The 56822-nt window shown below is 64.9% G+C and carries 48 protein-coding genes (2 of these 48 cut by a window edge); 16 read left to right on the forward strand and 32 right to left on the reverse strand.

What is annotated here, in order from left to right:
• The 12 genes from E8F20_RS21220 to paaA form a co-directional block, all read right to left on the reverse strand.
• On the reverse strand, positions 1-811 hold the 5' portion of the coding sequence (locus tag E8F20_RS21220) for a DUF3422 domain-containing protein (RefSeq protein ID WP_280285505.1). It extends 419 nt beyond the left edge of the window; the window shows 811 of its 1230 coding nt (coding positions 1-811); it begins with the start codon at positions 809-811; the stop codon falls past the left edge of the window.
• Between the two features lie 181 nt (positions 812-992).
• Positions 993-3143 (reverse strand): methyl-accepting chemotaxis protein, encoded by a 2151-nt coding sequence (locus E8F20_RS21225; RefSeq protein WP_280285507.1) that lies wholly within the window; start codon positions 3141-3143, stop codon positions 993-995.
• 47 nt (positions 3144-3190) lie between these two features.
• The gene (locus tag E8F20_RS21230; protein WP_280285508.1) at positions 3191-4516 is read right to left on the reverse strand and encodes a hypothetical protein; all 1326 of its coding nucleotides are present in this window, start codon (positions 4514-4516) and stop codon (positions 3191-3193) included.
• Between the two features lie 210 nt (positions 4517-4726).
• Positions 4727-6787, reverse strand: coding sequence for a phenylacetic acid degradation bifunctional protein PaaZ (paaZ, locus tag E8F20_RS21235; RefSeq protein WP_280285509.1), 2061 nt, complete (start codon positions 6785-6787; stop codon positions 4727-4729).
• 125 nt (positions 6788-6912) lie between these two features.
• Complete coding sequence (locus E8F20_RS21240; RefSeq protein WP_280285510.1) at positions 6913-8148, reverse strand: OprD family porin; 1236 nt, start codon at positions 8146-8148, stop codon at positions 6913-6915.
• 33 nt (positions 8149-8181) lie between these two features.
• Positions 8182-9828 carry a cation acetate symporter gene (locus E8F20_RS21245; RefSeq protein ID WP_280285511.1) on the reverse strand — a complete coding sequence of 549 codons (1647 nt, stop codon included), beginning with the start codon at positions 9826-9828 and terminating at the stop codon, positions 8182-8184.
• Entirely contained in the window at positions 9825-10133 is a 309-nt protein-coding gene (locus E8F20_RS21250; protein WP_028627341.1) for a DUF485 domain-containing protein, read from the reverse strand. The genes E8F20_RS21245 and E8F20_RS21250 overlap by 4 nt, the downstream gene beginning before the upstream one ends.
• A 176-nt stretch (positions 10134-10309) precedes the next feature.
• Positions 10310-11386 (reverse strand): 1,2-phenylacetyl-CoA epoxidase subunit PaaE, encoded by a 1077-nt coding sequence (gene paaE, locus E8F20_RS21255; protein WP_280285512.1) that lies wholly within the window; start codon positions 11384-11386, stop codon positions 10310-10312.
• Positions 11387-11412: 26 nt separating this feature from the next.
• Positions 11413-11946, reverse strand: coding sequence for a 1,2-phenylacetyl-CoA epoxidase subunit PaaD (gene paaD / locus E8F20_RS21260; RefSeq protein WP_280285513.1), 534 nt, complete (start codon positions 11944-11946; stop codon positions 11413-11415).
• Positions 11933-12694 (reverse strand): 1,2-phenylacetyl-CoA epoxidase subunit PaaC, encoded by a 762-nt coding sequence (gene paaC, locus E8F20_RS21265; protein ID WP_280285514.1) that lies wholly within the window; start codon positions 12692-12694, stop codon positions 11933-11935. The genes paaD and paaC overlap by 14 nt, the downstream gene beginning before the upstream one ends.
• A gap of 10 nt (positions 12695-12704) precedes the next feature.
• The gene (gene paaB / locus E8F20_RS21270) at positions 12705-12986 is read right to left on the reverse strand and encodes a 1,2-phenylacetyl-CoA epoxidase subunit PaaB (protein ID WP_016493150.1); all 282 of its coding nucleotides are present in this window, start codon (positions 12984-12986) and stop codon (positions 12705-12707) included.
• Between the two features lie 27 nt (positions 12987-13013).
• On the reverse strand, positions 13014-14006 hold the full coding sequence (gene paaA, locus E8F20_RS21275; protein ID WP_280285515.1) for a 1,2-phenylacetyl-CoA epoxidase subunit PaaA: 993 nt from the start codon (positions 14004-14006) through the stop codon (positions 13014-13016).
• Between the two features lie 412 nt (positions 14007-14418).
• Between paaA and E8F20_RS21280 the strand changes: the two genes are divergently transcribed.
• Positions 14419-14814 (forward strand): DUF4280 domain-containing protein, encoded by a 396-nt coding sequence (locus tag E8F20_RS21280; protein ID WP_280285516.1) that lies wholly within the window; start codon positions 14419-14421, stop codon positions 14812-14814.
• A 50-nt stretch (positions 14815-14864) separates the two neighbouring features.
• On the opposite strand, the gene E8F20_RS21285 is transcribed toward E8F20_RS21280, so the two are convergent.
• From E8F20_RS21285 to tssB, 11 genes are all read right to left on the reverse strand, one after another.
• Positions 14865-15410: a toxin-antitoxin system YwqK family antitoxin gene (locus E8F20_RS21285; RefSeq protein WP_280285517.1), complete on the reverse strand. Its 546-nt coding sequence runs from the start codon at positions 15408-15410 to the stop codon at positions 14865-14867.
• A gap of 2 nt (positions 15411-15412) precedes the next feature.
• Positions 15413-17419 (reverse strand): type VI secretion system tip protein TssI/VgrG, encoded by a 2007-nt coding sequence (tssI, locus tag E8F20_RS21290; RefSeq protein ID WP_280285518.1) that lies wholly within the window; start codon positions 17417-17419, stop codon positions 15413-15415.
• 91 nt (positions 17420-17510) lie between these two features.
• A complete protein-coding gene (locus E8F20_RS21295) occupies positions 17511-18131 on the reverse strand; it encodes a hypothetical protein (protein WP_280285519.1) in 621 nt (206 codons plus the stop codon).
• A gap of 125 nt (positions 18132-18256) precedes the next feature.
• Positions 18257-19078: a hypothetical protein gene (locus E8F20_RS21300; RefSeq protein WP_280285520.1), complete on the reverse strand. Its 822-nt coding sequence runs from the start codon at positions 19076-19078 to the stop codon at positions 18257-18259.
• A gap of 70 nt (positions 19079-19148) precedes the next feature.
• The gene (gene tssH / locus E8F20_RS21305; RefSeq protein ID WP_280285521.1) at positions 19149-21695 is read right to left on the reverse strand and encodes a type VI secretion system ATPase TssH; all 2547 of its coding nucleotides are present in this window, start codon (positions 21693-21695) and stop codon (positions 19149-19151) included.
• Between the two features lie 2 nt (positions 21696-21697).
• Positions 21698-22714, reverse strand: a complete 1017-nt coding sequence (gene tssG / locus E8F20_RS21310) for a type VI secretion system baseplate subunit TssG (RefSeq protein ID WP_280285522.1) — start codon at positions 22712-22714, stop codon at positions 21698-21700.
• Positions 22678-24477, reverse strand: coding sequence for a type VI secretion system baseplate subunit TssF (gene tssF, locus E8F20_RS21315; protein ID WP_280285523.1), 1800 nt, complete (start codon positions 24475-24477; stop codon positions 22678-22680). Before tssF ends, tssG begins: the two co-directional genes overlap by 37 nt.
• Complete coding sequence (tssE, locus tag E8F20_RS21320; protein WP_280285524.1) at positions 24461-24901, reverse strand: type VI secretion system baseplate subunit TssE; 441 nt, start codon at positions 24899-24901, stop codon at positions 24461-24463. Before tssE ends, tssF begins: the two co-directional genes overlap by 17 nt.
• Before the next feature lie 15 nt (positions 24902-24916).
• Positions 24917-25414, reverse strand: coding sequence for an Hcp family type VI secretion system effector (locus E8F20_RS21325; RefSeq protein ID WP_280285525.1), 498 nt, complete (start codon positions 25412-25414; stop codon positions 24917-24919).
• A gap of 79 nt (positions 25415-25493) precedes the next feature.
• Entirely contained in the window at positions 25494-26972 is a 1479-nt protein-coding gene (gene tssC / locus E8F20_RS21330; RefSeq protein WP_280285526.1) for a type VI secretion system contractile sheath large subunit, read from the reverse strand.
• A 31-nt stretch (positions 26973-27003) separates the two neighbouring features.
• Positions 27004-27558 carry a type VI secretion system contractile sheath small subunit gene (gene tssB / locus E8F20_RS21335; RefSeq protein ID WP_280285527.1) on the reverse strand — a complete coding sequence of 185 codons (555 nt, stop codon included), beginning with the start codon at positions 27556-27558 and terminating at the stop codon, positions 27004-27006.
• 207 nt (positions 27559-27765) lie between these two features.
• On the opposite strand from tssB, the gene E8F20_RS21340 reads away from it, so the two are divergent.
• The 5 genes from E8F20_RS21340 (at position 27766) to tssA (ending at position 35322) form a co-directional block, all read left to right on the forward strand.
• Positions 27766-28239 carry a type VI secretion protein gene (locus E8F20_RS21340; protein ID WP_280285655.1) on the forward strand — a complete coding sequence of 158 codons (474 nt, stop codon included), beginning with the start codon at positions 27766-27768 and terminating at the stop codon, positions 28237-28239.
• Positions 28240-28303: 64 nt separating this feature from the next.
• Complete coding sequence (gene tssK, locus E8F20_RS21345; RefSeq protein WP_280285528.1) at positions 28304-29638, forward strand: type VI secretion system baseplate subunit TssK; 1335 nt, start codon at positions 28304-28306, stop codon at positions 29636-29638.
• Between the two features lie 22 nt (positions 29639-29660).
• Positions 29661-30431, forward strand: a complete 771-nt coding sequence (locus E8F20_RS21350; RefSeq protein WP_280285529.1) for a DotU/TssL family secretion system protein — start codon at positions 29661-29663, stop codon at positions 30429-30431.
• Positions 30428-34249 (forward strand): type VI secretion system protein, encoded by a 3822-nt coding sequence (locus tag E8F20_RS21355; RefSeq protein ID WP_280285530.1) that lies wholly within the window; start codon positions 30428-30430, stop codon positions 34247-34249. Before E8F20_RS21350 ends, E8F20_RS21355 begins: the two co-directional genes overlap by 4 nt.
• Positions 34246-35322, forward strand: coding sequence for a type VI secretion system protein TssA (gene tssA, locus E8F20_RS21360; protein WP_280285531.1), 1077 nt, complete (start codon positions 34246-34248; stop codon positions 35320-35322). The genes E8F20_RS21355 and tssA overlap by 4 nt, the downstream gene beginning before the upstream one ends.
• A gap of 184 nt (positions 35323-35506) precedes the next feature.
• On the opposite strand, the gene E8F20_RS21365 is transcribed toward tssA, so the two are convergent.
• A complete protein-coding gene (locus E8F20_RS21365; protein WP_280285532.1) occupies positions 35507-35860 on the reverse strand; it encodes a DUF1428 domain-containing protein in 354 nt (117 codons plus the stop codon).
• Between the two features lie 228 nt (positions 35861-36088).
• Here E8F20_RS21365 and E8F20_RS21370 point away from each other — a divergent pair, with 228 nt between their 5' ends.
• Positions 36089-36481, forward strand: coding sequence for a VOC family protein (locus E8F20_RS21370; protein ID WP_280285533.1), 393 nt, complete (start codon positions 36089-36091; stop codon positions 36479-36481).
• A gap of 141 nt (positions 36482-36622) precedes the next feature.
• On the opposite strand, the gene paaK is transcribed toward E8F20_RS21370, so the two are convergent.
• From paaK to paaF, 6 genes are all read right to left on the reverse strand, one after another.
• Complete coding sequence (gene paaK, locus E8F20_RS21375) at positions 36623-37933, reverse strand: phenylacetate--CoA ligase PaaK (RefSeq protein WP_280285534.1); 1311 nt, start codon at positions 37931-37933, stop codon at positions 36623-36625.
• A 100-nt stretch (positions 37934-38033) separates the two neighbouring features.
• Positions 38034-39239, reverse strand: coding sequence for a 3-oxoadipyl-CoA thiolase (gene pcaF / locus E8F20_RS21380; protein WP_280285535.1), 1206 nt, complete (start codon positions 39237-39239; stop codon positions 38034-38036).
• The gene (paaI, locus tag E8F20_RS21385; RefSeq protein WP_280285536.1) at positions 39232-39681 is read right to left on the reverse strand and encodes a hydroxyphenylacetyl-CoA thioesterase PaaI; all 450 of its coding nucleotides are present in this window, start codon (positions 39679-39681) and stop codon (positions 39232-39234) included. The genes pcaF and paaI overlap by 8 nt, the downstream gene beginning before the upstream one ends.
• Complete coding sequence (gene paaH, locus E8F20_RS21390) at positions 39674-41191, reverse strand: 3-hydroxyacyl-CoA dehydrogenase PaaH (protein ID WP_280285537.1); 1518 nt, start codon at positions 41189-41191, stop codon at positions 39674-39676. The genes paaI and paaH overlap by 8 nt, the downstream gene beginning before the upstream one ends.
• A gap of 4 nt (positions 41192-41195) precedes the next feature.
• Entirely contained in the window at positions 41196-41987 is a 792-nt protein-coding gene (gene paaG / locus E8F20_RS21395; RefSeq protein WP_280285538.1) for a 2-(1,2-epoxy-1,2-dihydrophenyl)acetyl-CoA isomerase PaaG, read from the reverse strand.
• Between the two features lie 47 nt (positions 41988-42034).
• The gene (paaF, locus tag E8F20_RS21400) at positions 42035-42808 is read right to left on the reverse strand and encodes a 2,3-dehydroadipyl-CoA hydratase PaaF (RefSeq protein WP_280285539.1); all 774 of its coding nucleotides are present in this window, start codon (positions 42806-42808) and stop codon (positions 42035-42037) included.
• Positions 42809-43214: 406 nt separating this feature from the next.
• Here paaF and paaN point away from each other — a divergent pair, with 406 nt between their 5' ends.
• From paaN to E8F20_RS21435, 7 genes are all read left to right on the forward strand, one after another.
• Positions 43215-44897 (forward strand): phenylacetic acid degradation protein PaaN, encoded by a 1683-nt coding sequence (paaN, locus tag E8F20_RS21405; RefSeq protein ID WP_280285540.1) that lies wholly within the window; start codon positions 43215-43217, stop codon positions 44895-44897.
• Positions 44898-44913: 16 nt separating this feature from the next.
• Entirely contained in the window at positions 44914-45513 is a 600-nt protein-coding gene (gene paaY, locus E8F20_RS21410) for a phenylacetic acid degradation protein PaaY (protein ID WP_280285541.1), read from the forward strand.
• Between the two features lie 91 nt (positions 45514-45604).
• Complete coding sequence (gene paaX, locus E8F20_RS21415) at positions 45605-46528, forward strand: phenylacetic acid degradation operon negative regulatory protein PaaX (RefSeq protein WP_137821510.1); 924 nt, start codon at positions 45605-45607, stop codon at positions 46526-46528.
• Positions 46529-46622: 94 nt separating this feature from the next.
• A complete protein-coding gene (gene feaR / locus E8F20_RS21420; protein WP_280285542.1) occupies positions 46623-47543 on the forward strand; it encodes a transcriptional regulator FeaR in 921 nt (306 codons plus the stop codon).
• Positions 47544-47825: 282 nt separating this feature from the next.
• The gene (locus E8F20_RS21425; RefSeq protein ID WP_280285543.1) at positions 47826-48002 is read left to right on the forward strand and encodes a hypothetical protein; all 177 of its coding nucleotides are present in this window, start codon (positions 47826-47828) and stop codon (positions 48000-48002) included.
• 44 nt (positions 48003-48046) lie between these two features.
• Positions 48047-49537, forward strand: a complete 1491-nt coding sequence (locus tag E8F20_RS21430; protein WP_280285544.1) for an aldehyde dehydrogenase family protein — start codon at positions 48047-48049, stop codon at positions 49535-49537.
• 319 nt (positions 49538-49856) lie between these two features.
• A complete protein-coding gene (locus E8F20_RS21435) occupies positions 49857-51230 on the forward strand; it encodes a glutamine synthetase family protein (RefSeq protein WP_280285545.1) in 1374 nt (457 codons plus the stop codon).
• 33 nt (positions 51231-51263) lie between these two features.
• Here the strand turns inward: E8F20_RS21435 and E8F20_RS21440 are convergent, their stop codons facing one another.
• Both E8F20_RS21440 and E8F20_RS21445 read right to left on the reverse strand, forming a co-directional pair.
• Positions 51264-51611, reverse strand: a complete 348-nt coding sequence (locus E8F20_RS21440) for a hypothetical protein (protein ID WP_280285546.1) — start codon at positions 51609-51611, stop codon at positions 51264-51266.
• Positions 51612-51934: 323 nt separating this feature from the next.
• A complete protein-coding gene (locus tag E8F20_RS21445; protein ID WP_280285547.1) occupies positions 51935-53428 on the reverse strand; it encodes an aldehyde dehydrogenase family protein in 1494 nt (497 codons plus the stop codon).
• A 455-nt stretch (positions 53429-53883) separates the two neighbouring features.
• Here E8F20_RS21445 and peaA point away from each other — a divergent pair, with 455 nt between their 5' ends.
• A complete protein-coding gene (gene peaA / locus E8F20_RS21450; protein ID WP_280285656.1) occupies positions 53884-55401 on the forward strand; it encodes a quinohemoprotein amine dehydrogenase subunit alpha in 1518 nt (505 codons plus the stop codon).
• Between the two features lie 73 nt (positions 55402-55474).
• Positions 55475-56822: the 5' portion of a quinohemoprotein amine dehydrogenase maturation protein gene (gene peaB, locus E8F20_RS21455; RefSeq protein WP_280285548.1), read on the forward strand. Its footprint extends 83 nt past the window's final position; 1348 of the gene's 1431 nt are visible here — the first part of the coding sequence; it begins with the start codon at positions 55475-55477; the stop codon falls past the right edge of the window.

Here is a 56822-nt window from a genome sequence, read left to right on the forward strand (position 1 = left end):
CGCGCAACTCGTTGATCCGCTCGAAGACGATCTGCGCATAGGCTTCGGTGGCGCTGAAGCGCTGCCGGGTGCGTGCGGTGCTGCGGACGATGCGTGCGGAGAGGGCGGCGATATCGGCCGACAGCACCTTGGCGCTGCTCTTTCCCTCGGCGTTGCGGTCGGAAAGGCTGGTCAGTTCCTTGTCGTATTCCTTCAGCTGAAGGCTCACAGCCTGGGCCACCGGCAGGGTGAGTGAGGCCATCATGCGGTAGGTCTCGATCTCCAGCAGGCGGCGGATCATCCGGCCGAGGCGATACGCATTGAGCCGGCGATTGACCAGCAGGATGCGGTTCACCCCGTCTTCACTCAGGCGAAAGTCGGACCAGGCGATTGCATCGCCACCGCCCAGGGTGGAGCCTGCAGGGTCCTTGAAACCATAGGCTGACGTCTCGCCGGCCCAGTTTGTCTCGGACTCCACCAGCACCTGGTCGGCGTTGATCAGCAGGTGACGGTGGTCGGCCACCAGGCTTTCCAGTTCGGCAGGTAGCGGTGGCCAGAAGGCGTCGCCCGGTGTGCGCGGTACCACCAGGGTCAGGGTAAAGAACTCCGTGTGGCGTTCCCATTTCAGGGTGTTCTCGCCCATCCGCAACAGACCCTGGGAGCCGTTGCTCGCCAGCGGTGCGTCGGTGACCTGGTTGAGCCGCTCCACCAGGGCGTCGCAGACATCCTCGGCATCGGCGAAGGCGAAGTGATAGACGTGGGCCGGATCACGGAAGTAGATCGACGGACGCGAATGCAGCTCGTTGTGCAGGGCTTTGCGTAGTGGATGCATGGAGACTTCTGCGGGCAGGGAGGTTTTCTTCGATGACGCGGCCCACCTGTGGGGCGGTCACACCCGAGAAGAAGTTGTGACGGGAGTGCCACCGACCCGTCAGGGCGGGTAGCCCTTCAGGCCGGTGGCGACGGGGAGTGGCAGCCGGGCTGCCTGACGACGCGCCGGGGTCTTGTGGACCTCAGGCACGAAACTGCTGCATCAGCCCTTGCTGATGGTTGGCCAGCTCGTTGAGTTGACGACTGACCTGGGCCGACTGCTCGGCCTGGCCGGACAGCGATTCGGTCACGTCGCGGATGGCCTCGACGTTGCGATTGATTTCATCTGCGACGCTACTTTGCTCCTCGGCGGCACTGGCGATCTGCAAATTCATCTCGGTGATCAGGTTGACGGCGTCGCTGATGCGTTCCAGCGCTGACACCGCTTGCTGCACCTGGCTGACGTTCTCCTGCGCCAGGCCATGGCTGCCCTGCATGGCTTGGGTCACATCGCGGGTGCCGTTCTGCAGGTTGTCGATCACCTGGCGGATCTCTTCCACGGAGTCCTGGGTGCGCCGCGCCAGGCTGCGCACCTCATCGGCAACCACGGCGAAGCCGCGCCCGGCGTCACCGGCACGTGCCGCCTCGATGGCGGCGTTGAGGGCGAGCAGGTTGGTCTGCCCGGCGATGGAGAGAATGACCTCCAGCACCGAACCGATCTGCTCGCTGCTCTGCGCCAGTGTTTGCAGTTGAGCCATGGCCTCGCTCATGTCCCGCGCCTGGGCATGGATGGCGCGGGTGGTGAGGCTGATTACCTGCAAGCCTTCGCGGCTGGCCTGGTCAGCGTGGCGTGCGGCATCGGCGGCCTGGGCAGCGCTCTGGGCCGAAGCGTTGGCCGTGGCAGACATTTCGTGAAGGGCGGTGGCCACCTGGTCGATCTCGCGGAACTGCTGCTGCATGCCTTCGCTGGTCTGGCGGGCGATCAAGGCCGACTGGTCGGCCGTCTCGCGGGCATTGCGCACCGACCCCTGCACTTTGGCGATCACCGGTTGCAGCTTGTCGAGGAAGCGATTGAAGGCCAGCGCCAGGCGGCCCAGTTCGTCACGCCGGGCGTAGGTCAGGCGACGTGTCAGGTCGCCTTCGCCGTCGGCGATGTTTTCCAGCATGGCGGCCAGGCGCAGCAAGGGGCGGGTTACGCCGCGGGCGGCCAGCCAGATCAGCGCGATACCGAGCAGAGCGGCGATCGAGCCCAGGGCGAACTCCAGTGCCGAGCTTTGCAGGCGCTCGTCATCCATTTGCACTTTCAGGGCTTCGGCAGGGGCCAGCAGCACCGATTGCGGCACGCCCAGCAACACGCCCCAGGGCTTGGCGCCGGCAATGGGGGCGAGGGGTTCCAGCACGCTGATCTGCCCCTTGTCGATAAAGGTGTGGGGCTCGCTGCGGCCGAGAAAGTCGAGGACTTCGGCGGCCTGGCCCGGCAGCACCGCCTGCAGGCGCTTGCCGAGCTGGCCGGCATCTTGGCTATGGCCGGCGACCACGCCGGATGGGCTGACGATGCTGACGCGGCCGTTTCCCTCATAGAGTTCGCGGCTGCCTGCCAGGGCGTCCTGTTGCAGGCTGTCGAGGCTGATGTCCAGTCCGATCACCGCCACGACCTTGCCGTTCTCCAGCAGCGGGAAGGCAACGCTGGTGACCAGCTTGCGGCTGCCGGAAGACTCGTCGAAGTAGGGCTCCAGCAAGCATAGCTGCCCGCTGTCGCGCGGGCAGGTGAAGAAGGCGTTGAAGGGGGCGCCGCTGGGGCCGGGGGAGGTGTCCGATAGCAGCTTTTCGTCGCCCGGCACCGCCTGCAATTCACCGGGTTTCGCCTGCAGCCAATAGAGGGCGAAGCGTCCGGCATCGTTGCTGCCGAGGTCGCCGCGACCACGGAAGTCGCTATCGCGCCCATCCAGGGCATCAGGCTGGAAGATCAGGAACAGGCCGAGCAGCTCAGGGCGTTGCTCGACGGCCTTGCGCAGTTCGCCGGCCAGTTCGGCCCGCAGCGCCTCGGCGCTCATTTCGCCTCGGGCGGCCTGTTCGCGCAGGTAGAGCAGGTGCCGCGCCAGGCCGAGGCCATATTCGTGGGTGCGGGTGAAGCTACGCTGGATCTGCAGGGCCTGGACCTTGCCCTGGGCCTGCAGGTTCAGGCGTGCGGCCTCGGCCAGCATACGTCCGCTGGAATCCTTGACCCGCTCGGTGCTGGTGCGGGTCTGGTAAAGCGACAGGCCGACCAGCAGGCCCACCACCAGGATCAGGCAGAGGCTCGCCAGCAGGGTGATCTTGCTTTGGATGCTGAGGCTAAGGCTGGGGCTGGACATGGGCGCGGTCGCTTGGAGAAGCCGGGGCGTTGCCGCCCCGGATGGGTTCAGAAGACGGTGACGAACACCAGTTGGCTGTAGAGGTTGCTGTCGTCGCCACCGAGCTGGGTACCGCCTTCGTCGGCGCTACGGTCGGGCTTGTAGAGACCGACCACGGGCATGACGATCAGGTTTTCACTCACCGCCCATTCGGCGTAGAGGTCCACTTCGCTGCCATCGAAGTTGCCCAGGTCGCGGTCCAGGGTGTTGAAGTCGAACCACAGCGCGCCAAGGCTCAGGTTCTCCAGCGGCGTCACCTTGAAGGCAACGTGGTGGACCTGGGTGTTGGAGTTGAACGGGCCGGCGTAGTTGCCCGCCACCTCGCCCTGGAACCAGGTGCCGTAGCCACGGCTGAAGCCAGTGAACAGCGGGTCGTAACCTTCCGAGAAGCGGCTGTAGCGGTAGTTCACGCTCGGGCTCCAGACCACGTCGGAGAAGGTCCAGCCCGCTTCCAGGTACCAGGCGTTCTCGTCGTCGACGTTCTTCTTGTCCTGCCAGGCGTACTCGCCGGAGAGGAACAAGTTCTCGACCCCGGCATTGCCCTGGCCGCGCACGCTGTAGGTCTTCATGCCGTCGCGCTCGGCCTGGAAGGGCGAGGCGAACTCTTCATCGATATCGCGGATATCGATGGCGGTCAGGCCCAGGGTACCGGCCTCGGATACGTGCTCCAGGTTGCCCACCAGCAGTTCGGGCTTGGCCTGGGCGCGGTTGTCGGACTTGAGCCACATCAGGTCGCCGCGCAGGCCATCCTTGCCGCCGAGACGCAGGATGGCGGTCTGGTCGAACGCCTTGCGTGCCGCCAGCCAGTAGGCACCGCCACGGTTGAACTCGCCATCGGCAAGGCCCTTGCCGAGGTTGAGGGCATCGCCATTGATGAGGAAACCGTCGCCGATCATGACGTTCTGGCGGCCGAAGGAGAAGTCCACACCGTCTTCGCCCAGGGCTTCGAACAACTGGCCGGAACGCCAGCCGAGGTAGGCGTCTTCGATCTTGGTGGTGCGCTCGGAGCCATCAGTGAAGCCAGCCGCGTCGCCGTCTCCCCAGGTGCCGGAGCTGAGCATGTTGAAGGCGCCATAGCTGGTGCCGGCTCCCGCCAGGCCCTGGTCGAAGCTGATGCCGTACTTGGCATAGCCCTCGCGCCAGGACGACGACCCCTCGCTCTTCGAGCCAGCGACGGCGTAGTTTTCCTGGCTGTGGAAGAAGCCGTACACGGCCTCCAGGGTGGCGTTCAGATGAGTGTCTTCGTCGGCGTAGAGCTCATAGGCACCCGCCTGGGTAGCGGCACCCACCAGCAGCGCCAGGGTGGAAAGTCGGAACAGGTTAGACCGGGACATGGCAAGGCTTCCTTCTTCTTGGTATTGGCAGCGGAGCGTTTCTGCGACCGGATACTAAGGAGTTGCCGTGCACTGGCCTTGTGCCTGCTTGCCAAGGGCTTGATGCTGCGTGCCAGATTCGGGGGCTGCGCCCCTACAGAAAGCGAATCGCCCGAGCAGGCAAAAAAAACCGGCCCTAAGGCCGGTCGTAAACTCACGCAGCGACTCGGATCACGCAGCTTCCGGGCGTTTCAACACCAAGGTGAGGATGTCGTAGCTGGCCACCAGCTCGCCGTTCTGGTTGGTGACTTCCACGTCCCAGGCCACCACGCCTTGCGGCTCGCCCTTGGGGCTCTTCTTGCCCTGGTCGATCTTGCGCTTGCAGGTCAGGCGCGCCTGGATGGTGTCGCCGATGCCCACTGGGGTGATGAAGCGCAGGCTGTCCAAACCGTAGTTGGCCAGCACCGGGCCGGGGGCCGGGGAGACGAACAGGCCGGCGGCGGCGGAGAGCACGAAGTAGCCGTGGGCGATGCGCTTGCCGAACTGGGATTCCTTGGCGGCCAGTTCGTCGAAGTGCATGTAGAAGTGGTCGCCCGACAGGCAGCCGAAGTTGACGATGTCGGCTTCGGTCACGGTGCGACGGTGGGTCAGCAGGGATTCTCCGATCTGCAGCTCGTCGAAGTAGCGGCGGAACGGGTGCACTTCGGTCTCGACCACCTTGGCGCCGCGCACGTATTCGCCGGTGACGGCGGCCAGCATGGTGGGCGATCCCTGGACGGCGGCGCGTTGCAGGTAGTGCTTCACCGCGCGCAGGCCACCCAGCTCTTCACCGCCACCGGCGCGACCGGGGCCGCCGTGCTTGAGCACCGGCAGCGGCGAACCATGGCCGGTGGATTCGGCGGCGGATTCGCGGTCGAGGATGTGCAGGCGACCGTGCAAGGCGGCGGCTTGCGGCACCACGCGGGCAGCGACCATCGGGTCCTTGGTGACCAGGCTGGCCACCAGGCTGCCCTTGCCACGGGCGGCCAGGGCAATGGCTTCGTCGATGTCGTCGTAGGCCATCAGGGTGCTCACCGGGCCGAAGGCCTCGATGTCGTGGGCGCCGCCTTCGGCGTGCGGGTCACGAGCGCGTAGCAGGGTGGGGGCGAAGAAGGCGCCTTCGTTCACGCCTTCACCGCGCGGGGCGAAGCCGTCGCGGGCACCGAACAGCAGGTCGCTGCTGGCCAGCAGGGCGTCCAGGCGCTCGGCCACGTCGGCCTGCTGGGCATGGGACGCCAGCGCGCCCATCTTCACGCCTTCCACGGCGGGGTCGCCGATCACGACTTTGGACAGACGCTCGCGCAGGCGCTCGGCCACGGCGTCGATGTGTTTGGCGGGCACGATGGCACGGCGAATCGCGGTGCACTTCTGCCCGGCCTTGACGGTCATCTCGCGGGCCACTTCCTTGACGAAGAGGTCGAACTCCGGATCGTCCGGGGTGATTTCCGGGGCGAGGATGGCGCAGTTCAGCGAGTCGGCCTCGGCGTTGAAGGGGATGGAGTTGCGAATCAGGTTGGCGTTCACGCGCAGCTTGGCGGCGGTGTCGGCCGAACCGGTGAAGGTCACCACGTCCTGGCCCTGCAGGCGGTCCAGCAGGTCGCCGGTGCTGCCGATGATCAGCTGCAGGCTGCCTTCCGGCAGCAGGCCGGACTCGTGCATCAGGCGTACGGCGGCTTCGGTCAGGTAGCTGGTCGCGGTGGCGGGTTTGACGATGCACGGCATGCCGGCGAGGAAGCTCGGTGCGAACTTCTCCAGCATCCCCCAGATGGGGAAGTTGAAGGCGTTGATGTGAACGGCCAGGCCGCCACGGGGCACCAGGATATGGGTGCCGGCGAAGGTGCCTTGTTTGCCGAGCGGCATGGCCGGGCCTTCGTGGACGATGTTGCCGGAGGGCAGCTCGCGGGCGCCGACGCCGGCGTAGCTGAACAGGGTGCTGGTGCCGCCCTCAATGTCGATCCAGCTGTCGGCGCGGGTGGCGCCGCTGTGGCGCGACAGCGCGTAGAGCTGTTCCTTGCGCTCGTTGAGGTAAAGCGCCAGGGTCTTGAGGCGCGCCGCACGCTGCTGGAAGTCCAGGGCCATGAGGCTGGCGATGCCGCGTTTGCGGCCGTGCTCGATGGCTTCCGAGAAGTCCAGTGCTTCCTCGTGGGCGCGGGCGATTGTGCTGCCGTCGATGGCACTGCGCAGTGCCTGGGCGCCTTGCTGGCCGATCCAGCGGCCGGCGATGAAGCTTTGCAGCGTGGGGGCGTTACTCATGAGGATTTCTCCGTGAAGGGCCGGCGTTCTCGGCGCCAGCCTGGTTGCTCGTTTGTAGGAGCAAGCTTTGCTTGCGAATCGTGGCCAATCGCGAGCAGAGCTCGCTCCTACGGGTTTTTCCTGCCTTACCAGAGGGCCAGGGTGTAGCCGAGGATCAGGCGGTTTTCATCGAGATCGGTCGTCAGCCCGTTGCCGGAGCGGAACGTGACGTTGCGCCAGCGCAGGCTCAGGCCCTTAAGGGCGCCGCTCTGGATCACGTAGGCGAGGTCGCTGTCGCGTTCCCATTCCTCACCATCGTCGCCGTTCGCGGTCTTGACGTTACGGCCGTCGACGTAGCGGGTCATGAAGGTCAGACCCGGGATGCCGAGGGCGGCGAAGTCGTAGTCGTAACGCAGTTGCCAGGCGTCTTCCTCGGCGCGGGTGAAGGTGTTGAAGGTCACCAGGTTGACCACGTAGGGGTCGCCGCCATTGAGGAAGGGGAAGGCGCTGTCGCCGGACATCCGTTGGAACGCCGCGCTGAACCGGTGGGCGCCTTTGCCCAGGCTGAACATGCCGTTGAAGTTGCGGTTGTCGATTTCACCGGCGCGCTCGATGCCATCGCCACGGCTGTCGAAGTAACGGATGTCGCTCTTCAGGTTGAAGCCGCCGGGCAACGGCAGCGTGTGCACCAGGCCGACGAATTGCTGGCGATAGATATCGTCCAGCAGGCCGTAGTAGTAGCTGACCGCCAGTTGCGGGTTGATGGCGTAGCTGCCGCCTGCGAAGTCGAAGGCATCGCTGGTGGCGGCTCCATACCCGATGTCGTCGCGGCCGGAGGAGTCGCGCAGGTTGCTGCGGGTCAGGCGGCCGCCATTGAAGGTCAGGCCGGCCAGCTCCTGGCTGGTCAGCATGCCGCCCTGGAAGGTGGAGGAGAGCAGGCGGGTGTCGTTATAGGTGGCCACCGGCAGCAAGGGCTGCAGGGTGCCCAGACGCAGCACGCTTTTCGAGGCGCGCAGCTTGGCGGTGAGGCCCAACTCGCTGTAATCGTCCACCGGCTCTTTGGTCGCCGGGTCGAAGGGCAGCAGACCGGTGCCGCGATGGTCGCGGCTGGAGTCCAGCTTCACACCCAGTTCGCCAATGGCATCGAGACCGACGCCGACCGAGCCCTCGGTGAAGCCGGATTCGAGGCGTGCGGTAAAGCCTTGGCCCCATTCCTCGGCCTTGGACTGGGCGGCGCCCTCCTGGCGGAAGTCGCGATTGATGTAGTGGTTGCGCAGCTCCAGGCTGCCCTTGCTGTCTTCGATGAAACCCGCCAGCGCCGAGGTGGCAAAGGGCAGGGTGAGCGCCACAAGCAGCGGCGCAGTCGTACGGCTATGGGTCATTGTTCTTTTATCCATCGTCCGGTTGTTCAGGGCTCAGTGGCGGCTGGCGGCGGCAGCGCCGATTCCGGTCATGGAACGGATGAACTGCGCCAGGTAGCGGCCGCGTTCTTCCTTGGCGCGCTCGGAGGCGTCGGTCACCGAGAGCAGCCAGGCGCTGAAGAAGGCCATGCCCATGGAGAACAGTGCCGGGTTGGAGTACGGGAACAATGCCGTGTCGTGATGCAGCACGTTGACCCAGACGGCCGGGCTCAGCACCAGCAGGACGATGGCGGACAGCAGGCCCATCACGCTGCCGGCCACGGCGCCACGGGTGGTCAGGCCCTTCCAGAACATGGAGAGGAACAGCACCGGGAAGTTGACCGACGCGGCAATGGCCAGCACCAGGCCGGAAAGGAAGGCAATGTTTTGCGACTCGAACAACAGGCCGAGGATCACCGCCAGCGCGCCGATGCAGAGGGTGGCAATGCGAGACACGCGCATTTCCTCGCGCTCGCTCGCGCGGCCCTTGCGGATCACACAGGCATACAGGTCGTGAGAGACGGCCGAGGCACCGGACAGTGCCAGGCCCGCGACCACCGCCAGGATGGTGGCGAAGGCCACGGCGGAAATGAAGCCGAGGAACAGGCTGCCGCCCACCGCGTGGGACAGGTGCACCGCGACCATGTTGCCGCCGCCGATGATGGCGCCGGCCGCGTCGCGGAACTCCGGGTTGGTGCCGACCATCACGATGGAGCCGAAGCCGACCACGATAAGCAGCAGGTAGAAGTAGCCGATGAAGCCGGTGGCGTAGAACACCGATTTACGGGCTTCCTTGGCATCGCTGACGGTGAAAAAGCGCATCAGGATGTGCGGCAGGCCGGCGGTGCCGAACATCATGCCCAGCCCGAGGGAAATGGCGTCGATGGGGTTCGACAGTAACCCGCCCGGCGCCATGATGGCGGTGCCCTTGGCGTGTACCGAGGTGGCGGCGGCGAACATGGACTCCACGCTGAAGCCGAAGTGCTTGAGCACCATGAACGCCATGAAGCTGGTGCCCGACAGTAGCAGCACGGCCTTGATGATCTGCACCCAGGTGGTGGCCAGCATGCCGCCGAAGGTCACGTAGCAGACCATCAGCACGCCCACCAGCATCACGGCCTGGGTGTAGGAGAGGCCGAACAGCAGTTCGATCAGCTTGCCGGCGCCGACCATCTGCGCCACCAGGTACATCAGCGCCACGGTAAGGGTGCCGAAGGCGGCGGTAATGCGAATCGGGGTCTGTTCCAGGCGATAGGACACCACATCGGCGAAGGTGTACCTGCCGAGGTTGCGCAGGCGTTCGGCGATCAGGAACAGGATGATCGGCCAGCCGGCGAGCACGCCCAGGGCGTAGAGCAGGCCGTCGTAGCCGTTCATGAACATCATCGCGGAGATGCCAAGGAACGACGCTGCGCTGATCATGTCGCCGGCAATCGCCAGGCCGTTCTGGAAGCCGGTGAGACCGCCGCCTGCGGTATAGAAGTCGGCGGTCGAACGGGTGCGCAGGGCGGCCCAGCGGGTGATGCCGAGGGTGAAGAGCACGAACGCCAGGAACATGTAGATGGCGTTCCAGTTCAGCGGACGCGCGGCTGCATCGGCGGCGAAGGCGCTTTCCGTGGCCAGCAGACCGCCGGTAAGCAGCAGGGAGGCGAGGGCTTTCATTGGCTGCACTCCTGCTTGAGCTTGTCGTTCAATGGATCGAGCTGGCTGTTGGTGCGCTTGACGTAGATGCCGGTCAGCGCGAAGGAGAGCAGGATGATGACCACGCCGACCAGCATGCCCACGCTGGTGACACCACCATTGAGCGATTGGCCGAGAACGCCAGGGGCGAAGGCCACCAGGAGCACGAAGCCGTAGTAGATGGCCAGCATGGCGGCGGTCAGGGACCAGGTCAGGCGCTGCTTGCGACGGACCAGCTGGATGAAATCCGGATGCTGCCGGATGCGATCGAGGTCGTGCGGGGTCATGGTTGCTCTCTCTTTTTGTGTTTGTTGAGGCGGTTCAACGGCCGACGGCAAGGCTGCTTGTGTCGAACGGGGTACTGCGGGTGCTGCTTGTCTGGTTTTTTTTGTAGGAGCCAGCTTGCTGGCGAACGGTTTCTGCCAAACGGCTTCGCGAGCAAGCTCGCTCCTACGGCTTCCGTTTAAAGCTGGTCGAAGTCCAGGACTACCTTCTCGCTGAGCGGGAAGGTCTGGCACGACAGCACGTAGCCGGCGGCCACTTCGTAGTCCTCCAGGGCGAAGTTGCTGTCCATCTCCACCTCGCCTTCGATCACCTTGCACTTGCAGGTGGAGCACACGCCGGCCTTGCAGGAGTAGGGCAGTTCCAGACCCTGGGCGTTACCGGCGTCGAGCACGCTGGCGCTGTTGCGCGGCAGCTCGAAGGTCAGTTCGCGGCCATCGCTGATCACGGTGACCTGGCTTACGGCACTGTCCACGCTGCGAGCGGCTTCGCGGGCTTCACGCTTGGCATTGCTGCCGGCGGCGGCGAACAGCTCGAAGTGGATGCGCTCTGCCGACATGCCGTTGGCCTTGAGCTGGTCGCGCACGGTCTCGGTCATCGCCTGCGGGCCGCAGATGAAGACGGCGTCCAGGGCCTTGACGTCGATCCAGCGAGAGAACAGCTGGCCGCATTTGTCGGCATCGATCCGGCCGTTGTAGAGGTCGACGTCCTGCTGCTCGCGGCTGAACACGAAGATCAGGTTGAGGCGCTGCAGGTAGCGGTTCTTCAAGTCTTCCAGCTGCTCGCGGAACAGTGCGGAAGCACTGGAGCGATTGCCGTAGAGCAGGGTGAAGCGGCTGTGGGGCTCGGCTTCCAGGGTGGTCTTGATGATCGACAGGATCGGCGTGATGCCACTGCCAGCGGCCACCGCCAGGTAGTTGCCGTGTCGCGCGACATCCAGCTCCACGAAGAAGTGGCCGGACGGCGGCATCACGTCCAGGCTCTGGCCGGCTTTCAGGCTGTCGTTGGCGTAGGCGGAGAAACGGCCGCCTGCTACGCGCTTGATCGCCACCCGCAGCTCGCCGTCGTTGACGCCGGTGCAGATGGAGTAGGAGCGGCGTACTTCCTCGCCGTCCATCTGGGTGCGCATCACCAGGTGCTGACCCTGGGTGAAGTGGAAGGTTTCGGCCAGGCTTTCGGGAATGTCGAAGGCGATGGACACCGCGTCGCGGGTTTCCGGGCGTACTTCTTTGATTGTCAGGCTGTGGAACTTGCTCATCTTGGTCGTCTCCGGTGGCAAGCCACTCAGATGCACTTGAAATAGTCGAACGGCTCTAGGCAGTCGCGGCAGCGGTACAACGCTTTGCACGCAGTGGAGCCAAACTGGCTGAGCAGTTCTGTATGGGCGCTGCCGCATTGCGGGCAGCACACTTCCGGGGACTCGCCCAGCAGGCTGCGCTTGCTGGTGCTGCCCGCCGGCGGGGCGATGCCGTAGGCGCGCAGGCGCTCGCGGCCCTCAAGGCTGATCCAGTCAGTGGTCCAGGACGGGTTCAGGCGGCGCTCCAGCTTCGGCGCGGCGAAGCCGGCGCCTTCCAGGGCCTGCTCGATGTCGTGCTCGATCACCTCGGTGGCCGGGCAGCCCGAGTAGGTCGGGGTGACGACCACATGCAAGTGGCCGTCCTGCCAGTCGAGGCCACGGACGATGCCGAGGTCGACCACGCTGACCACTGGCACTTCCGGGTCCATCACCTCGCCCAGCACCGACCAGGCGCGCGCCAGATCATCTGGCGCGCCGGCCCGGGCGCCACGGTCGCTGGCGATCAGCTCACCAGGACGCATCGGGATGGGCCCGCTGGAGGAACTGCATTTCGGCCAGCAGCAGGCCGAGGTGTTCGGTGTGCAGGCCGCGCTTGCCGGACAGGTAGAAGTAGCTGGCCGGCTCCGGCATCGGCAGGGTGGCGCTGGCGAGAATGTCGGCGACCTTGGATTTCCAGGCGGCAGCGATCTCTGCCGGGTTCGGCGCAATGCCGGCCTCGAACAAGCGCTGCTCAACCTCGTCGCCATTCACCAGTTCGACGGTGAAGCGCCAGACATCGCGAATGGCCGCCAGCATGCGCTGGTGGCTTTCCTCGGTGCCGTCGCCCAGGCGCTCGACCCATTCGCTGGAGCGGCGCAGGTGGTAGGTGACTTCCTTCAGGGCCTTGGCGGCGATGCCGGCGATGCGCTCGTCGCTGGACTGGCTCAATCCGTACAGCACCTGGAAGTGCCAGGCGTCATAGAAGAATTGCTTGGTGATGGTCACGGCGTAGTCGCCGTTGGGTTGCTCCACCAGCAACAGGTTGCGGTAGGCGCGCTCGTCGCGGCGGAAGGCCAGATGGTCGGCATCACGGCCGTCGGCAATCAGCTCGGCGGCATAGTCCAGCCAGTTGCGGGCCTGGCCCACCAGGTCGAGGCCGACGTTCATCAGCGCCAGTTCTTCTTCCAGCGCTGGGGCATGGCCGCACCATTCGCACAGGCGCTGGCCTTGGATCAGGGCGCTGTCGCCGAGGCGCAGCAGGTATTGGATGAGGTCTTCGCGTTGAGTCATGGCAGCGGCCTCACATGTGGCCGACTTCGGCCGGCAGCTCGTAGAAGCTGGCGTGACGGTAGACCTTGTCCTGGGACGGGTCGAACAGCGGCTCCTTCTCGTCCGGGGAAGAGGCGGTGATCAGGGCGGACGGCACCACCCAGAGGCTCACACCTTCGTTGCGGCGGGTGTACAGCTCGCGGGCGTTCTCGATGGCCATGCGCGCATCGGCGGCATGCACGCTGCCGACGTGTTTGTGGTTCAGGCCGTGCTTGCTGCGCACGAAGACTTCAAAAAGGGTCCATTCAGACATGGCAGGAATCTCCAGTTCAGGGGCAGGTCAAGCGGCGTTCGCTTTGCGTTGTTGTTTGCGGGCGTGGGCGACCGCTGCTTCGCGGACCCAGGCGCCGTCTTCGATGGCCTTGCGGCGGGTGGCGACGCGCTCGACGTTGCACGGGCCGTTGCCCTTGAGCACTTCGTAGAACTCTTCCCACTGGATCTCGCCGAAATCGTAGTGGCCGCGTTCCTCGTTCCACTTCAGGTGCGGGTCCGGGGCGGTGCAGCCGAGCAGCTCCAGTTGCGGCACGGTCTGGTCGATGAAGCGCTGGCGCAGCTCATCGTTGCTCTGGCGCTTGATCTTCCAGGCCATGGACTGGGCACTGTTGGGGGAGTCGGCGTCGCTCGGGCCGAACATCATCAGCGACGGCCACCAGAGACGGTTGATGGCGTCCTGGACCATGTCCTTCTGGGCCTGGGTACCGTGACGCATCATGTGCAGGAGGATTTCGTAGCCCTGACGCTGGTGGAAGGACTCTTCCTTGCAGATGCGGATCATGGCGCGGGAGTAGGGGCCATAGGAGGTCCGCTGCAGCACCACCTGGTTGACGATGGCCGCGCCATCCACCAGCCAGCCTACGGCGCCCATGTCGGCCCAGCTCAGGGTCGGGTAGTTGAAGATGCTCGAGTACTTGGCGCGGCCGGAGTGCAGCTTGGCGATCTCTGCGTCACGGTCCGCGCCCAGGGTTTCCATGGCGCTGTAGAGGTAGAGGCCGTGACCCGCTTCGTCCTGGATCTTGGCCATCAGCTGCAGCTTGCGCTTGAGGGTCGGTGCACGGGTCACCCAGTTGCCCTCCGGCAGCATGCCGACGATCTCGGAGTGGGCGTGCTGGGAAATCTGGCGGATCAAGGTCTGCCGGTAAGCATCCGGCATCCAGTTCTTCGCCTCGATCTTGATTTCCGCGTCGATCTTTTCCTGGAAGGCGCGTTCCTCGGGGGACATCTCCTCCAGCGCCTTGATGCGCTTCACGCCGGTCTCAACCAATTGTGCGTACATGCCGTTCTCCAGCCATGCAGGGTTCGTGGGGTGGCTTGGCCATGGCGCTATTTTTAAATGATACGAAATCAAATATCAAACATTAAAATGTGTATCGAATATAGTTTTTGTATCGCTTCGAGAAGAAGCGAGTTTGTGCTTCGGGCATAAGCACTCGGGCTGCAACGCTTCGCTGGCAGGATCAAGCTCATGTGCGATGGCGCTCGGCTTATGGGCTAAGGTTCGATCCAGAGCAGTTGTCGGTGGTCATCGCGAATGAATTCGCGCCCACAGGGTTGAGGTGTATTCCTGTATCGGATTATTTGATACGGGAAGGTTGCGGCTATCGGTTGCAATGTGGAGGGTTGTCGCGTCGGGCGGCAATCGAGAGGGTCGTCTAGAGTTTCAGGCGACGAATGGAGGAGGGAAGGCCATGGGATGTCCGCAGGTGTGCAGCGGTGCGACGCTGCAATGCAGTTTCGGCGTGGCACCGACGGTACTCAACGTGCTGCCGGTGAACCGCACCCTGGCGGGCGGAATGCCAGCAGCGAACATCATGGATCACATCCCGCTGGTGAACATTCCCACCTTCGGCATGTGCCAGAGCCTGGCCAACCCGACGGTGGCCGCGGCAACCGCAGCTGCCCTCGGCGCTCTGACTCCGATGCCCTGTATACCCGCGACGGCAGCGCCCTGGATTCCCGGCGGCGCGCCCACCGTGCTGCTGGGCAATATGCCGGCGCTGGATGCCAACAGCACGCTGATGTGCAGCTGGGCGGGGGTGATCAAGATCGTCATGCCCGGTCAGGCTCAAATGTTGATTCCGTAATTGGTGCTGAGTCCGCTTCGCGAGCAAGCCCGCTCCTACAGGGAAGGGCGTCAGGCTTCCGCCGGCTCGATCCAGCGTTTCCACCACCAGCGCAGTCGGGAGATGGGCTTGCCCTCGGCGTCCAGCGGTCGGCCGTCTTCGGCGAACGGTTGGCCCGGCTCCAGCAACTGACCTTTCAGGTAGCGGCTGCGCAGTGCGAGCTGGCCGTTGCCGTGAAAGCGCTGGTAGGCGCCATCGCGGACCCCTTCGCGATACTGTTCGACTTCCGCCACGCTGCCATCCGGAAAGTAGCTGGTCGCCTCGCCATGCATCAGCCCCTGGCGATAACTCACCTTGCGCTGCAGCCAGCCCTCCGGCGCATGGAAGGTCGCCACTCCATGCAGTTTGCCGCGCACGTAGTGCATTTGTGCTGAAACCCTGCCGTTGGGGTGGAAGAGGGTACTCGGGCCATTCAGCTCGCCCTGGCTATAGCTGAGCTGGGCCTGGGGACGGCCGGTTTCCTCGATGCGAACCGGCCCTTCCAGCTCACCGGCCTGGAGGCTTCCTTGCATACGGCTGTCGCCACGGGTGAGATCGAGCCTGCCGGACTGTGTCATGTTCAGTTCACCTTCACCAGACCGCCCTTGATGGTCAGCATGCCGCCGCCGTCCACCGTCTGCTCGGCGCTGGCCTTGTTGGTCAGGCTGATGCCAGCGTCGTTGGTCAAGGTCGTGCCGGCCTTGTTGTCCAGCGACGTGCCCGCCTGGTTGGTCAGCGAGGTGCCTGCTTTCTGGGTGATGGAGGTACCGGCCTGCGCGGCAAGGTCGGCATCGCTCTTGATCGTCAGGCTGCCGGCACTCTGCAGGGTAAGCGTGCCGCTGACCTTGATCGTCAGATTGCCGTCTACGGTGAGCTCGTAGTTCCCCGTCACCTTGTGACTGTAGTTGCCGCCGGTGCTGTGGGTCTGGTCAGCGCCTACCGTTACCGTGCGGCTGTCCTTCACATCGAGGGTGTCGCTGCCGGTCTGGATGGTGACGCTGCGCTTGCCCTTTTCCAGGGTGATGGTCTCGTCGCCTTCCTTCACCGTACGCGTGCGGGCGTTCTGTACCGTGAGGGTTTCGTCGTGGCCGATGGTGGCGGTGCTGTCGTTGAGCACATTCACTTTCATGTCCTTCTGCGCCTGAAGGAACACTTCCTCGGCGTCCTTCTTGTCTTCGAAGCGCAACTCGTTGAAGCCGCCGCCGCCCTTGGATGAATTGGTCTTGATGCCGGACTGGGTCTGATTGTCCGGCAGGGAGTAGGGCAGGCTGTTGTCGCCGTTGTAGACGCAGCCGGTCACCAGGGGGCGGTCCGGGTCGCCATCGATGAAGGTGACGATCACTTCCTGGCCGATACGCGGGATGAACTGCATGCCGAAACCCTTGCCACTCCAGGGCAGCACCACCCGCACCCAGCAGGAGGAGGTTTCGTCGTTGTTGCCCAGCCGGTCCCAGGGGAACTGGATCTTGATGCGGCCGTACTGGTCGGTCCAGATTTCCTCGCCGCTTTTGCCGACTACTACTGCCGTCTGCGTATGCATGCGTGGCTTGGACGTGCTGCGCGGTGGACGGTAGTTGGTGGTCTTGGGGATGGCCTCGAAGCGATTGCGGTAATGCTCGTGGCTGGCCTCGTGGGTCACCGAGGTCACTACCCAGTCGATATTCAGCGCGTCATCGTCATGGCCGCTCAGGGTGAACCAGTGCCCAGGCACCAGCCAGCGGCAATCGCTTTCGCCGCTGAAACGCTTCTCCTGGCTGCGCAGCTCGTCCACCCGCTGCTTGGAGAGTGAATCCCCGCGCGCTTTGGAGGTGTAACCGCCCGGATGCTCATACATCGTTCGTGGCCCGGACATCGCCTCGGCCTGGCTGTAGAGCGAGGTGGTGGGCGTGGTGAATTCGTAGTCCGTGGCGCTGTAAACCCCGGCTACCGCCTGCAGGCACAGCTGCCCGGAACGTACGCCGTGCAGCTCGCGCTCACCGATGCCCTGGCCCAGATAGGGCACCTTCGGCCCGTAGGGCATCTGTACGAACGCATCGTTGCTGTCCCCCAGCACCAGGGTGTGCTTGCCGTCCTCGTGGGTGAAGAACCAGAAGATGCCTTCCTCCTCCAGCAGCCGCGAGACGAAAGCGAAGTCCGTCTCGCCGTACTGCACGCAGTATTCCCGCGGGCTGTAGCTGCCTGTGAGTTTCACCTCGAAATCGGTGAAGCCGTGGGCCTTGAAGATGGTGGTGACGATGTCGCTGGTGGCGAGGTTCTGGAACACCCGGTTGTTGCTCGCCAGCGTCAGCCACCAGAGCCAGGGGCGCAGCACCAGTTGATAGCGTTCGGCGGTGGCGTCGGCGGGGAGTTGGTGGATCTCGGCGACCAGGGCGTCGAGGGGGCGTTGGTTGCCGTCATTGTGGAGGGTGGTGGTCAGGTGGGTCGCGACTGCGCCGCTCAGAGTGAGGGGCGTGGCGCTGAAACCGCCGAGTTGTAGATCGCCAAGGCGGTTCAAATGCTCCCCGCCAACCAGTTGCTGCGGATACAAGTCCAAAAGGGCGGAAGCGCTGAGAGAGAGGCTGGTGTTGGTGTCTGTGGGGCGCGCCATGGTGGGCCTTGTGGTGGTAGCTATCGGGGAACTTATTCCTGGTCGCCGTACGCTGTAATGGGGCTCAGAGCGCTGGCGGGCACCACGCAGTTCAACTCACGGCAATGAAGTAGCCGCCTAGGTCAGTCTCCTCCCGAGTGCGGGTTTGCAGATCCTGCGCGCCCGTGGTGTACAGGCGGGTCTGCTGCTGGAACAACGGAGTGGCTGCATGCTGCCGGACGAAATCGTTCCAGTAGAAGCTGCCATTCCTCAGGTCGAGGTTGGCGCGGACGATGTTGTCAGTGCTCACCCAGGTCCAGTTGCCATGGGGATTGGCCAGACGAACGTAGTTGCCTTCCGCGTCTAGCCGGTCGGCCACACTCCAGTGCGCGCTACTGGCAGCAACATCCGGCGCCTGCGCCCTGCCGTCCAGTCCGTAGAAGGAATACGCAATTAGGATCGCATGGTTGAAGTGGAGGCGCAGTCCATTGAGGAACGATGTCCGGTCATGGAAGTTCACGGCTTTTGCACCTCGGCCCATGGAGTGAATGATCTTCACGATCTCGTAATAGCGAAACAGGCCGCCGGCGCTGTTCGAGAAAATCCTCGCTTTTCGCTCAATCGCCGAGATAAGGGTATCGTCGACTCCCGTCAGTGACTCGATCGCCATCCAGATCGAATAGAGTCCGCAGTTGTAGGCGTCTTGCGGACGCATTTGTCGTACCGCACGCATAGTTTTCTCCCTGTTGTCGATTGTGGCTCGGGCGTTCAGGCCGCCGATTTCCCTGCCAGTTGCGATGGATATCTGGCGCGTGGCGCCATTTACTAAGCGGGTAGGGTGTTTGCGTGTCGAGTTGCTCAGATCCAGTTGTTGATCAGCCAGTAGTCGTCCGTTCTGCTCCAGAGGTAGTTTGTCCAACTGCTACCCACAACGAAGTCGGAGGTGAGCGAAAGTGTGCTGCTGGATTGCTGATTCAGCTTCCCTTGGTACAGCTCCCAATTCATCTGGCGGGCGAGTTCCTTGTTCATGGCCAGGGTTCCTTGCTGATGCGCCTTGATGGCCTGCGGATAGGATTTGGTGAGGATGTTCGCGTAAGCATCGAACTGCTTGGTACCCAACTCGGTCTCGAGGGCTACATAGGTCTTGTAGTCATGTTGTGTAATGTCCTTGAACGCCTGGATATCCAATCGGGATAGCTTTCCGCCCGGCAGTACTCCGGGTCTCCCCCTGGAGATCATGAGGAATAGCTGATCTGCGCTGGCCACCATGAAAACGCCCACATCACTGTTCTGCGGGTAGTACTGAACCCAGCCTTCCCAGTCGCCATAAGATGGGCCGATGGCAGTGGCGGATTTGTACCGCTTCAAATAGGGGTGTGTGTGGAAGTCACCGATGTATTGGGCGTGCAAATAGGCAGTGTCTGATTCCAGGGACACACCAGAGAAGTCTCCGGCATGGATCTTCAGCGTGGTGGACGAATCCCGTTCTATCTCCAGACGGCCGCTTCCGTGGGTTTGGATGTAGCGCAGGTTGCAGCCGTACTCCTTGACCTCTTTGTCCGACAAGGTCATGAGTGCGTGGAACTCGGTGCAGAGGTTAGCCGGTACCTCCATGGTCGGAGGTGTATAGATTTTTGTTCCGTCGGTCTTGATGGCATAGATGTATCTGTTCAGGTCCATCTCGTCCCTCCTTCCTGCCGCCGATTCCGCCTGACATTGGATGCCTTTCGGCTCTCGACCTGTTTGACGTCTATTCCAACACCCACTCCGCCAACTTCCCCGTCACCTGCGCCATCAGCACATTCTCGATATCCCGCGCCCCGGCCGAACTGCACTTGGCCAGTACCGCTTTCACGATGGCCGGGTCGAAGTCGAAGTGTTTGCCGGTGGCGGCCTTGTAGCGGCTCTGGAGTTTTTCCAGCTTGGTGATGACGATGCCTTCCAGGGTCGCTTCGTCCAACGGGCGGTAGGGCACCACGGTCATGCGGGCGAGGAAGGCGGGGCGGAAAGCTTGCAGCATGACCTTGCGCAGGCGTTCGTTGAAGGCGTCGCTGCCGAGCTGGTCGGGCACTGTGTCCAGCACCAGTTCGGCGCCGACGTTGCTGGTGGCGAGCATCACGGTGTTCTTGAAGTCCACCACCAGGCCGGTGCCGTCTTCCATTACGCCCTTGTCGAAGACGTTGTAGAAGGCCTCCAGCACATCCGGGTGGGCCTTTTCGATCTCGTCCAGCAGTACCACCGAGTAGGGGCGACGGCGCACGGCTTCGGTGAGCACGCCACCGGAGCCGTAGCCCACATAGCCGGGCGGGGCCCCCTTGAGCTGGCTGACGGTGTGGGCCTCCTGGTACTCCGAGAGGTTGATGCTGATGAGGTTGCGCTCGCCGCCGTAGAGCGCGTCGGCCAGGGCGTAGGCGGTCTCGGTCTTGCCGACGCCGGTGGGGCCTACCAGCAGGAAGACGCCCACCGGCTTCTGCGGATCGGTGAGGCCTGCGCGATAGGCCTGGATGCGCTGGGCGATGGTGCCCAGTGCACTGTCCTGGCCCATGACTCGCTGTGCCATGCGCTGGCCCAGGGTGCGAACGGCGTGGGCTTCGTCGGCGAGCATCTTGCCGATTGGGATGCCCGTCCAGCCGGCGATCACCGCCGCGACTGTCTTGGAGTCCACCTGTTCGGGCACCAGCGGATCGTCCTGGCGGATGGCGTCGAGACCGGCTTCCAGGCGTGCCAGTTCGGCGGCGAGATGGTCGATTCGGTCGTCCAGTTCTTCGTTTGGCTTGCTGGCGTCGGCGCTGTCGCTGAGGGTGAGCAGTTCGCGGCGGGCATCCAGCAGTTCGCGCACGGCATCGCGTTCCTCTGCCCAACGGGTTTCCAACTCGCGAACGGCGACGAGGTTGCTGCGTGATTCGGCCTCCAGCGCGGTAATGCGCTCGCGGTGGTCGAGGCCGGTCGCTTGCTCGCGGCGCAGGCGTTGCAGCTCTTGCTCCAGGGATTGTTCACGGTGGCGCAGGCTTTCCAGCGGCGGCGGCACATCGTGTTGGCCGAGGGCGACGCGGGCGCAGGCGGTGTCGAGCACGCTGATGGCCTTGTCCGGCAGTTGCCGGCCGGAGATGTAGCGATGGGAGAGTTTCACCGCGTCGTGAATGGCGGCGTCCAGCACCTGTACGCCGTGGTGCTGTTCCAGCTTGGCGGCGACTCCCCGCAGCATTTCCACGGCTGTGATCTCGTCCGGCTCTTCCACTTGCACCAGCTGGAAGCGTCGAGCGAGCGCGGGGTCTTTCTCGAAGTACTTCTTGTATTCCAGCCAGGTGGTGGCGGCCAGCGTGCGCAGTTCGCCACGGGCCAGGGCCGGTTTGAGCAGGTTGGCCGCGTCACTCTGGCCTTCGGCGGCGCCGGCGCCGATCAGGGTGTGGGCCTCGTCGATAAACAGGATGATCGGCTTCTCGGCATTGCGTACGCCGTCGATCACGCCTTTCAGGCGTTGTTCGAACTCGCCTTTGACGCCGGCGCCGGCTTGCAGCAGGCCAAGGTCGAGCACCCGCAGGCTGACATCTTGCAAGGGGGGCGGCACGTCGCCCGCGGCGATGCGCAGGGCCAGGCCCTCGACCACAGCGGTCTTGCCGACGCCAGGAGCACCCACCAGGATGGGGTTGTTTTGCCGGCGACGCAGGAGGATGTCGATGCTCTGACGGATCTCGCTGTCGCGCCCGACGATGGGGTCGATGCGCCCGGCATGGGCTTCGGCGGTGAGGTCCTGGGTGTACTGGTCGAGGATGGCGTCCTGGGCGCCGGGCTGGGCGGGCTTGCCTTTGATCGCCTGCGTCGAAGCGGGCTGCTCGCGGGATGCCTGGGTCCATTCCTGCAGATTGCTGCGCAGGGCTTCGCGGGGGATGCGCAGCAGGGACGAGGCGCTATTGAGCAGCAGGGTGCGGCGCTCGTCACGGTCGAGCAGGGCGAGCAGCAAGAGCCCGGAGCGGATGCTCTGCTGGCCGGACACGCTGGCCTGCACCACGGCATCTTCCAGCAGGCCGATGGTTTGTGCGGAGAGCGCCGGCGTGCGGGTGTTGCCGGCCTTGAACAACTCCAATGCCAGGTTGATCTCCGAGGCCACCGTGTCGCGCTCCAGGCCGAAGCGTGGCAACAGATAGGCGAGATCACCACCTTCGATGTCCATCAGTTCCAGCAACAGGTGTTCGATTTCCACGTAGTGGTGAGTGCGCTGCAGGCAGCGTTGCGCGGCCCGTTCCAGGGCGCGGCGGCTTTGTGCGTTGAGGCGTCCGATCAGGCTGCCGAGTTCCATGGTCAGGCCACCTCCATCTGGCGCAGGCGAGTGTCGATCGTTTGCAGCTGTTCGCCGCGAAGGTGCAGGCCGCCACTCCAGTGCAGGCGCGGTGGTTGCGCGCGATCCAGCTGCAACGGTGAGCCCGGGCGCACCAGCAGGCGCAGGGCGCCGTCCAGGTCCGGGCCGAAGTAGAGCGCGGCGAGGCTGGCAAGCCGGGTGTGCTCGGCCCCACCAGGAAGGAAGTCCCGCACGCGTTCTCTGGCCAGCGGGCCAAGGGTCAGGCGGATGCCGGCATGCTCGTCCCACACGCGAGTGCCGGCGATTGCATCGTGGCCCAGGCGCAGATTGCGGCCCCGACGTTGCAGGAGACTGCGGCTGGCCGGTGGGATATCCCGCCAGCCGCCCTGGTAGGCCTCGTAATGCACCACGACGCCGAACTGGTGGCGGGCTAGCGCGGCGAAACCGGCCAGGGAGCGCCGGCCGCCGGCAAAGAGCGCGGTTCGCGCGGTCACGGCGGAGTCGGCCAGCGTCAGACGGTTCTGCAGGGCGTCCGGCAGCAAGCCGCAGAGCGCGAGCATCTGGTCCCGTGCTGGCGAGTCCTCCGGCGCGCGGAAACCCAGGGCCAGGCGATGTTTGCCCAGAACGCGATAGAGCAGGCTGAGCAGGCGGTGCTGGAACAGGTCGAGGAATTCCGCCGGGGCGTAGTCCTTCTGCTTCGCGCGTTGCTGCAGCCATTCCTGATAGGCATAGGGCAGGGGGCCATCGGGTCCGCCAAGGCCGAATACAGGCGTGGTCAGCGTCGGTGGCTGGCCGGCGTCCTCGTCCAAGCGTTCAATCTGGCTGGCGGCAAAGGTCGGGGTCAAGGGGCCGCGCAGGCGCAACGCTTCGCCCTGGGGCGCGCTGCTGCGGCCAAGAGACTCGGAGCCAGGCCGTTCACGTTCCAGCAGCAGGAGTGCCTGCAGGAACTCGAAGGCCTGCGGCTCATCGCGCAGATGGCGGCTTAGAGGGAGAGGGGCATGCCGGCCTGGGGTTGCCACGTCCTGACCTCCTTGTCGCCATCGACCAGCACGGTTCGCACGAAGCGATTGGCGGTCGCGTAAAGGGAAAAGAACTGCGCCAGCACGGCGGAGAACAGCACCGCACTGGCGCCGGCGAAGTGCTGCGGATCGAGGCTGAGGCGTACTTCGAGACCATTGCGCCAGCCGCGCCAGGCGTCGTCGCCGACCCGCGCCACCACGCGCTCGCAGGTCAAGCGGGCGATGCCGTCGATCTGCCGGCGGGCGCTGACGTCGTCGCGCAGGTTGTGCAGGTCAAGCAGTTCGCGCAGGGCTTCCAGGGCCTGTGGCCCCTCCACCAGGGACAGGTGGTTGAGGGTGAGCTGCGAGACCATGCGCCAGCGCGATTCACCCGACAGGCGCGGCAGGCTCTGCGGGCTTGGCGGGTTGAGTAGACTGGCGCGGGCGACGGGGCCGGGGCGCTCGAAGCCCAGGCGCGTGCCAGCCGGCAGGTTCTCCGCCAGGTGCCGGTTGGTGCAGAGCAGCTCGGCCGTCAGGCTGTACTCGGGGGCGTCCAGCAACGGGTCGAAGCCAGTGTCCACCAGGCTCAGTAGCAGGTCTGTCCCGAGTCGATTGGGGCTCGTGCCCTGCACCCGGCGGGCGTGCCAATAGAGGCGGGTACCGGGAGCGCTCGCCCCGTGAGCATGGCCGTAGTACGCCGGCACCGGAATCACGCCGCGTGGCGATGCGGCGCGCACGGCGCGGATACTGTGGATTTCCACGCTGCTTTCGCGGTGAGCGTCTGCCACCAGGCGATATTCACTGCGCGTGCCGTCCGGGCGCAACGGTTCAGAGGTGCGCGGAAACAGATTGATGGCCGGCGTGCAACCCAGGCGCAGGTCACCTGGCTGCAGGTGCAGGCGACCTGCCGGGGCGCGGTCGAAGGCGATGACCAGCAGGCAGTCGCGACCGCCCGCTGCCGGCGGCAGAATCGGGACATCGAAGAAGGCGAACTTGTCGGGGAAGGTGAAGTACTCGGCCAGGAGGCGCAGGCCCGGATGCTGGCCGTCTTCCTCAGGGAGCAATGCCTGGTCGTCGGCAAATCCCACCAGCTGCGGCTCGCCGGGGCAGGGCAGTAGCGGCATGCCCGGCACGCCGCAATGGATGCCAAGCGTGTCGGCGCCCAGCAGGTCGTAGAGCGCAGCGTTGGTCACCGGCGAGGCGGCCAGGTGCAGGCGCAGTTGGCGGACGGGCAATTGTGCCCAGTCGAATTCGCCCAGGCAGTGCAATTCCAGGCGCAGGGCCGAGCGTGCTTCGGGGCGGCCGGTCAGGGCCACGGCCTCGTCGCCGTCCAGCAGGGTCGCCCCGCCAACGCGCACGGGCCATAGCGTCGCCTCGGCCGTGGTGCGCAAGTGCACGCTGGCACCTTGGCGGGTGGTGACGAACAGTGGCGTATCGCGCGGCATCCGGTAGCCCTCGGCCAGGCTGCCCTGGGTCGGGTCCGGCTCGAACTGGACGATGGCGCAGGACGGAAGAGGGCGCAGGGCGAGCGGGTAGAGCTGTTCCAGCAGGGCGTCGCTGAACTCGGCGTAGTCGTCGTCGAGGCGCCTTTGCAGGCGTGCGGTCAGCAGGGAGAAGCCTTCCAGCAGACGCTCCACGTGCGGGTCCGGGCATTCGCCGGGAGAGAGCTCCAGGCGCCGGGCAACCTTCGGGTAGCGTGCGGCGAAGGCGGCGCCGGCATGGCGCAGCCAGGTGAGTTCGCGTTGGTAGTAGTCCAGCAGTTCCGGGTCAATCGAGTCTTTCATGGCGCACCTCGAGACCCGCTTCGCTGTTGTCGATGACGAACAGTGCCGGCCAGGTGCGCTGGCCACTGCGCAAGCTGCCGGCGAGGCGGATGCGCAGTCGTTGCGGGTGGCCGGGGATGGGGGCGGCATCCACATCCGTGAGCTGCAAGCGCGGTTCGAAGTGGTGCACGGCGGCACGGATTTCCCGCACCAGATGGCGTCTGTCGTCGCCGCGCTGCGCCTGCAAGGCGCTCCAGTCGCCGATGCCATAGTCGAGGATGGTCAGTGGCCGACTGGTCCTGGTACTGGGGCGGCGTGTGTTGAGCAGCCGTACCAGTTCCAGACGGACGGATTCGGCCAGCGCCTCGCGGTCGAAGGCCGGCGCCTCGTCCGCCTGGGCGGAGAGGCGCTCGAACAGCGGAGGGAGCAGGCCGGCGTCCGACATGAGCAGGCGGCGTCCTTACTTGGCCAACTTGTTGGCGGCCAGGTCCCAGGTGGAAGCCGCAGTGCCCTCCTTGGTGCCGTCGTCCTTCTGGGCGGTGAGCTCCCATTTGATCTTGGTGAAGTTCAGTGACAGGGTTTCGACCGGCTTGCCACCGCTACCTCCGCTGACGCTGACATTGGAGAGCACCACGTTGTCCAGGGTGTAGACGATGAAGGGCAGGATCTTGCCGTCGCCTTCGGCTGCGTTGCGGCCGATGGTGATCTTCGCCGTGGTGATGGGTTTGCCGGCGCAGCAGTACTCGTTCAGTGATGGCGTGGAGGTGTCGATGAACTTGGTGAGGGTGAACTCGCCGATGTGCGGCCGGCCTGAAGTACGTTCCGAGTTGCTGACGTCGTTGGTGACCTGCATGGCCACGTTGTGGCTGTAGGACATCACCTCGATCTTGTCGGTATAGCCCTCGAGCAGGCTGTCGCCTTTGATGTCGTCGCCGAGGTCGAGAATGATCGCATCCATCGCATGGAACTCCTGAGTCTGGAAAGTCTGGAGAAAAGGGTGGTGCCCGCCCGCCGGGGCGACCGGCGGGCGGCACGGGTCAGGCGGCTACCGGTGGCGGCAGGCTGGCCACCAGGCGGATCGAGGCGGTCAGTTCCTCCAGCTGGAAGTGCGGGCGGAGGAACACGGTCGCCCGGTAGGCGCCCGGCTTGCCGGCCACTTCCGAAACGTCCACCCGTGCTTCGCGCAGCGGGTACTGGGCCTTGATCTCCTGCGGTGCGTTGTCGTTGATCAGCACGTAGTCCGCGATCCAGTTGTTCAGGTAGGTCTGCACGTTGTCGCGGGTCATGAAGCTGCCCACCTTGTCGCGCATGATCACCTTCAGGTAGTGGGCAAAGCGCGAGGCGGCGAGCACGTAGGGCAGCATGGCCGAGATGCGCGCGTTGGAGTTGGCCTCGTTGGTGTTGTAGAGCTTGGCCTTGTTGGTGGTCTGGCCACCGAAGAACACCGCCAGGTCGCTGTTCTTCTTGTGGCAGAGGGCGATGAACCCAAGGTCGTTGAGCTCTTTCTCGCGGCGGTCGGTGATGGCCACTTCGGTCGGGCACTTCAGCGACAGGTCGCCGGAACTGGTGCGGAAGGTATGGGCCGGCAGGCCCTCTACCGCACCGCCACCCTCGGCACCGCGGATCGCCGCGCACCAGCCGTATTTGGCGAAGGCTTCGGTGATGCGCTGGGCCAGCGCCCAGGCAGCGTTGCCCCAGAGGTACTTGGAGTGATCGGTGCCGTTGACATCCTCGACGTAGTTCATGCCTTCCACCGGCAGGGTGTCCGGGCCATAGGGCAGGCGCAGGAGGAAGCGCGGCAGCACCAGGGAGACATAGCGCGAGTCTTCGCTCTCGCGGAAGCTGCGCCACTTGATCAGTTCCTGGCTCTCGAAGACCTTCGCCAGGTCACGCGGCACGGCCAGCTCGGTGAAACTGTTCATGTCGAACAGTTTCGGGTTGGCGGCAGCGATGAAGGGCGCGTGGGCGGCGGCGGCGACGTTGGAGAGTTTCTCCAGCAGGGCCACGTCCTGGGGATGACGGCCGAAGTTGTAATCGCCCACGAGCAGGCTGAACGGATGGCCGCCGAAGGTGCCGTATTCCTCTTCGTAGATCTTCTTGAACAGCGCGCTCTGGTCGAACTCGACGGCCTTCTCCAGGTCGGTTTGCAGTTCCTTCTGGGTAACGTTGAGCAGGCGAAGCTTCAGGCGGGTGCTGGTCTCGGTGTTCTGCACCAACAGGTGCAGGCCGCGCCAGGAGGCTTCCAGCTTCTGCAGGTCGGGGTGGTGCAGGACCTGGTTGAGCTGGTCGCTGATCAGTTCGTCGATCTGGCTGATGCGGTCATTGATCATGGCCACCGTGTCCTTGTCGATGGCCATGCCTTCGTCGAGTACCTGGGTGGCGAACTCCGCGAGCATGTCGCGGGCGTAGTCCTGCTGGCTGTCGTCATGGGCCATGCGGCCCTCGGCGACGATGCGGTCGAGCAGGGTCAGGGTTTGCGTGGTGCTTTCGCTGTTCGCACCGGCTTCTGTGGCCATGGCGAGTCCTCCGGGAAGGTCGGGTTATCGGTCAGGCCTGGGGTTCGGCCGGTGCTTCGCCTTCGCCTTCGCCTTCGGGCGCGGCGGATTCGGCTTCGGGACGAGCCGACTTGATCTCCTGCAAGCCTTCGGTGTTGCTCACTACTTCCTGCAGCAGCTTGTCCAGGTCGTCGTTGCCGTCCAGCTTGGTGAGCAGGTCGCGCAGGCGCTGGCGGGCCTCGAACAGGCGGCGTAGCGGGGTGATCTGCTTGACGATGTTGACCGGGTCGAAATCGTCCATGTCCTTGAAACGCAGCTCGACATTGAGCTTGCTGCCGTCACCGGTGATGGTGTTGTCCACCTGGAGGGTGGTGCGCGGCGCGATGGAGGCGAGCACCTGATTGAAATTGTCGCGATCGATTTCGGTGAAACGGCGCTCGACGAGCTTGGGAAGGGGTTGGTCGGGCTTGCCCGAAAGGTCAGCGAGGATGCCGACGACCAGCGGCAGTTCCTTCTTCTCGATGGCGTCGCCGATTTCGACGTCGTAGGTGATCTGTACCCGGGGCGGGCGGACCCGGTCCAGTTTGTGCTGCGTGCTTTCTGCCATGGTGGTGGGCTCCGGTGCATTGCCACGAGCGCAATGCATCGGACGGGTCCTGTCATCGCACTCCCTTGCTGGATCACGCGACGCGACAGGGGGAACTACACGCAAGCCTGTCCTTGGCGATCCCTCATGTTCGTCAGTCCGACGAACTACTCAGACACGCTAGAACAGGTCTATAAATTTGCAAATGCAAACCAGAGTCTGACCGCCATGAAGCAGGGACGTTTCATTTCCGTTTCGAAAGTCGTGTTGTTCGCTGCCGCGATTGCGCTGGGCGGCTGCTCCTATGTCCTGGGGCCACGGGTCCAGCTCGACGCGCTGACGCTGGATGTGGCCGAGCGCGCCAACGATGACACGCCCATCGCCGTGGACTTCATCGCGGTGCGCGACCCCGAACTGCTCAAGGTGCTTTCCGGTATCAGCGCGCGGCAGTGGTTCACCGATCGCGAGCAGTACCGCCGCGATTACCGCCAGCAGTTCTCTGTCTGGAGCCTGGAGCTGGTCCCCGGACAGTTCATGGAGGCACAGGAGTTCCCGCTGGCGGGTGATAGCGCGGCTGGACTTTTGGTCTTCGCCGGCTATAACAGTCCCGGTGCTCACCGCCTCCGGCTGGATGAGCAGAGTCGTGCCTGGCTCCGGTTCGATAGCAGGGAAATGCGCTTGTTAAGCGAGAACGAGCATTGACGGAAGGCCCCTGAACATCAGGGCGTCAAGCTCGCGACAATGTCGGACGTCGAAGGGGAGTGGTATGAAAGTTCTGCCTGACGCGGTGTGCTGGCACGAGGGCATGCAGTTGCTGCCCCAGCATTTCCAGTTGCAAGGATTGCGCGCGGAAGTGCTCGCCGCTCATTTCGCCCAAGCCGGCAATCCCTGGTTCTGGGGTGTTTCCCATCTCGAACTCGATCCTGCCGCCCTCTGCGCCGGCCTGGTACGCGTACTGGTCCTCGACGCCATTCTCCCCGACGGTCTGCCTGTCAGCGTCAAGCCCGGCGAAGGTGTTGCGCTGGAGCTGGACGTCAGCGCCGCCATCGCCCAATCCGCGACGTCCAGTGTCACCGTCTTCCTTGCCGTCAATCCGCTCGGTCGCGCAGGCCAGGTGTTGCCCCTGCGCGGGCGCTTGCAGTCGGTGGTGGGAGAAGCCGTGCCGGACCTGGCCAGTGGCGAACATCCCGAACCCATCCTGGTCTGGCGCCCAGCGACGCGCCTGGTGACCGAGAGTGGCCGTGCCGATTCGGTCTGCCTGCCACTGTTGCGCATCGCCAAGGAAGGGGGCGGCTTTGTCCGCCAGGCCTACGTTGCGCCGACACCAAGGGTGCTTCCCGAATCCGTTCTCGGCCGCGCTGTCGCCGCGCTGTGTGCCCGCGCGCGGGAAAAGTGCCTGTTCCTCGCCGGGCGCCTGCGCCAGGCCGAGCAGGCCGGCAACCATGACGACATGACTGAAGTCCGGCGACAGCTCGCCGCGCTCTGGGCACGCTTGCCGGAAGTGGAGGCGGCATTGAACAGCCGCGTGGCCGCACCGGACCGCCTGCATGGCCTGTTGGTGGGCATGGCGGGTTCCTGGTGTGCGCTGGACCCGGTGGCGGGGGTGCCGGCCTTTGCCTCGCTGGACTATCTCGACCTCAAGCGTGGCTACGACGAAGTGCTCGATTGGCTGGAGAACGCCTTGACCCGCGTACGGGTCGGTTATCGCTGCCTGGCCTTCGAACAGGTGGAGCAGGGCTTTGCCATCGAACTGCCCGATACCCAGTCCCGTCGCCAGCGCCTGGTGATCGGCCTGCGTATGCCGGCCGGTGCGGGCGAACAGGCGGCTTACTACTGGCTGGGGCAGGCCATAATCGCGTCCCAGGGCCATGTGTCCACCCTCGCACGCCAGCGCATGAGCGGTCTGGCCCACCAGTCCATGAGCCGCGCCGAGCAGGTCGCTTACAGCGTGGGTGAGGATACCCGGCTATTCGTGGTCCAGGCGACTGGCGAGTGGTTCGATCCCGAGCAGAAGCTCTGCCTCGTGGTGCCCGGCCAAGCGGCATTGGTGGGCCCCTGGCAGGTGGTGCTGTTTGTCGCCAACGCCCACGAATTCGCTTGATTGACCAGCCAAGGACGCGCAAATGCCGGAAAGGAGTGTGGCCCTGTATCCACCGGAGTTCGGCGAGGCACCCCTGAGCCTCGCGTTCCGCCAGGCCTGGCTGGAATGGCGCGATGCCTGGGACGAGCTGGAAGACGCCGACGACAGTGACGGCCAACTGGTGGAGCGCACCGCCGAGACCGCCACCCGTATCGTCCGCCGCCTCTGGCGCAGCGCCTTTGCCAGTGTCGGCGAGCCGGCGACGGCTCAGGTCAAGGCCGTGGTCTATGCCTTCGTCGCGTTGCTGGATGAGACCCTGTTGTTCGGCAATTGGGCTGGCCAGTCAGCCTGGCAGGGGCGGCCGCTGGAAGCCCGTCTTTACGGATCGCGCAATGCCGGCGAACGCCTGCCCATGGCCATTCGAGGCCTGCTCAAGGAGCGTGCGCCGGCTACCCGCGACCTGGCCAACGTCTATCTGCAATGCCTGTTGCTCGGTTTTCATGGCCAGTTGCGCGGTGAGCGCGGGCAGGCCATGCACGAACGTTGGCGGCACGCGCTGTTCACCTTTGCCTGGCAGCGCGAGCCCGTCACCGCGGGTGCCCTGCAGAGCCTGGAGCGGCCACTGCAGGCGGCACCATTGCGTCTGCCGTTGCGGCGGGCGCTGCCGGATGGGCTGCGCCTGGGGTTGGCGATCATCGGCTTTTCGCTGCTGCTGAGCGCGGTGGGGCACTGGCTGTGGAGCGATATCCAGTCCGAGCTGGAGCCGGTGCTTCATCTGGCCGCCACCCTGGATGACGAGGAGCAAGCGGAATGAGCGGTTTCGCCATTGCCTTGATCGTCCTGGCCATCCTGCTGCTACTGCTCGCCCTGGTGGCGATTTTCTGGTGGCTGCGCACCCAGTCCGGCGCGGCCATCCGCAGTTTCTACACGGCCGTGCGCAAGATGGAGCATGACCAGGGTAGCCAGGACCGCTACCAGACACCCTGGTTGTTGCTGGTGGGGGACCCGCGAGAAGGCAGCCAGCTTTGCATCGACTGGCAGCTGACGCCGTCGGACCGCCCGGCCTGGTTCGGTCGCTGGTGGGCCGACCCGGACGGCTCGCTGCTGGTGGTGCCGCAGGGCCTGTTCCTGCCGGAAGAGGGTGGCACTGCGCCGGCCTTCGCCTGGCGTCGCTTGCTCGGGATGCTGCTGCGCCTGCGTGGGCAGCGACCGTTGGATGGCGTTATCTGGACCATCCCCCTGGCGCGCCTGCTGGATGACGTCCAATTGGCGACCGATGCCATTGCAGTACGCCGGCGCTTCGGCGAAATGTTGCAGCGACTGGGGCTTAGCCTGCCGGTGCATGTACTGGTCACCGGCCTGGAGGAGCTGCCGGGTTTCCAGGAGCTGGTGGCGGCGCTGCCCGAAGAGGGGCGTGAGCGTGCCCTCGGCTGGTCCTCCCCCTATGCCCTGGAAGCCGGCTGGCAGGGTTACTGGCTCGACGATGCACTGGACCAGGTGGTGCAGGCCGTGCAGGCGTCGATCCTGGAAGTAGGGGCGCTCAAGGGCGAACTGGGCGAAGACCTCTACCGTTTGCCGGGCCAACTGGACGGCCTGCGGGGCAACCTGCGCGCCCTGCTCGAGCCGGTATTCCAGGGTAACGCCCAAGGCGAGGCGGCGCGCCTGCGGGGCCTCTATCTCAGCTCCACTCAGGCTTTGTCCAGCGACGCCGAGCCCTGGGCGCTCTCGGCCAGTGACCTGCCGCCAGCGCGCGGGGTGTTTTCACGTGCGCTCTGGCGCCAGCGTTTCCTCGCCGAGCAAGGGCTGGCCCAGGCGGTCCCGCGCATCCTGCGCTTGCGCCAGCGTTGGCAACAGGTCGTCGCCGGCACGGCGGCGGTTGTCGGCGCATTCTGGTTGTTGGGCATGCTCTGGGTCTGGCATGACGGCCAGCGCGACGCCCGCGAGCTGGCACGGGTGCTGCAGGTCGCCCAGAACAGCCATGTGGTACTCAAGGACCCGGCGCGCAGCGAAGAGCAGGCACGGCGCAACCTCCTGGGCTTCTGGCGCCTGTTGCAGGATGCCCCGCGTTGGCATTTCGCATCAGTGGTTTTCCCCACCTCCTGGTTTTCGTCCCTGGACGGGCGCATGGACAACGTCCTCCGCTCCATGGCCCGCAGTGAGGCCCTGCATCCCCTGGCGCAGATGCAGCGGGTGGAACTGGACAAGCTCCTGGCGATCCGCAGCAGCGACCGGCGCACCAATGTCGAAGGTGAGCAGCCCGAGGAGTGGCCGAATTACGTCAAGGCGCGCAACCTCGCTTATGGCGCGAGCAGCCTGGAACAGCAGAACCGCCTGTTCGCCGACACCCTTTCGGGCGACAAGGGCGTGCTGGAGCCCCTGGCGCAGTTGGGCAACAGTGCCCTGGGCCTGGAGCTGAACACCGCCGACCTGCGGCGGCGCTCCTACTACGACCGTGCCTTGCGCGGCCTGGGCGGTCCGGGGCTGGCGCCACTCGACCTGAAGGCCCAGCGCCAGCCCCTGAGCGAACAGTTCCAGGCGCTTATGAAGCTCTGGCTGACCCAGTACTTTCTTGCCGACAACTTCGTCCGTCCCGCGGGTTACCTAAAACTGCACCTGGGCAACCTGCAGGCGGGGCAAGGCAATACCCTGGCCGAGCTGGAAGAGATCAACAGCCTCATCGACAACCTGGAAGACCTGCTCGCCCTGACCAACTCCGCCTGGAGTCACAGCAACGGCGAGGAGCTGGTGCCGGGGTATCGCAACCTGATGGAAACCGTGCGCCAGAGCAGCCTGCTGGGGCCTGTCATGGAGCAGAACCTCAACACCGAGGCGATTCGCCTGCGCAAGGGTTTTCACGGGCAGTGGATCGCTGACGCCGGCACGAGCGCCAATCTGCTGCAGCGCCAGGCGGGAGGCACCTTGATGCTGCAGGAACATATCGGCGCACTGGCCAAGGCGATCAAGGGTCTTCTCAAGCGCGACTTCGTGGCGGTGGCCCTGCGCAGGGACGCTGTCGAGCCCGATACCAGAGCCCTGCGTTACGTCGACGCCCGGGCGCTGACCCAGGCACAGAGCTTCGTCGACGGTTATCACGCCTACGTCGGCCAGGAGCTGGCGCAGATCCCTCCGGACTACCGCGAGGGCATGCTCAAGGCGGCCGGGGAAGCCGCTGCACGGGCCATCTGGGCCAGTTTGAGCGCCTCCGAAATACGCCCGCCGGGCAGTGCCGGCAAAGCCTTCGATGTGCCAGCGGAGCAGGCCGGCCAGGTATTGAGCGCCCTGGTGGAGCTCGACCGCACCGACCTTGCAGGTGCCTTGCAGAGCCAACTGACCCACATGGCCATGACCGATATCCAATCGTCCCTGGCCAATATCGATGCCCTGCCGGTGTTCACGCAGCGCTTCGACATTCACCAGTGGGACGGCGGTCGCAATCTTGGCCTGCAACTATTCCGTTCCAGCGACGTGCAGGACCTGAAGAACGGCCTGCGACAGCAGTTCGCGGTCATCCAGAGCACGACGGAAGGCGCGGCACCGGCCCTGGCCTGGCTTCGCGAGCAGCGTGGGCTTTCCGCAGCGGAGCAGGCTCTCCTATCCCGCCTTGCCGCCTTGAGCGATGAGATGATCAAGTACAAGGCGCAGAACCCCACCAGCTCGCCGGCCTTGTTCGAGCAACTGGTCAGCCGTGACTTCATCGAGATGGATCTGGCCACCTGCACCCAGGTGCTGTCCACCGCCGTTCTGTCCGGAGGCAATGGAGACCTGGCGCGGCGCACCAGGGTGCTTCAGGAACAGGCTGCGCAGCGTTGCAGCCAGCTGCAGCAGCAGCGCGCGGCGCAGGCGTGGAATGACCTGGCGGACTACTTCAACCAGTACTTGGCAGGCCGCTTCCCCTTCGCCTACAGCCTCCAGTCCGACGATGCCGACCCGGCACGGGTGCAGCACCTGGTGGAGCTGATCGACAGCCGACTGGCGCAGGCTGAAGAGGGCCTGAAATGGAGCAATGCCAGTGATCGTCCGGCAGCGGAGGACTTTCTCACCCGCCTGAAACAGGCCCGTACCTGGCTCGGCCCGCTGTTCTTGCGTGACCCGTCCGGCGCCCTGGGCGTTGAACTGGACGTACGCTGGCGTACGGACCGTGACGATGAGCGCGGCGCCGATCAGGTGATTGCCTGGGGGCTGCACGCCGGTGACCGGCAAATCGGTTACCCCGGAGAAGCGCAGCGCCTGCGCTGGAATGTCGGCGAGCCGGTGCAGCTATTGCTGCGCTGGGCGAAGGATGGCAGTCAGCAACCCAGCATCGACCCCCTCCAGCCGAGCATGGCCGTGGCTGACCTGGAGGCTGGGTGGGAGTACCGTGGCCCCTGGGCGCTCCTGCGGTTGATGCGCTCCCATGTGGTGTTGCAACGCCAGCCGAGCATGGATTACACCGACTTCCCCCTGACCTTGCAGGTGCCGGTACGCGGCGCGCCGAGCGGCAATCAGCAAGCGTTGATGTTCATGCGCCTGTCACTGATGACGCAGGGCGGCAAGCTGCCGCTGTCGATCCAGCCCCTGCCGGTAAAGGCGCCACGCTCGCCGTTTTCCGGCAGTCACGCCACTTCCCTGGTCAGTACCGAGGTAACGCCATGAACCTGCCGATGACCGTCAGTCCGGCCAGTGAATTGCTGGAGCCCATTCCCGGCAGCGAACCTTGCGGCCCCAGCCTGCGCTACGACCCGGCCTGGGATCGGCTGCGGGAGCTGCGCCGAGAGGACGACGCCAGCCTGCCTGCTGGAGTTTGGCAGTCCGACCTCAAGCGTGGCGACTGGGCGGCGGTGGAGCGCTTGGCCAGCGAACTCCTGCGCGAACGCAGCAAGGACCTGATGCTGGCGGCCTGGCTGGGTGAAGCCTGGCTGCTGCGCAGTGGACTCGACGGCCTGGCCCCGGCGCTGGGATTGTTGGCCGGGCTCTGCGAACGATACCCGGAGGACCTGCACCCGCAGCCGGACGAGGGCGATCGTTCCTGGCGTGTGGCGCCGCTGGAATGGTTGGTCCGCCGCTACGGCGAGATCGTCCTGACCCGTTGTGCGCTATTCGGCGCCGAACAGACGGACCTCGCCCACCTGACGTTGCATGGTTGGCAGCAACTCCAGCAGCGCCAGATACAGGCCAGCGATAGCAAGGCGGACAAGGTAGCCGCCGAGGGGGCACGCCTGGAGCAGCGCAAGCTCAACGAGGCGCTCAGGCAATTGCCCACTGCCAGTTTCGTGCGGGTTCACCAGGGTGCGGAGGCGAGCCTGACCGAGCTGGGTCGCCTGGGCGCCTGGTGCGATGGCTGGCTCGGCGACCTGGCTCCCAGCTTCGCCCCGCTGCACCAGGCCCTGAACGCCATCCGCACGCTCATGCAGGAGTTCATTCCCATGCAGTCCCAGACTCCGCCCGCTGCGGCGCCAGCTCCCGAAGTCGTGCCCGAGCCCGGTGCCATCGAAGGGGCGGCACCACCCGTCTTCAACGGTACGCCTGTCAGCCGCGAAGACGCCTACCGACAACTGGCGCTGATTGCTGATTATCTGGCCCGCACCGAACCCCACAGCCCCGTGCCCTACGTGATCCGCCGGGCAGTGGAGTGGGGCAACCAGCCGCTGAGCAGCCTGCTGGACGAGTTGATCACGGCAGATGCCGAATCCCGCCGCCTGTGGAAGCTGCTGGGCGTGCTGAAGTAGGGCCGAAGGGCGAACCTTCGGTCCGCTTGGCGATTGAAATCGCCCCTTCAGGGTTTGTGCCCGGAATCGGATTTTTCCTTGAAGGGGCGAATTCATCGGCTATGTCTGCGTTAAGTGTTGCTAGAACGTCCTGAGCCAATTCATTCGCCAAGGGCGGCGCAACTGCCCCTTGTCCAGCGGCCCATCACGCACTCACCAGCACCTCAAATCCGCCAAAGATCATCCGCTGGCCATCGAAGGGCATGGTGCTCGGATCGGGCTTCATGCGCGGGTCTTCCATCGCTTTCGCCATGCCTTCATCGCGAACCTGCTTCGAGGGCCAGGTGATCCACGAGAAGACCACGGTTTCGCCTTCCTGCAATTTCACCGACATGGGGAAGGAGGTCACCTTGCCCTCGGGCACGTCGTTACCCCAGCACTCGACGACGCTGAGCGCGCCGTACTCCTTGAAGACCCCGGCGGCCATCTCGGCCACCTTGCGGTAGGCCTCACGGCTGGCGGTGGGAACGGGCACTACGAAGCCATCTACATAGGTCATTTTCGAACTCCTGTCTGGATTCCGTTCTGTCGATTGGAACCGGCCTTGACTGGCCGATCTAACCAAGAGTCGAAAGAGTTCGTTGGCGTTCGACAGGATTGTCGCCGCAATCGGATGGATCCGACCGGCGGTCGGGGTTTTCTGGTGGCCGCCGCCCTTGCTTTGGCCGGGCAGGGCCACCGATGATGCCTGGCTCTCACAACTGCGGCTGACAAGGAAGTACTGATCATGAAGTTCGGATACACAATCGCCTATGTGTCGAATGTGCGAAGCACCCTGGAGTTCTTCGGATTGGCATTCGGCTTACCCGTCCGCTTTCTGCATGAGTCCGGCGACTACGGCGAACTGGAGACTGGAGCCACGACTCTGGCTTTCGCTTCCCATGAACTTGGGGATATGAATCTTCCGGGCGGTCATATTCGTGCCAATGAATCGTCGCAGCCGTTGGGCATTGAAATCGCCCTGGTGACCTGCGATGTCCCTGCCGCCCACCAACGTGCTCTAGCGGCCGGAGCGCAGGAGCTGGCAGCTCCGCAGGAACGACCCTGGGGGCAGGTGGTCTCCTATCTGCGTTGCCCTGACGGACTGCTGGTTGAGCTCTGTTCACCCATGGGGGAGTAGCGCCTGCAATGGGTATCGAGGGGCACTGATACTCGTCAACGGCGAGGCTCTGCGTGAGCCGGGCCCGCATGTTGCCTCCTGGTCCATTGATCCACCCAAAAAGAAGCCCCGCATGAGCGGGGCTTCTTTTTGGCACCAGCCTTACTTGTTGCGGTTGTCGTACACGTGGCAGGCCTTGCCTTCGGAGCGCTTCAGCGAGTAGCAGGGGCGCAGGACGATACGCGAGCTGATGCCGATGTAGGTCTTGATGTACTTCGACAGTTCGTTGCAGACAGCCTGCTGTTGGGACTCGCCGAGGTTCTCGTGCTCGTGCTTGAGCTCAACGTGGACCTCGATGCTGTCCAGGTTGCCGTTGCGGAACAGGTGGATCTCGTAGTTCTCGGAGAGTTGCTTGACCTTCAGCACCTGTTCTTCGATCTGGGTCGGGAACACGTTCACGCCGCGGATGATCAGCATGTCGTCGCTGCGACCGGTGATCTTGTCCATGCGTCGCATGGGGCGGGCGGTGCCCGGCAGCAGGCGGGTCAGGTCGCGGGTGCGGTAGCGGATCATCGGCAGCGCTTCCTTGGACAGCGAGGTGAACACCAGCTCACCCATCTGGCCGTCCGGCAGTACTTCGCCGGTCACCGGGTCGATGATCTCGGGGTAGAAGTGGTCTTCCCAGATGGTCGGGCCGTCCTTGGTTTCGGCGCATTCCATGGCCACGCCCGGCCCCATGATTTCCGAGAGGCCGTAGATGTCGAGGGCGGTGATCCCCAGGCGTTCTTCGATGGCGCGGCGCAGTTCGGCGGTCCAGGGCTCGGCGCCGAAGATGCCGAGGCGCAGGGCCAGTTTGTGCGGGTCGATGCCCTGGCGCTCGATCTCGTCGGCCAGGTTCAGCATGTAGGACGGGGTGACCATGATGATGTCCGGCTGGAAGTCGCGGATCAGCTGGACTTGCTTCTCGGTCTGGCCGCCGGACATCGGGATCACGGTGCAACCCAGGCGCTCGGCGCCGTAGTGGGCGCCGAGGCCGCCGGTGAACAGGCCGTAGCCGTAGGAGATGTGCACCTTGTCGCCCTTGCGGCCGCCGGCGGCGCGTATCGAGCGCGCTACCACGTTGGCCCAGGTGTCGATGTCGTTCTGCGTGTAGCCGACCACGGTGGGTTTGCCGGTGGTGCCGCTGGAAGCGTGGATGCGCACGATCTCGCTCTGCGGCACGGCGAACATGCCGTAGGGGTAGTTGTCGCGCAGGTCGTTCTTGCCGGTGAAGGGGAACTTCGCCAGGTCTTCCAGGGATTTCAGGTCGTCCGGGTGCACGCCCTGTTCATCGAAGCGCTGGCGGTACAGCGGGACGTTTTCGTAGGCGTGCTTCAGGCTCCAGCGCAGGCGCTCCAGCTGGTGCTGGCGCAGCTGGTCGACGCTGGCGGTTTCCATCGGGTCAAGCAAGGCGGTATTGGCAATCATGTTCATGGTTTCACTCAAATTATTTTTATGCCGAAGCCATGTAGGCTCCTGAGTGCTGAGGAAGAGGATACTCCTCACTCGTTTTTCAGATCTCGGTTCTTGCGTTTCAGAGCCTTTCAATGATCAGGGCGATGCCCTGACCCACGCCGATGCACATGGTGCAGAGGGCGTAGCGGCCCTGGCGTTCTTCCAGTTCGTGCAGGGCGGTGGTGACCAGGCGTGCACCGCTCATGCCCAGCGGGTGGCCGAGGGCGATGGCGCCGCCGTTAGGGTTCACGCGCGGATCGTTGTCCGCCAGGCCCAGCTCGCGCAGAACGGCGAGGCCCTGGGCGGCGAAGGCTTCGTTGAGTTCGATGACGTCTATGTCGGCCAGCGACAGGCCAGTCAGTTCCAGCACCTTGCGGGTCGCCGGTACCGGGCCGATGCCCATGATGCGCGGCTCGACGCCGGCGGTAGCCATGCCCACCACGCGGGCACGGGCCTTGAGGCCGTGGAGTTTGGCCGCGGCACTGCTGGCCAGCAGCAGGGCGCAGGCGCCGTCGTTCACACCCGAGGCATTGCCGGCGGTGACGCTGCCGCCCTGACGGAACGGCGTGCCCAGCTTGGCCAGCTGTTCCAGGGTGGTGTCGCCGCGCGGATGCTCATCCTGCTCGACGATCTTCGCCGGGCCTTTGCGCTGGGGAATTTCTACCGGGACGATTTCTTTCGCCAGTCGACCATTGGCCTGGGCGGCGGCGGCACGCTGCTGGCTACGCAGGGCGAAGGCGTCCTGGTCCTCGCGGGAAACGTTGAACTGCTCGGCTACGTTCTCGGCGGTCTCCGGCATGGAGTCGATGCCGAACTGGCTCTTCATCAGTGGGTTGACGAAGCGCCAGCCGATGGTGGTGTCGAAGATGTCCGCCTGGCGGGAGAAGGCGCTTTCCGCCTTGCCCATCACGAACGGGGCGCGCGACATGGATTCCACGCCACCGGCGATCATCAGGCCGGCTTCGCCACAGCGCAGGGCACGGGCGGCGTTGCCGATGGCGTCCAGGCCGGAGCCGCAGAGGCGGTTCAGGGTGGTGCCGGGTACGGTCACCGGCAGGCCGGCGAGCAGGGCGGACATGCGCGCAACGTTGCGGTTGTCTTCGCCGGCCTGGTTGGCGCAGCCGTAGATCACGTCGTCGATGGCGCTCCAGTCCAGTTCGGGATGGCGCTGCATCAGTGCGCGCATGGGCACGGCGCCGAGGTCATCGGCACGCAGCGCGGACAGGGCGCCGGCGTAGCGGCCGATGGGCGTACGCACGGCGTCGATAATCAGGGCGTCATTCATCAGGGGTCTCCTGCGCGAGTACCGAGCCGCGCACTTTGTAGGACTTGCCGTGGAAGAGGGCGATCAGTTGCCCGTTCTGGTTCTCGATGCGTACGTCGTAGTTGCCGGTGCGGCCGCTGCGGCTTTGCTCGATGGCCTGGGCGGTGAGGGTGTCGCCGAGACGCGCCGGGGCCACGTAGTCGATGCTGCAACCGATGGCCACGGTGGCTTCGTTGTAGGTGTTGCAGGCGAAGGCGAAGGCCGAGTCGGCCAGGGCGAACAGGTATCCGCCATGGCAGGTGCCGTGGCCCTGGACCATGTCGTTGCGCACGCTCATGCCGACGCGGGCCTGGCCGGGTGCCACGGAGAGCAGGCGCATGCCCATGGCCTGGCTGGCGTTGTCGCGCTCGAACAGTTCGCTGGCGCAGGCTTCGGCAAGGGAAAGGGCTTCATGGTTAGTCACGGAAGTTCCTCCCTTCGGCCACCTGGCGGCGCAGCAGCAGGGAAGGACGGTAGCGCTCTTCACCATAGGCGGCCTGAAGGTTTTCCAGGGTGCGCAACACCGCCGCCAGGCCGATGGCGTCAGCCCACGCCAGCGGGCCTTGCGGATAGTTCACGCCGGCACGCATGGCCAGATCGATATCGCCAGCCGAGCCCACGCCTTGCAGCACGGCGTCACAGCCTTCGTTGACCAGCATGGCCACGGTGCGCAGCACGGCGAGGCCGGGGGTGTCGCTGAGGGGGCAGACCTTGAGGCCGGCGCGTTGCAGCAGCGCCACCGCTTGATTGCGAGCTGCCTCCGACGTGTTGGCCGCGCAGGCGATGCCAAGGCGGCTGGCCTTGCTGTAATCCAACGCGAGGTCGATCAGCACCAGGTTGGCGATGCCGTCCTCGCCGGAACGCTGGCTGGCAAGACGTCCGTCGGACAGGGCGATCACGGCGTCACCCACCCGCAGCAGTCCCTTGCCGTCGCGGCGGACCACGTTCACGCCGGCGTCCAACAGGCGCCGTACCAGGGGCTCTGCAACGCCCAGGCTGCCTTCTACCACGCAGGAATCCACGCTGGCGTCGCTGGTCAGCTCGGCCGGCTGCGGACGTTCGGCGCCTTCGGCGTAGCTGTAGAAACCGTGACCGCTCTTGCGGCCCAGACGGCCGGCGTCCACCAGCTCCTTCTGGATCAGCGAAGGCTGGAAGCGGAAGTCGCCGTAGTAGGCGTCGAACACCGAGCAGGTGACGGCGTAGTTCACGTCATGGCCGATCAGGTCGGTCAGTTCGAAGGCGCCCATGCGGAAGCCGCCCGCGTCACGCATCAGCGCGTCGAGGGTGGCGCAGTCGGCGGCGCCTTCTTGCAGCAGGCGCAGGCTTTCTGCGTAGAAGGGGCGCGCCACGCGGTTGACGATGAAGCCGGGGGTGGACTTGGTGTGTACCGGCTGCTTGCCCCAGGCCTTGGCGGTTTCGTACAGGCCGTCGGCGAGGGCGCGGTCGCTGGCCAGGCCGGAAACGATTTCCACCAGGGCCATCAGCGGCGCCGGGTTGAAGAAGTGCATGCCGATCACCCGGCCAGGATGCTTGAGGCCGGCAGCCAGACTGGTGATGGACAGGGACGAGGTGTTGCTGGCGAGGATGCAGTCGGCGCCGCACAGGTCTTCGAGCTGGCGAAGCAGGCCGCGTTTGACTTCCAGATTCTCGACGATCGCCTCGATCACCAGGCTGGAATCGGCCAGGGCCTCGATGGCCTCCACCGGTTGCAGGCGGGCGACGATAGAGGCGCGGGCCTCGGCTGTGAGTTTGTTCTTCTCCACCAGGCGGCCGAGCTGGCGGTCGATGCCGTCGATGGCCTGGGCGGAAGCGCCAGGGCGGTTGTCATAGAGCTTGACCGGATGGCCAGCCTGGGCGGCGACCTGGGCGATACCGGCACCCATGGCGCCGGCGCCGATCACGGCGACAGTAGCGGAAGTGTGGAGGGCGGGCATGGGCTCAGCGTCCTTTGAAGGCCGGAGTGCGCTTTTCCATGAAGGCGCTGACGCCTTCGCGGTAGTCCTCGCTGCGGCCAGCAAGGCGCTGCAGGTCGCGCTCGAGGTCCAGCTGCTCGTCGAAGCTGTTGTTTAGGCTCGCGTTGAGGCTGCGCTTGATCAGGGCCAGGCCATAGGTCGGCTGGGTGGCCAGGTGGCGGGCGAGCTTCTGGGCTTCCTCGCGCAGGGCAGCATCGTCCACCACGCGGTAGATCAGGCCCCACTGCTCGGCCTGCTCGGCGGTCAGGCGGTCGCCCAACAGGGTCAGGGCCTTGGCGCGGGCCATGCCGACCAGGCGGGGGAGGGTCCAGGTGCCGCCTGAGTCCGGGATCAGGCCGATCTTGCAGAAGGCCTGGATGAAGCTGGCAGAACGGGCGGCCAGCACCAGATCGCAGGCCAGCGGGATATTGGCACCGGCACCGGCGGCCACGCCGTTGACCGCGCAGATCACCGGCAGCGGCAGGTCGCGCAGGGCGCGGATCAGCGGGTTGTAGAACTTCTCGATGGATTCGCCCAGGTCCGGTGCGGCGGCACCGGGGGCGACGTTGCGATCCCCCAGGTCCTGGCCGGCGCAGAAGCCGCGACCTTCACCCGTCAGCAGGAGGACGCGCACCTCGGGGTTCTGGCGAACCTGCTTGAGGGCTTCGCGGACTTCGCCATGCATGGCGGCGTTGAAGCTGTTCAGTTGCTCGGGGCGGTTGAGGCTGAGGGTGGCGACACCCGCCTCGATGGAAAACAGGATGTGTTCGAAGTTCATGGCTTTGGGCGCTCTACGGAGTTCGAAGGGGCAGGCAGGGGCCGGGGTTACTGGCCGGTGAATTCGGGGCGACGCTTTTCCTGGAAGGCACGGATGCCTTCGTCGCGGTCGCGGGTGCCGGCCAGCAGGGTGAAGGCGTGGCGCTCGAAGCGCAGGCCGCTGGCGAGGTCGGTGTCTTCGGCCTTCAGCAGCGCTTCCTTGGCCAGGCGCACCGCCAGCGGCGCCTTCTGGGCGATGACGCGGGCGATGGCGATGGCGCGCTCGACGGTGAACTCGGGCTGGGTCACTTCGCTGACCAGGCCAGCGCGCTGGGCGTGACGGGCATCGATGGCTTCACCGGTGAGCACCATCTGCATGGCCAGGGATTTGCCGACCGCACGCAGCAAGCGCTGGGTGCCACCGGCGCCGGGCATGATCCCGAGGTTGATTTCCGGCTGGCCGAAGCGCGCGTCTTCGCCGGCAATGAGGATGTCCGCATGCATGGCCAGCTCGCAGCCGCCGCCCAGGCAGAAGCCATTGATGGCGGCGATCAGCGGCTTGCTGAAACGGGTGATGCGCTGCCAGTGGGCCAGGCGTGGATCATTGAGGATGCCCACCAGGTTGCGCTCGGCCATTTCCTTGATGTCGGCGCCGGCGGCAAAGGCCTTGCGGCTGCCGGTGATGACCACGACGCGGGTCTCGGCGTCCTGCTCGGCGGCATCCAGTTCGGCGGCCAGTTCACCCAACAGCTCAGTGTTGAGCGCGTTGAGCGCTTCGGGGCGCTGCAAGGTGATCAGGCGGACACCCTGCTCGGGCGGCAGGACAGCAAGGGTACGAGGCATGTCGACTCTTCCTCAGGTGCACGCACGGCCGTTGTCAGCCGCTTTTATTAGTGGGTTCGGGGTGGGCCCCTTCCTGTATCGACCCCGCTGAGGGCAGGGCGACTTTGGCCGGAGTATAACCACAAAGCGATACAAAACAAGAAGTGTAGATATTATTTATGTGTCTCATGATGGATGTCTTTACTACCAAAGGCGAGAAAGCCAGGGGCAGGAGTTATCTCTGGAGTGCCGATTTTTGAGGCGTGCGTGGATGCTTGTGGTCTTGTCGAACGTGCCGATGACCGGTCGTCATCTGATACAGATAGCTGCGCTTTTATGTTTATGATTGATGTGATACAAAATTCGACATCGAGCGAATCGCTTTGCGCCACCTTGTGGCTTCACCTGTTTGTTGAGGAGTTCTCCCATGTCGACCACCGCCCGCGCCGCCGCTCTCGAGTTGTTCGAGCACCACCGTGGCACCCTCGAGCGAGCCGTCCAGGCAATCAGCGAGCGCGGCTACTGGTCGCCCTTCCCGGAAAGCCTCAAGCAGTACCCGGAAGAGGCGGTGAAGGGCGCCCAGGCGGCCTTCGAGGCACTGCTCGGCCAGCACTTCACCCTGGTCGGCCCGCAGCCGGTGGGTCGAGCCGGCGCCGAGCGTTCGCCCTATGGCTTCGACCTGGGTGTGACTTACGACCAGTACGACGCGGACGCGCTGCTGGCGCGTATGCAGGCGGCGCTGCCGGCCTGGCGCGATGCAGGCCCAAACGCGCGGGTGGGGGCCTGCCTGGAGATCCTCCAGCGCCTCAACGCGCTGAGCCCGACCCTGGCCCATGCGGTGATGCACACCAGCGGCCAGGCCTACATGATGGCTTTCCAGGCCGGCGGCCCCCACGCGCAGGACCGTGGCCTGGAGGTGCTGGCCTATGCCTGGCGCGCCATGGCCGAGGTGCCGCAAGCAGCGCGCTGGACCAAGCCCCAGGGCAAGCAGGACCCGCTGGTGCTGGACAAGCGCTGGCACATTGTTCCGCGTGGCCTGTCGCTGGTGATCGCCTGCTCGACATTCCCTACCTGGAACACCTACCCCGGTCTGTTCGCCAGCCTGGCCACCGGCAACCCGGTGCTGGTCAAGGCACACCCCGGCGCGATCCTGCCGGTGGCCATGAGCGTCAAGGTCGCCCAGGACGTACTGGCGGAGTTGGGCTTCGATCCGGCGCTGGTCAGCCTGGTGGTGGATACCCCGCAAGCGCCAGTAAGCCAGCGCCTGGCCCTGGACCCGCGCGTGAAACTGGTGGACTTCACCGGTTCCAATGCCTTCGGCAACTGGCTGGAAGACAATGCCCGCCAGGCCCAGGTGTTCACTGAGAAGGCCGGCATCAACAGCGTGATCATCGACAGCGTGCGCGACATCAAGGCCGTGGCGCGCAACCTGGCCTTCTCCCTCAGTCTTTACTCCGGCCAGATGTGCACCACCACCCAGGCCATCTACGTACCGCGCGGCGGCATCCGCAACGGTGACGAGCAATTGAGCTTCGATGAGGTCGCCCAGAACCTCGCGGGTGCCGTTCGCAGTTTCCTCGCCGACAACGAGCGCGCCTGTGCGGTGATCGGCGCCATCCAGTCCGAGGCCACCGCCCAACGTATCCAGGCCTGTCGAGAGCTAGGCGAGGTGCTGCTGGACAGCGAAGCCCGCGAACATCCGCAGTTCACCGGCGCGCGCATCCACACACCGCTGCTGCTGAAGGTGGACGCCGCTGACCGCGAAGCCTATTCCGAGGAGCGCTTCGGTCCGATCGCCTTTGTCATAGCAACCGACGACACCGCGCACAGCCTGCGCCTGGCGGGGGAGGTGATCGCCGAGAAGGGCGCCCTGACCCTGGGTGTGTATTCCACCGACGAGGCCGTTCTGGATCAGGCCGAGCAGTTGTCCCAGGAGGTCGCGGTGGCGCTGTCGGTCAACTTCGATGGCGGCGTGTTCGTCAACCAGTCCGCGGCCTTCAGCGACTTCCACGCCAGCGGCGGCAATCCGGCGGCCAACGCCTCTATCACCGATGGCGCCTTCGTTTCCCGTCGTTTCGTCACCGTGCAGAGCCGCCGCCACGGCAAATAAGAAGAAGGAGCGTCCGATGACATGCTACAGCCTTGATGGTGTGACCCCGGTGGTACACCCCACCGCCTACGTGCATCCCAGCGCCGTGCTGATCGGCGATGTAATCATCGGCCCGGGCTGCTACGTCGGCCCGCTGGCCAGCCTGCGCGGCGACTTCGGCCGGATCGTCCTGGAGGAGGGCGCCAACATCCAGGACACCTGCGTAATGCACGGCTTTCCCGACAGCGACACGGTGGTCGAGCGCAATGGCCACATCGGCCACGGTGCTGTGCTGCACGGCTGCCGCATCGGCGAGGACGCACTGGTGGGGATGAATGCGGTGGTGATGGACGGCGCGCAGATCGGCGCGCGCTCCTTCGTTTCGGCTACCGCCTTCGTCAAGGCCGGCTTCAGCTGCGAGGCGCAGTCCCTGGTGATGGGCGCACCGGCGCAGGTCAAGCGCAGCCTCAGCGATGAAGAGGTGGCGTGGAAGCAGGCGGGAACCCTCGAATACCAGCTGCTGGCCAAGCGTTGTCTGGAGAGTTTGGTGGCCTGCGAGCCACTGGCCGAGATGGAGTCCGAGCGGCCGCGTATCGCCGACCGTGGCTTGCGTCCGAAAGGCACTTCGTCGCAATGAGGGCGGTCTTCGCACACCGGGGGTGTTCCCCGATGGTCATGCCGATAAGCCTGCGGGTATATTCGGCATCTTTTCCGTTTCCAGAATGCCCATGACTTCGCTCGTGCCCTTGGATCAACTCGTCACCCGCTTCCAGCAGCAGACGCCCATTCGTGCCAGCTCGCTGATCATCACCCTCTACGGCGATGCCATCGAGCCCCACGGCGGGACTGTCTGGCTGGGCAGCCTGATCCAGTTGCTGGAGCCCATGGGCATCAATGAACGTCTGATCCGCACGTCCATCTTCCGCCTGACCAAGGAAGGCTGGCTGAGTGCCGAAAAGGTTGGCCGGCGCAGCTACTACAGCCTGACCGGCACAGGCCGGCGGCGGTTCGAGAAGGCCTTCAAGCGGGTCTACAGCTCCAATGTGCCGGCCTGGGATGGCGCCTGGTCGCTGGTGGTGCTCTCGCAATTGCCCCAGGACAAGCGCAAGCAGGTGCGCGAAGAGCTGGAGTGGCAAGGTTTTGGTGCGATTTCGCCCACCGTGCTGGCTAACCCGCGTTGTGACCGGGTGGACCTGACCGCGACCCTGCAGGAGTTGGATGCCCTTGAAGACAGCATCATTTTCGAAACCCGTTCCCAGGACGTGCTGGCCTCCAAGGCCTTGCGCATGCAGGTTCGTGAGAGCTGGAACATCGACGAGCTGGGCACGCACTACAGCGAATTCATCCAGCTGTTCCGCCCGCTCTGGCAAGCCTTGCGCGAGCAGGAGAACCTGCAACCGGCCGACTGCTTTGTGGCCCGAACCTTGCTGATCCATGAATACCGCAAATTGCTGCTGCGTGACCCGCAACTGCCCGATGAACTCCTTCCGGGCGATTGGGAAGGCCGCGCGGCGCGCCAGCTGTGCCGCAATATCTACCGACTCATCTTTGCCAAGGCAGAGGAATGGCTGAACGCGGCGCTGGAAACCGCGGATGGTCCGTTGCCTGACGCTGGAGAGAGCTTCTATCAGCGATTCGGTGGATTGAGGTAAAGCAGCCGCCCAGGGGGCGGCAGTCACGGACGAGGTGAACCCGGCCTGGCCGGATAATGACAAGAACAACGCCTAGCGTGAGGCTGAGAAAGCCATGATGAGTGCAGAAACACTGAGGGCAGACCACTTCGACGAGTGGCTGCAAGGTATCAACCAGGTCTGCGGGCGCTTCGGCGCCAAGCTGCTGGGTTCGGAGTTTTCCGGTGCCATCCGCGAGCACAAGGCCGGCGCCATCAAGCTGAGCTTCGTGGACGTGGCCCAGGCGCGCCTCTTCCGCACCCCGAAGGAAGTGGCCCAGAGCGACGGCAAGCACTTCTACCTGGCGTTCCAGCTGGCGGGTCGCGCGGGCATGGAGCAGGGCGGTAACAGCATCGAGCTCGCGCCCGGCGACATCACCCTGATCGATTCCACCCAGCCCAGCGACTTCGTCTACCACGAGAATTCCCGCCAGCTGTCGCTGATCGTGCCGCGCCACGTGGTCGAGCAGGGGCTGCGCTTCTCCGGCGTGCGTTGCGCCCAGCGCATCCCCGCCAGTTCTCCGGTGGCGGTGCTGGCGAACCGGCTGATTATCGAATCCACCCACCAGGGCAGCCTCAGCCTGCCCGAGAGCGAAGCCACCCTGGAAGCGATGGTCAGCCTGCTGCGTCCGGCCCTGACCTGCGCCGAGGTGGAACCGGACTCCCACGAGCGCCTGTTCCGCAAGACCCTGCGCTTCATCGACGAGAACATCTGCGCCGAAGAGCTCTGCCCGGAAACCATCGCCCGTGAAGTGGGTGTGTCGGTGCGTGGCCTCTACCGTATGTTCGCCAAGAAGGGCCTGGTGGTGGCGCAGTACATCAAGAACCGCCGTCTGGACTTCTGCGCCGAAAGCCTGCGTCACGCCACCGGCGAGCAGAAGCTCTCGGCGCTTGGCTACGCCTGGGGCTTCACCGATTCCAGCTACTTCTCCACCGCCTTCAAGGCGCGTTTCGGTGTGTCGCCCAGCGAGTACCGCAAGCAGTACAGCCAGGGCTGAGCGTTCCTTTAGGGGGTTAACCCTGTAGGCGCGATTTCAATCTCCACGGGCGGCGCAGCTGCCCCCTGAGAGATCCCAGGGCAGGACTGCGTCCTGCTTTGCGAATGAATTCGCCCCCACAAGTGCGCCCCCTGCCGCCAACACCTGGCAGCCCTGCCAACACGACTGGCACAGATAAAAAAACCTCGAATCCCGTCAGCACCGAGAATCCGGGCATCGGCCCTGTTTCCGTTCGAGTCCTTGCGACCCAGCGGGGCAGGCCTGTGAGCGAACGAGGTGGTGATGTTGATGCACAAACGCAAGACGGGGCTGTTGTCTGTTGTTCTGCCGCTGGCGGCGGACTGCGCGCCTGCCCACGTGCACAAGGGCTTCGTCGCCGGTACCTACATGCCCTATGCCGGAATGGCCAGCGCCGACGATTATCGCGCGGTCGGCTGCTTCCCGGGCGCACAGAAATGACGGCGCCGGGCAGGCGCCCGGCCCACGGATGAAGAGGATCGAGCATGAGCAAGGTTGAAATCCTGCCGCAGGTGGCGGCATTCCTGGAGCGCCGCCACGGCTGCTTCATCGACGGCCAGTGGGTACTGCCGGAAGGGCCGATGACCCCGGTGCTGAACCCTGCCACTGGCGAAGCCATCTCCCACGTGCCGGACGTGCCGCTGGAGTACCTGGATCGTGCCGTGCAGTCTGCCCACAAGGCGTTCAAATCCCGCGTCTGGTCCGGCCTGCGTCCGGCCGACCGCGAACGCATCCTGCTGCGTTTCGCCGCCCTGGTGGAAGAACACGCGGAAGAACTGGCCCAGCTGGAAACCCTGAGCCAGGGCAAATCGATCAACATGTCGCGCATGCTGGATGTTGGCGCCACCGTCGAGTTCATGCGCTACATGGCCGGTTGGGCGACCAAGATCGAAGGCCAGACCATGGACGTGTCCATCCCGATCCCGCCGGGCTCCCGTTTTACTGCCTTCGCTCGTCGTGAGCCAGTGGGCGTGGTCGCCGGCATCGTGCCGTGGAACTTCCCGCTGATGATCACCACCTGGAAGGCAATGCCGGCGCTCGCCACCGGCTGCACCGTGGTCATCAAGCCCGCCAGCGAAACTCCGCTGACCGCCCTGCGCCTGGCCGAACTGGCCTTCGAGGCGGGCATTCCGGCCGGCGTGTTCAACGTCGTCACCGGCGGCGGCAGCACCGTGGGCAACGCCCTGGCTTCGCACCCGCTGATCAGCAAGGTGTCCTTCACCGGTTCCACCGCCGTGGGCAAGAGCGTCGGCGTGGCCTGCATGGAGAACATGACCCGCTTCGCCCTGGAACTGGGTGGCAAGAACCCGATGATCCTGCTGGCAGATGCCGACGTCGAGAAGGCGGTGCAGGGCGCTCTGCTCGGCGGCCTGCTGAACAACGGCCAGGTGTGCGCCGCGGCCTCGCGCTTCTACGTGCACCAGTCCATCTACGAGGAATTCGTCCAGGGTCTCTCCGCTGCGGTGAAGGGCCTGTCCATCGGCCCGGGCATGGACCAGAACGCGGCGATCAACCCACTGGTGTCGTTCAAGCAGCAGCAGAATGTGCTCAAGCACATCGACCTGGCCCGCCAGGAAGGCGCCCGCGTGGTGGCCGGCGGCGAGCGCCTGGAAGGCGAGGGCTTCTTCGTCCAGCCCACCGTACTGGCCGACGTGAACCACGAGATGACCGTGGCCCGCGAGGAAGTCTTCGGCCCGGTGCTGTCGGTGATCCCCTTCACCGATGAGGACGCCATGATCGAGCTGGCCAATGACAGCGTCTACGGTCTGGCAGCCAGCCTCTGGACCAATGACCTGTCCAAGGCGATGAACCTGGTCCCGCGCATCGAGGCCGGCACCGTCTGGGTCAACGCCCACGTGCTGCTGGACCCGAACATGCCCTTCGGCGGCGTGAAGCAATCCGGCATGGGCCGCGAATTCGGCCGTGCAGTGATCGAGGCGTACACCGAGCTGAAATCGGTCTGCATCTCGCACTGACCCAAACCCTCGATTTCCGGCAGACGCCTTCACGTCTGCCGGTTTTTTTGTGGTGTCCGAAAGGGGTCGCTTTCCTGTGGGGGCGAATTCATTCGCTAAGGGCAGCGCCGCTGCCCCGAGGGATCGAATGGCAGGACTTCGTCCTGCTTGGGATTGAAATCGCCCCCACGGATCGGTCCTGCAATTGGGTGTCTCGATACGGCAAAACCCCCGCAAATTCCCCGATCTACGCCGTTCGCACCGTCCTGGTGCGGGTAAGTCTTGCACTTTCCATTCCTGAACTAAGCTTTCGGCAGTCCCCCAATCGAAGGACAGCCAGATGAGCGAACCACTCCTCAGCTTCGACGAACTCAAGCAAGCCGTTGCCAGCGGCGAGATCGACACGGTGCTGGCCTGCATGGTGGACATGCAGGGACGATTGGTTGGCAAGCGCTTCCAGGCTGAATTCTTCGTCGACAGTGCCTATGAAGAAACCCACTGCTGCAATTACCTGCTGGCGGACGACATCGACATGGAGCCGGTGCCGGGCTATGCCGCTGCGAGCTGGAGCAAGGGTTATGGCGACTTCGTGCTCAAGCCCGACATGAGCACCCTGCGCCGGGTGCCCTGGCTGGAAGGCACGGCCCTTGTGCTCTGCGACGTGCTCGACCATCACCATCGCGAAGACCTGCCCCACAGTCCTCGGGCCATTCTGAAGAAGCAGGTGGCACGACTGGCTGAGCGCGGCTACGTCGGCATGTTCGCCTCAGAGCTGGAGTTCTATCTCTTCGACGAGAGCTACGACGCCATCCACAAACGCAACTACAGCCATCCGAAGACGGCCGCGCACTACATCGAGGACTACAACATCCTCCAGACCACGCGTGAGGAACCGGTGTTGCGCGCCATCCGCAAGCACCTGCAGGCGTGCGGGGTGCCGGTGGAGAACTCGAAAGGGGAGTGGGGGCCGGGCCAGGAAGAGATCAACGTCCGCTATGCCGAAGCCCTGGCCATGGCCGACCGCCACGTCATCATCAAGCACGCCTGCAAGGAAATCGCCTACCAGCAGGGCAAGTCGATCACCTTCATGTCCAAATGGCGCTATGACCTGGCTGGCTCCAGTTGCCACATCCACAGCTCGCTCTGGGACAAGAAGGGCAAGAAGCCGCTGTTCTTCGATGCCAAGGACGAGTTCGGCATGTCGAAGCTGATGCGCGGCTGGGTGGCGGGGCAGCTCAAGTACGCCAGCGAGTTCACCTATTTCCTGGCGCCGTACATCAACTCCTACAAGCGCTTCCAGGCCGGCACCTTCGCGCCGACCCGCGCGGCGTGGAGCCGCGACAACCGTACCGCCGGCTTCCGCCTTTGCGCCGAGGGCAGCAAGTCGGTGCGCATCGAGTGCCGCATCGGCGGCGCCGACCTCAACCCCTACCTCGCCTTTGCGGCGCTGATCGCCGCAGGCCTGGCGGGCATCGATGAGCAGCTCGAACTGGGTGCACCTTTCGAGGGCGACGCCTACATGAACGACCGGCTGCCGGAGGTCGACAAGACCCTGCGCGAAGCCACTGCCGCACTTAAGGGTTCGGCCATGCTGCGCAAGGCGTTCGGCGACGAAGTGATTGACCACTACGTGCACACCGCCGAGTGGGAGCAGAAGGAATACGACCGGCGCATCACCGACTGGGAATTGCAGCGCGGCTTCGAGCGCTACTGATTCCTGCCGGCCCCGAAGGGCCGGCGGGCCCTCTCAGCTATCCTGGCGCCTCAGACGAATGCCATCCACTTCAACCTTGTCGCCAGGCTGGAAGCGCTGGCCGGGCGTGCGGAAGCGCCGCACCGAGCCGTCACCCATCTTCACCAGATAGGCCGGCTCGGCGAGGCCACTGGATGCCTGGGCGGTGCCGCCACCGAAATAACCCACGACCGCACCGGCCACCGCGCCCAGCGGGCCGCCAATGGCGCCAAGCATTAAGCCAGTCATGCCGCCGGTGGCCTTGCCGACGGTGGTGTCAGGGACTTGCGAAACAACCTCCGCGGCGAACGCGGCGGGGGAGCAGAGCAGGGCAAGGCACAGGGTGACGCTGGGGATTTTCATGGGGGTTCCCTTCGAGTGTGGTTTATGTCGAAGGGAGCGAGTCATTTTCTGTGCCAGGATTTAAGTCATTGAGAATCGACGGATTAATCGGTGTGCAGTCATTATGACTGCGGTCCTAATGACTGCAGTGGTTGTCTGAATGACGCGTGTGCACCGATCCCCACCAACCCCGCAATGGGTTCCTGCATAAAGCGCGTGCGTGGCTCGGTTTTAGAGCTTGATCAGAAAGTAGCCCGGATGCAATCCGGGAGCGGCGTTGGGCCATTCCCCGGATTTCATCCGGGCTACAGAGCGGCGTGCGCATGGCGAGCCGGCTTTCACGTTTACAGCTTGATCAGCACCGACTTCAGCTCGGTGTAGTGCTCGATGGCTGCTGCACCCATCTCGCGGCCGACGCCGGAGAGCTTGTAGCCGCCGAAGGGCAGGGCCGGGTCCAGGGCGCTGTGGCAGTTGACCCAGACCGAGCCGGATTTGATGCGCGGCACCATCCGGTGTACGGCCGAAAGGTCGTTGGACCAGATGCTGGCGCCCAGGCCGTAGGGGTTGTCGTTGGCCATGCGCACCACCTCGTCGATGTCGTCGAAGGGCATGGCGACCAGCACCGGGCCGAAGATTTCTTCCTGCACCAGGCGGTGCTGCTGGTCGACGTCGACGATCACGGTCGGCTTGACGAAGTAGCCGGGGCCGAAGCCTTCACCGCCGCAGGCAATGGTGGCGCCCAGTTCGCGGCCGAGGTTGATGTAGCCGGTGACGCGGTCCTGCTGCTTGGCGGAGATCAGCGGGCCCATCTGCACGCTCGGGTCCAGGCCATTGCCCAGCTTCATGCCATTGGCGATGCCGGCGATGTCGGCCACCACGTTGTCGAAGTGCTTGCGATGCACATAGAGACGCGAGCCGGCGCAGCACACCTGGCCCTGGTTGAAGAAGATCGCGGTGGCGGCGCCGGCGGCGGCTTCCTGCAGGTTGGCGTCGGGCATGACGATGGTCGGGGACTTGCCGCCCAGCTCCAGGGTCACGCGGGTCATGTTATCCATGGCCGCCTTGCCGATCTGCTTGCCCACTTCGGTGGAGCCGGTGAAGGTCAGCTTGTCCACGCCCGGATGGCGGGTGAGGGCGACGCCGGCATTCAGGCCGGTGCCGGTGATGACGTTGAACACCCCGGCCGGGTAGCCGGCCTCCAGCACGAGTTCGGCCAGTTTGAGGGCGGTGAGCGGGGTCTCGTCGGCGGGTTTCAGGATCACGGTGCAGCCGGTGGCCAGCGCCGGGCCGAGTTTCCAGCAGGCCAGCAGCAGCGGGAAGTTCCAGGCAACGATGGCGCCGACCACACCCACGGCCTCGCGGCGGATGAAACCGTGGAACTGGTCGTCCGGCATCAGCGGCATGGACACATCGACAGTGGTGCCTTCGATCTTGGTGGCCCAGCCGGCCATGTAGCGGAGGAAGTCGATGGCCAGCTGCACGTCCATGACCTTGGCCACGACGGCGCTCTTGCCGTTGTTCAGGCATTCCAGCTCCGCCAGTTCCTGGGCGTCACGCTCCATCAGGTCGGCCAGGCGCCACAGCAGGTTCTGGCGCTCGCGGGGGCGCATGCGGCTCCAGGTGGAATCATCGAAAGCCTGGCGGGCGGCCTGTACGGCACGGTCGACGTCCTCGGCGGTGGCGGAGGGCACGTCACCCAGGACTTCCCCGGTGGCCGGATTGCGGAAGCTCATGGTGTTGCCGCTGGCGGCGTCCTGCCACTCTGCGCCGATCAGCATCTTCAGCTTGCGGTTGAGGAAGGCTTGGGTCTGGGGAAGGACGGGCAGGTCGACAAGCATGGAGGTAAGCCTCTGTTCATTGAAGTTGTACCCGGCTTTCGCAACCCCCATGCCAATGCCGTTGATCGTGCATAAGGCAATGATTCATAAGGATTTATTCAAGAGGTGCGGTTTCCCGTCGGATTGCCCCCTGTTGCAGTTTGAGACGGGCTGAGACAGGCCTGGAACAGTCGCAGCGTCTACCTTTAGAAGGCGCTGCGCGGCCCCGTCTCAGGCTGGAACAGTCTGTCGCGAAATTAGACGCCGGGGCCCATGGCCAGCATCCCCGCCAAGCCTGTGTTTTGCGGCTAAAGCGTTGTTATAAAAGGACTTTCATCGGTATGGCACACATTATGTATTTGCCGTGACAGATGCACCTGCGGCCCAAGGGGTGCAAACCATAAGAACAACACCGTGGAGGTCTGACCTTGAAGACGACTCGACTCCGGCAACACGCGGGCTCCCTGGCACTGGCCATGGCGTCCCTGATGTTCGCCCAGGCCCATGCAGCGGAGGGCGGCGAAGCCATCCTCAAGTCCAAGTGCGTGGGTTGCCATATCCCCGAAGGCAACGACTCTTTCAGCCGTATCAGTCACCAGCGCAAGACCCCCGAGGGCTGGCTGATGAGCATCGCGCGCATGCAGGTGATGCACGGCCTCAAGATCAGCGACGATGACCGCCGCACCCTGGTCAAGTACCTGGCCGACAAGCAAGGCCTGGCACCGAGCGAAACCGAAGGCGTGCGCTACGCCATGGAGCGCAGGCTGAATACGGTCGAGACCTTTGACGACCACCTCAGCCAGATGTGCGGCCGTTGCCACTCCGGCGCCCGGGTCGCCCTGCAGCGTCGCCCCGCCAAAGAGTGGGAGCACCTGGTCAACTTCCACCTCGGCCAGTGGCCGTCCCTCGAATACCAGGCCCAGTCCCGCGACCGCGACTGGCTGGAAATCGCCCTCAAGGAAACCGTGCCGGACCTGGCCAAGCGCTTCCCGCTGGAGAACAAGGCCTGGGCCGATTGGCAGAAGGCCAAGCCCAAGGCGGACAGCCTACCAGGCCAGTGGAGCTTCAGCGGCCACATGCTGACCAAGGGCGATGTGCGCGGCGTGATGACCGTGACCGCCGATGAAGGCGACACCTTCAAGGTCGAGGTGAAAGGCCAGTACGCCGATGGCACGCCGTTCAACGGCAGTGGCTCGGCCATCCTCTACAACGGCTACGAGTGGCGCGGCAACGTGAAGGTTGGCGAGACCAACCTGCGCCAGGTATTCGCTGCCCTGAACGGCGAGATGAAAGGTCGCATGTTCGAGGCCGAGCATGACGAGCGTGGCCTGGACTTCAGCGCCGCCAAGGAAGGCAGTGCCAAGCTGCTGGCCGTGCAGCCCGCCTTCATCAAGGCTGGCAGCGAAGCGGAACTGACCCTGGTGGGCAGTGGCCTTTCGGGTACTCCGGACCTGGGTGCCGGTGTCGAAGTGGTGAAGGTGCTGGAAGTCACACCGAAGCAGCTTCGCGTCAAGGTCAGGGCCGCAGCCGATGCGGCACCGGGCGTGCGCAGCGTGGCACTGGGCAAGCTCAATGGCGTCGAGCTGGCCGTCTACAAGGACATCGCCGAAGTGAAAGTGGTGCCTGAGTTCTCCATCGCCCGCGTGGGTGAGAACGGTGGCTCCACGCCCAAGGTGCAGGGCCGCTTCGAGGCCGAGGCCTGGGGCAAGGGCGCCGACGGCAAGCCTTACCGCATTGGCTACCTGCCGGCGAAATGGTCGGTGGAGCCCTTCGACGAGCGCGCCAAGGAGGACGAGGACGTGAAGTTCGCCGGCGTGATGCAGAAGGACGGCGTATTCATCCCTGGCGGCGCCGGCCCGAACCCGGAACGCAAGATGATGACCAACAACGCCGGCAACCTGAAGGTGATCGCCGAGCTGGAAGAGGGCGGCCAGAAGGGTGAAGGCCACTTGATCGTCACCGTACAGCGCTGGAACAACCCGCCGTTGCCGTAGCCGGCAGCGGCTCGGGCGGGGTCGTCCCGCCCGGATTCGCAACGACGATTGGGCAAATTTCCGGGAGGTCGCCATGGGCGCAATCTTGAATCTGGTCGAACGCAACCTGCACGAAGTGCGAGTGGATGCCGACCGCATGCTGTTCCACATCCCGAGCAGTTCGCTGTTCGCCACCGACGAAATCACCGGTGGCATCATCGACGCGCTGCGCCAGCAGAGCTGCTCGTCCGAGGATCTGGTGCAACGCCTGGCCGGGCGTTTCGCTGGACAGGACATCGATGAAACCTTGCGCGAGCTGATCGCGCTGGAAGTGGTCAGCGACGGCTCGCCGCTGACGCCGGAAATCGGCATCAGCAAGGTGGAGCGCACCGCGCTCAACACCGTGGTGCTGAACGTCAACACCGGCTGCAACCTGAGCTGCACCTACTGCTACAAGGAAGACCTGGACAAGCCGTCGGCCGGCAAGAAGATGGGCGCGGAAACCGCCGAGGCTTCGGTGGAAATGCTGCTCAAGGAGTCGCCCGACGAGGAGCGCTACAGCGTGGTCTTCTTCGGCGGTGAGCCGCTGTCCAACCGCCCGCTGATCGAGCACATGGTGGACTACTGCGAGCGGCGTTTCGCGGAGGAAGGCAAGCAGGTGGAGTTCATCATGACCACCAACGCCACGCTGCTCACCGAAGAGATCATCGACTACCTCAACGCCCACCGCTTCGGGCTGTCGGTGAGCATCGACGGGCCCAAGACCGTGCACGACCGCAACCGCATCACCGTGGGCGGGCAGGGCACCTACGACGTGGTCCGGCGCAAGGTGGACCTGCTGCTGTCGCGCTACCGCAGCCGTCCGGTGGGCGCGCGGGTCACCCTGACCCGTGGCATCACCGACGTCGAGACCATCTGGAACCACCTGTTCAACGAGCTGGGTTTCGCCGAAGTCGGCTTTGCGCCGGTCACCTCCGGCGACATGGCGAACTTCAACCTGACCAGCGAAGAACTGGTGGAAGTCTTCGCCAACATGAAGGCCCTGGGCCGTCGCTACCTGGAGGCGGCGCTGGAGCACCGCAACATCGGCTTCTCCAACCTGCACCAGCTGATCACCGACATCCATGAAGGCCACAAGAAGGCGCTGCCCTGCGGTGCCGGCCTGAAGATGCTGGCGGTGGACCACAAGGGCGAGCTGAACCTCTGCCACCGTTTCACCGGCTCCAGCCTGCCGACCTTCGGCAACGTGCACAGCGGGGTGAAGCAGGCCGAGCTCAACGACTTCCTCTCCCAGCGCCTGGACCGCACCGGCACCGGCTGCGACACCTGCCGCATCCGCAACCTGTGCTCCGGCGGCTGCTATCACGAGAGCTACGCCCGCTACGGCGACCCCACTCACCCGACCTATCACTACTGCGAGCTGATGCGCGACTGGGTGGACT

This window comes from Pseudomonas sp. BN415 (assembly GCF_029871195.1).
GTDB lineage: Bacteria > Pseudomonadota > Gammaproteobacteria > Pseudomonadales > Pseudomonadaceae > Metapseudomonas > Metapseudomonas resinovorans.

Coding starts and splice junctions, on each gene's coding strand:
- E8F20_RS21225 (WP_280285507.1), bottom strand. CDS start 3,143: ATGTCCAGCCCCAGCCTTAGCCTCAGCATCCAAAGCAAGATCACCCTG.
- E8F20_RS21230 (WP_280285508.1), bottom strand. CDS start 4,516: ATGTCCCGGTCTAACCTGTTCCGACTTTCCACCCTGGCGCTGCTGGTG.
- paaZ (WP_280285509.1), bottom strand. CDS start 6,787: ATGAGTAACGCCCCCACGCTGCAAAGCTTCATCGCCGGCCGCTGGATC.
- E8F20_RS21240 (WP_280285510.1), bottom strand. CDS start 8,148: ATGACCCATAGCCGTACGACTGCGCCGCTGCTTGTGGCGCTCACCCTG.
- E8F20_RS21245 (WP_280285511.1), bottom strand. CDS start 9,828: ATGAAAGCCCTCGCCTCCCTGCTGCTTACCGGCGGTCTGCTGGCCACG.
- E8F20_RS21250 (WP_028627341.1), bottom strand. CDS start 10,133: ATGACCCCGCACGACCTCGATCGCATCCGGCAGCATCCGGATTTCATC.
- paaE (WP_280285512.1), bottom strand. CDS start 11,386: ATGAGCAAGTTCCACAGCCTGACAATCAAAGAAGTACGCCCGGAAACC.
- paaD (WP_280285513.1), bottom strand. CDS start 11,946: ATGCGTCCTGGTGAGCTGATCGCCAGCGACCGTGGCGCCCGGGCCGGC.
- paaC (WP_280285514.1), bottom strand. CDS start 12,694: ATGACTCAACGCGAAGACCTCATCCAATACCTGCTGCGCCTCGGCGAC.
- paaB (WP_016493150.1), bottom strand. CDS start 12,986: ATGTCTGAATGGACCCTTTTTGAAGTCTTCGTGCGCAGCAAGCACGGC.
- paaA (WP_280285515.1), bottom strand. CDS start 14,006: ATGTACGCACAATTGGTTGAGACCGGCGTGAAGCGCATCAAGGCGCTG.
- E8F20_RS21280 (WP_280285516.1), top strand. CDS start 14,419: ATGGGATGTCCGCAGGTGTGCAGCGGTGCGACGCTGCAATGCAGTTTC.
- E8F20_RS21285 (WP_280285517.1), bottom strand. CDS start 15,410: ATGACACAGTCCGGCAGGCTCGATCTCACCCGTGGCGACAGCCGTATG.
- tssI (WP_280285518.1), bottom strand. CDS start 17,419: ATGGCGCGCCCCACAGACACCAACACCAGCCTCTCTCTCAGCGCTTCC.
- E8F20_RS21295 (WP_280285519.1), bottom strand. CDS start 18,131: ATGCGTGCGGTACGACAAATGCGTCCGCAAGACGCCTACAACTGCGGA.
- E8F20_RS21300 (WP_280285520.1), bottom strand. CDS start 19,078: ATGGACCTGAACAGATACATCTATGCCATCAAGACCGACGGAACAAAA.
- tssH (WP_280285521.1), bottom strand. CDS start 21,695: ATGGAACTCGGCAGCCTGATCGGACGCCTCAACGCACAAAGCCGCCGC.
- tssF (WP_280285523.1), bottom strand. CDS start 24,477: ATGAAAGACTCGATTGACCCGGAACTGCTGGACTACTACCAACGCGAA.
- tssE (WP_280285524.1), bottom strand. CDS start 24,901: ATGTCGGACGCCGGCCTGCTCCCTCCGCTGTTCGAGCGCCTCTCCGCC.
- E8F20_RS21325 (WP_280285525.1), bottom strand. CDS start 25,414: ATGGATGCGATCATTCTCGACCTCGGCGACGACATCAAAGGCGACAGC.
- tssC (WP_280285526.1), bottom strand. CDS start 26,972: ATGGCCACAGAAGCCGGTGCGAACAGCGAAAGCACCACGCAAACCCTG.
- tssB (WP_280285527.1), bottom strand. CDS start 27,558: ATGGCAGAAAGCACGCAGCACAAACTGGACCGGGTCCGCCCGCCCCGG.
- E8F20_RS21340 (WP_280285655.1), top strand. CDS start 27,766: ATGAAGCAGGGACGTTTCATTTCCGTTTCGAAAGTCGTGTTGTTCGCT.
- tssK (WP_280285528.1), top strand. CDS start 28,304: ATGAAAGTTCTGCCTGACGCGGTGTGCTGGCACGAGGGCATGCAGTTG.
- E8F20_RS21350 (WP_280285529.1), top strand. CDS start 29,661: ATGCCGGAAAGGAGTGTGGCCCTGTATCCACCGGAGTTCGGCGAGGCA.
- E8F20_RS21355 (WP_280285530.1), top strand. CDS start 30,428: ATGAGCGGTTTCGCCATTGCCTTGATCGTCCTGGCCATCCTGCTGCTA.
- tssA (WP_280285531.1), top strand. CDS start 34,246: ATGAACCTGCCGATGACCGTCAGTCCGGCCAGTGAATTGCTGGAGCCC.
- E8F20_RS21365 (WP_280285532.1), bottom strand. CDS start 35,860: ATGACCTATGTAGATGGCTTCGTAGTGCCCGTTCCCACCGCCAGCCGT.
- E8F20_RS21370 (WP_280285533.1), top strand. CDS start 36,089: ATGAAGTTCGGATACACAATCGCCTATGTGTCGAATGTGCGAAGCACC.
- paaK (WP_280285534.1), bottom strand. CDS start 37,933: ATGAACATGATTGCCAATACCGCCTTGCTTGACCCGATGGAAACCGCC.
- pcaF (WP_280285535.1), bottom strand. CDS start 39,239: ATGAATGACGCCCTGATTATCGACGCCGTGCGTACGCCCATCGGCCGC.
- paaH (WP_280285537.1), bottom strand. CDS start 41,191: ATGCCCGCCCTCCACACTTCCGCTACTGTCGCCGTGATCGGCGCCGGC.
- paaG (WP_280285538.1), bottom strand. CDS start 41,987: ATGAACTTCGAACACATCCTGTTTTCCATCGAGGCGGGTGTCGCCACC.
- paaF (WP_280285539.1), bottom strand. CDS start 42,808: ATGCCTCGTACCCTTGCTGTCCTGCCGCCCGAGCAGGGTGTCCGCCTG.
- paaN (WP_280285540.1), top strand. CDS start 43,215: ATGTCGACCACCGCCCGCGCCGCCGCTCTCGAGTTGTTCGAGCACCAC.
- paaY (WP_280285541.1), top strand. CDS start 44,914: ATGACATGCTACAGCCTTGATGGTGTGACCCCGGTGGTACACCCCACC.
- paaX (WP_137821510.1), top strand. CDS start 45,605: ATGACTTCGCTCGTGCCCTTGGATCAACTCGTCACCCGCTTCCAGCAG.
- feaR (WP_280285542.1), top strand. CDS start 46,623: ATGATGAGTGCAGAAACACTGAGGGCAGACCACTTCGACGAGTGGCTG.
- E8F20_RS21425 (WP_280285543.1), top strand. CDS start 47,826: ATGTTGATGCACAAACGCAAGACGGGGCTGTTGTCTGTTGTTCTGCCG.
- E8F20_RS21430 (WP_280285544.1), top strand. CDS start 48,047: ATGAGCAAGGTTGAAATCCTGCCGCAGGTGGCGGCATTCCTGGAGCGC.
- E8F20_RS21435 (WP_280285545.1), top strand. CDS start 49,857: ATGAGCGAACCACTCCTCAGCTTCGACGAACTCAAGCAAGCCGTTGCC.
- E8F20_RS21440 (WP_280285546.1), bottom strand. CDS start 51,611: ATGAAAATCCCCAGCGTCACCCTGTGCCTTGCCCTGCTCTGCTCCCCC.
- E8F20_RS21445 (WP_280285547.1), bottom strand. CDS start 53,428: ATGCTTGTCGACCTGCCCGTCCTTCCCCAGACCCAAGCCTTCCTCAAC.
- peaA (WP_280285656.1), top strand. CDS start 53,884: ATGGCGTCCCTGATGTTCGCCCAGGCCCATGCAGCGGAGGGCGGCGAA.